Source organism: Mesorhizobium newzealandense (genome assembly GCF_042682145.1).
Taxonomy (GTDB): Bacteria; Pseudomonadota; Alphaproteobacteria; order Rhizobiales; family Rhizobiaceae; genus Mesorhizobium; species Mesorhizobium newzealandense.
Genome location: NZ_JBHUGZ010000018.1, coordinates 55925 through 110029, shown reverse-complemented (window position 1 = coordinate 110029; position 54105 = coordinate 55925). Strand labels below are relative to the sequence as shown.

Genomic DNA, 54105 nt, shown 5'->3' with positions numbered 1-54105 from the left:
AAGCGCGATCCCAAGAGCTGGGTGCCGCTTGGCGCCAGCGACCTGGCATCGGTACTCGATCCGATGGCCGCCACCGTCATCCATGCCGACAGTCTCGACCAGGTCTGCGGCCGCAAGGTGAAGTTTTACGACGGCGAGATGCGCGCCGATCTGACGCTGAGCTACGCTTCGAAAGGCACGATCTCGGTGCCGGGCTACAAGGGCGATACGATCACCTGCCGGATGGGTTTCGAGCCGGTGGCGGGCTACCGCAAGGGCCGCAAGGCGCTCAACTATCTGAAGAACCGCAGCCGCATGATGGTGACGTTTGCGCCGCTCGGCCAAACCGGCGTATATGCGCCGGTCCACGCCACGGTCGGAACGCAGATCGGCACATTGACCATCAGCGCCAGGCGTTTCGAAGCGATACAATAGGCGCGCCACTGGGACAGAATGGGCGCCACTGGAGACAGAATGGGGCGCGCAACACTCATCGGCTTTTCTGCGGTCGCCATGTGGGCGCTGCTGGCGCTGCTCACGGATGCATCCGGAAAAGTCCCGCCGTTTCTGCTGTCGGCGATCACCTTCTCGATCGGCACCGGGGTTGGGCTTGTCGCGCGGCTGTTCATGCCGGCCGCCGACAAGAGCCAGAAGATACCGCCGCAGGTCTGGCTGATCGGCATTGCCGGGCTGTTCGGCTACCACTTCTTCTATTTCACCGCGCTGCGCAATGCGCCGGCGGTGGAGGCGAGCCTGATCGCCTATCTGTGGCCGCTGCTGATCGTGCTTGGTTCGGCGCTGATGCCGGGCGAGCGCCTGGCCTGGAACCATGTCGTCGGCGCGCTGCTCGGCCTTGCCGGCACCGTGCTGATTGTCACCAAGGGCGGCGGCCTCGCCTTCGACGCCCGTTACGCCTTCGGCTATGCCATGGCGGCCGTCTGCGCGGTGCTGTGGTCGTCCTATTCGCTTTTGTCGCGGCGCTTCCCGTCGGTGCCGACCAGCATCGTCACCTGGTTCTGCGCCGCCACCGCGGTGCTGTCGCTCGCCTGCCACCTGGCGCTGGAACAAACGGTGCTGCCTGAGGGTGCCAGCCAATGGCTGGCCGTGCTCGGGCTTGGCCTGATGCCGGTCGGGGCGGCTTTCTACGCCTGGGACATCGGCGTCAAGCGCGGCAACATCCAGGTGCTCGGCGCGGCAAGCTATGCCGCGCCGCTTTTGTCGACGCTGGTGCTGATCGCGGCGGGCGTTGCCGAGCCGTCGCTGCGCATCCTGGCCGCCTGCGTGCTGATCACCGGCGGGGCGGCACTGGCGGCAAAGTCGCTGTTCTTGCGCAAGCCGGCCGTTACCGAAAGCGGAGCCAAGGCATGACGATGCCGTTTCCAGGCGGCATCGACGCCAACTCCAATGCGACGCTGATCTTTTCGCTGGTGGCGGCGGTGATCTACGCTTTCACGCTTGGCATGCCGCCGACGCTCGCCCGTTCAGCGGCAAAGACGCTTGCCGTGGCAATGCTTGCCGTGCTGGCGGCGCTGCAAGGCGGCCCGCTGCTGCTGGTCGCCGCGCTCACGCTCAGTGCCGTTGGCGACGCCTTCCTTTCGCGCGACGGCGAAAAGGCCTTTCTCGGCGGGCTCGCCAGTTTTCTCGTCGCCCACATCGTCTATGTCGCGCTGTTCCTGCGCAGCGGTGGCGGCCTGGAACTGCTTGGCGCCGAATCGTGGCGTGGGGCGATTGCGCTGGCCATGGCCGTGTTCGCGCTCGTCATGCTGGTGGCGCTCTGGCGGCGTGTCGGTCCCGGCCTGCGCGTCCCGATCGTCGCCTATATCGCGGCCATCCTGGCCATGGGCGTTTCGGCGCTGACGACAAGCAGCGTCTCGATTGTCGGCGGTGCGCTGCTGTTCATGGCATCGGACGGGTTGCTCGCCGCAGAAAAATTCCTAGTGGCCGCCATCTCGCCGCACCGCGTCTGGATGCGGTTTTCGGTCTGGGTTCTCTACTACGCCGCCCAGCTGGCGATTACCCTTGGGTTCTTGCTGAATTAGGATTGTTTCGGCTGCCAGCCCGGCTCGGCCAACTCGAAGGTGGCAAATTCAAAGCCCGGTGCGACGGTGCAACCGACCAGCGTCCATTCGCCCAGGCTGCGCGCCGATTGCCACCAGCCTGCCGGCACGACGATCTGCGGCCGCTCGCCCGCCGCCAGCTCGATGCCGAGCACCTGCTCGAACACGGCGCCATCTTCCTCACTCATCGACAAGGCCAGCGGGGCCCCGGCATGGAAGTGCCAGACCTCGGTCGCGTCCCTGACCCGATGCCAGGCCGATACCTGGTGCTGCTCGAGCAGGAAATAGATCGCGGTTGAGTGGCCGCGCGCGCCGCCGGCGCCATCGCGAAACGTCTCCGCATACCAGCCGCCTTCCGGATGCGGCTTCAGACCGAGGATCGCGATGATTTCGGCTGCGCTGGTCATGGGTTCTGGGCCTTGCTTAGAAATTGTCCTTGCGCTTGCGGATTTCGGCGAACACCTCGGCGTCCGAAGCTTTCTCCAGCCCAAGATGTTTGCGGATTGCCGGATCGTGCCAGCGCAGGAACGGATTGGTCGACAGTTCCTCGCCGATCGTCGTCGGCAGCGTCGGCTTGTTGTCGGCCCGCAGCGCCTCGATCCTGGCGGCGCGTTCCTTCAACGCCGAATTGGTCGGGTCGACGGTCAGCGCGAAACGGGCGTTGGAGAGCGTGTATTCGTGGCCGCAATGGATTGTTGTGGCGGCGGGAAGCGCTGCAAGCTTCTTCAGCGACTCGTACATCACCGGCGGCTTGCATTCGAACAGCCGCCCGCAACCCAGCGCAAACAGCGTGTCGGCGGTGAACGCCACCTTCGATGACGGCAAGTAGTAGGAGACGTGGCCGGCGGTGTGGCCGGGTGTGGCGATCACCTCGATCCGCTCATCGCCGAGATGAATGACGGAACCCTCTTCGACGGTTTCGTCGATGCCGGGAATCTTCGCCTTTTCCGCTTCCGGGCCGACGATGCGCAGCTTGAAGCGCTCCTTCAGCGCCAGATTGGCCTCGACGTGATCGACATGGTGATGCGTGGTCAGGATCATCGTCGGGGTCCAGCCGGTGCGCTTGAGCGCGGCCAGGATCGGCGCTTCTTCGGGCGCGTCGATGATCGCGGTCTGGCCGCTTTTGGGGTCATGTACCAGCACGCCGAAATTGTCGCTGCGGCACATGAATTGTTCGATTTCGACCGGCATCGCATCTCTCCGTTGTCGCCGCAGACATAGGGCGACGGCGCGCCGATGTCATCCCGGGATGTTCAACAACGTCCCGGAATGTCAGGCTCATCGAGGCCTTTTGTTGAAACCCGCCGATATCACGGCTACATCCCTCGCATGCATTCCGACATCGTCGATCTTCGCTCCTTCTATTCGACAACGCTCGGCCGGTTCGCCGAGCGCTCGATCACCATGGCGTTGTCATCGATATGGGCTGCCGTACCCAACGAGCGGCTGGTTGGCCTCGGCTACACCTTGCCGTGGCTGGAGCGCTTCGGCACCGATGCCGAGCGGGTCTTCGCCTTCATGCCGGCAACACAAGGCGCCGTGGTGTGGCCGGCGACGGGGCCGACGGCGACGGCATTGGTCTTCGACGAGGAACTGCCGCTGGTCGATTCCTGCATCGACCGCATGCTGCTCGTCCATTCGCTCGAGCATGTCGAAAATCCGCGTGAAACGCTGAACGAGATCTGGCGGGTGCTGTCGCCGGCGGGGCGCGTCGTCATCGTCGTGCCCAACCGGCGCGGCGTCTGGGCGCGCTTCGAGCATACGCCATTCGGCAATGGCCGGCCTTTCTCGCGCGGCCAGCTCACGGAACTGCTGCGCGAGACGAATTTCACGCCTGCGTCCTGGTCCGACGCGCTGTTCTTCCCACCGTCGCGGCGGCGCTTCATGATGCGCTTCCACAATGTGCTGGAGCGCGTCGGCCGGCGGCTTTGGCCGATCTTTTCCGGTGTCATCGTCGTCGAGGCGCAGAAACGGCTCTATCAAGGCGTGCCGGTCGTCCAGCGCGCCTCGCGCCGCGTCTTCGTGCCGGTGCTATCGCCACATGGCGCCACCCGGCTCGGCCGTCAGAGTGAGGCCTCGGATGCCAGGCCATCGGCTGCACGGGTGACGGCTTCGTGATCGCGGCAAGAACGTCCAGGGTCTTTTCCCTACCTATCTGTCGCAAGTGGGCTCGCGACCCATTTGAACGACGGATGCCTTCAAGTCTCTCCATCCGGTGTCAGCACTGTCATTGAACGCAAGGACCTCGGGTATGGCTGACCAACCGTACAATGCCGTCACCGTTCAGCCGGTTGCCGTGGCGGTCGAAGCCAGCAGCCTGCGCGATCAGGTGGCGACGATCAGGCAGGCGCTGAGAGGATCGCCGGTTCGCAAGACACTGCTCTGGATGTCGGTCGGCATCATGGCCGTCATCATCGCGACGTCGATCGGCCAGGTCATGCTCAACCGCTGGAATCAGCCTTTCTACGATGCGCTTGCGCGCCGTGACATGGCCGCCTTCCTGCACCAGCTTCTCGTCTTTGCGGCAATCGCCGGCGGGCTTCTAGTGCTCAATATCGGCCAGACCTGGCTCAACCAGATGATCAGGCTGAAGCTGCGCGAGGCGTTGACGGTGGATCTGATCGACCAATGGATGCGGCCGGCGCGCGCCTTCCGGCTGGCCAATGCCGGCGCCATCGGTGTCAATCCCGATCAGCGCATGCAGCAGGATGCCGCCCATCTGTCGGACCTGTCGACCGATCTCGGCGTCGGGTTGCTGCAGTCATGCATCCTGCTGGTGTCCTTCGTCGGCGTGTTGTGGCAGTTGTCTTCGGGCTTCGTGTTTAATATCGGCGGCACCTCGCTGGCCATACCGGGCTACATGGTCTGGGCCGCCATCCTTTATGCCGGCACCGCCTCATGGCTGAGCTGGCTGGTCGGACGGCCACTCATCCGCCTCAACAGCGACCGCTACACGCGGGAAGCGGAGTTGCGCTCGTCGATGGTGCGCGTCAACGAGAATGTCGATGCCATTGCGCTGTACCATGGCGAGGCCGACGCCAGGCGACGGCTCGGGCTCGATCTTGATACGGTGCTGGGCGCCATGCGGCGCATCTACAGCGCCCAGATCAACCTGTCCTGGGTGACCGACACCTATGGCTGGATCACCGTCGTGGCACCCATCCTGGTCGCTTCGCCGGTCTATTTCTCGGGCGATATCAGCTTTGGCGGGCTGATGATGGCGGTCGGCGCCTTCAACCAGGTCCACTCTTCCCTGCGCTGGTTCATCAACAACATCGGCGGCATTGCCGACTGGCGCGCCACGCTGATGCGCGTCGCCGACTTCCGCATCGCGCTCGATGAAACCGATTTGCTGCACGACAAGGAAAGGCGCATTGCCTTCGGCGAAAACGCCAATGGCAGCCTGACTTTCGAGAAGCTCGAAGTAGCCTCGCGGGACGGCTGCACCAGGCTCGCCGACCAGCATGTCGAAATCCGCCCCGGCGAGCGCGTCATGATCACCGGCGACCCGGGCGCCGGCAAGACGTTGTTCTTCCGCGCCATTGCCGGCCTGTGGCCATGGGGGAGCGGACGGATCGGCCTGCCGGCGGGAGAGACCCCCATATTCGTGCCGCGCGTCCCGTATTTCCCGGCCGGTACGTTGCGCGAGGTTCTCGATCACCCGAACGGAACTGCGCCGGCGAATGACGCCGACATTTCGGCGGTGCTTGACGAGGTCGGGCTTGGACGGCTGTCATCCTCACTCGACCGAAGCGCGCGCTGGGAGCATGAGCTGGCCGATGACGAACAGCGTTCGCTGGCCTTTGCCAGGCTCGCCTTGCGGCAGCCGAAATGGGTGATCATCGACGAAGCCATGGACGCGTTCGACGGACCCTCGTTGCGGCGCGTGCTGTCGATGCTGGAGAAGCGTTTGCCCGGGACCGCGTTCCTCAACATCGGACGCGGCCAGCACAACAATCATTTCTTTCCGCGCGCGTTGACGATCGTCAAGGATGCCGATGCACCGGCCCTGAAACCTGTCCGGGTCAGGGCCGGCGCCATCGACCCGCCGCCAGCTGGCGCCCGCCGCAAGAAGTAGGCTGTTTTCCCGGGCTACGGGCTCCAGCTTTATTTTGCCGTGATCGCGAGGGAAGCTTCCCCGGAGAAACAACCCTGGCGTCGGCCATGCTTGATGCTCTGCGCCTACTTGCCTGCCTTGCCTGCGCCCAGGCCGCTCCCATCGCCTCGCCGCGGGATGTGCTGGCGGTCGACGTCGAGCTGGTGCTGGCGGTCGACATTTCGTTGTCGATGGACGAGAAGGAGTTCGCCCTGCAGCGCGCCGGCTATGTCGAGGCGCTGCGGCATCCCGATTTCATCCAGGCTGTCCGCGCCGGCAATACCGGCCGCATCGCGCTCGCCTATTTCGAATGGGCCGGCACGGTGCGCGACGACGCGATCATCAACTGGCAGATCATCGACAGCGCAGAGACCGCCAACAGCTTTGCCGACAAGGTCGCGGCGCGCCCGTTCCGCAGCTTCCGCGGCACCTCGATTTCCGGTGCGCTGGCTTTCGGCGCCGAGCTGTTCGACCGCACGTCTTTCGAGGGCGAACGCAGCGTCATCGATATTTCCGGCGACGGCCCCAACAATATCGGGCCGCCGGTCACCACGACGCGTGATGCGGCAATCGCCAAAGGCATCGTCGTCAACGGTCTGCCGATCCTGATCAACCCGTCGCCGACCTTCAGCCATCTCGACCAGTATTATGCACAGTGCGTGACCGGAGGGCCCGGTTCCTTCGTGCTGCCGATCTATGCGGCCGCCGAATTTTCGACAGCCATCCGCCGCAAGCTGATCCTGGAGGTCAGCGGCATTCAGGAGAAGACCAGAATCATCCCCGCCGATGCTGCCGCGCAGGTCGATTGCCTGCAAGGCGAGCGGGACAGACGGTTCTTATCCGATCCGTATTTTCCCGAACTCGACCGATGAGCTCTGCTGCGACGACGGGCCTCAGGCCGGCCGGGCGCCGAACTTCTGCCGAATCTCATCGTGGAGGTCGCGGCGCCAACGCCGGCCATAGACATAGCCGTTGATCAGTTCGGGCAGCGAATAGCCAAGATCTTTCGACGAGCGGTTGGCCATGTAGCCCGAGAAGGCTTCCGGGATCCGACACTTCAGAATATCGGAAATGATCTGGCGCGTGATCATGTAGGGCGGAATATGCGGGTAGGAGCGGGCAATATTCGGGTGTTTGCGCATCAGGTTCGCATAGGCTTCGACATAGCCGCGTCGACGTCGCGAAATTGAATTCTCCGAATTGTGCTTCGTCCAGTCGATGTTCTGGGACAACTGCGCACCGAAGCGCCGGGCAAGGCGCAGCAGCAACTCCCGATCCTGCATCCGGGCGATGTCGCTGTCATAGCCGCCGATGGCCAGCAAGGCCTCGCGGCGCGCTGTTATCGCCGATCCCGCGATCAAGATCGTCTCCGCGACCAGCGTTCGCTCCAGCGTGCCCGGGTTGAGGAATGCATCGCGATTGATGCAATTGGTGGCGCGTCCGCCTTTCAGGGAGACGTAGGAGCTGATCAGCACTTCGAGCGCCGGATCGGCATCGAACCAGGTCAGGGTCTGTTCAAGCCTGTGAGGCAGATAGACGTCGTCGGAATCGAGGAACGTCACGACGGGTGCTCGCGCTCGCTCGATGCCCGCATTCCTGGCGGCATTGGCGCCTCGCCATTTCGCGCCGACATAGATCAGTCGCGGATCGCGAATGCCGGCTAGCGCCGCCGCGGTCCCGTCCGTCGAGCCATCGTCGATGACGATATGCTCGAACCTCGACATGCTCTGGGAAAGTACGCTTTCGACAGCACGCAATACCGCTTCCCGCCTGTTGTGGGTTGGCGTGATCACCGTGATGAGAGGAGCGTGCTCTGTCTTCCCGGTCATATAGCGTCAGCCATTCCAGCGTAAAAAAAGCGCTTCCTGCCAGGTCTTTCGATCTTCAGGACGGTCAAATGGATCGGACTCCCCTTCCATATTCCCCCGTATAGAAGATGAGGGTACAGAAAACAGGCGTCCGTGTCACCCCATTGTGCTGCTGCTCGATGCGCGTGAAATGACGAATTCCAAGTCTAGCGCTTCAACTGCAACACTATTGTGGCGCGATATGCTTGAAAATCGCCCCGCTGCGACGACGACGCATCGATAGCGAATCGCATGCATTCCATTACCTCAGACGTAATCGCATCGCGGCTGGTGTTTGAACAGATTGCCGTTGCGAGGCCGGCTGGTCGGCCTCGGTTCCAAGGAGTACAGTCATGACTGCTTACGCCGTTGCCCATATGCGCCAAGCCCAGATGGGTCCGCAGATTGTCGAATATCTGCAGAAGATCGATGCCACGCTGGAACCTTTCGGTGGCCGTTTTCTGATCCATGGCGGCGATGTGGAGGTGGTCGAGAACGACTGGCCGGGCCACCTGATCGTCATCGAATTTCCCGACAGGCAGCATGCACGCGGTTGGTATGATTCGCCCGCCTACCAGGGCATCCTGACGCTGCGGACCGACAATTCGCAATCGGATGTTGTGTTCGCCGACGGCGTAGAACATCCGCACAAGGCCACCGATGTCCTGAGGTAGTCGATTGCTCCTGGAACAACTCAACCTCGCGTTTTCGTAAACTACCGTCTCAGCAAGAACACCGCCTGCTGGCCGAAGAAGTTCCAGAACCACCAGGGCATTGACAGCCCGATCTTCTGGCCATTGGCGTCGAGCGCGGTTGCCTTCTCCACTGTCGCGCCAAGCTCGTCGCACAGGTTGACGAAGTCGCGGATGGTGCAGAAATGGATGTTGGGCGTGTCGTACCAGGAATAGGGCAGGTCCTTGGTCACCGGCATGCGGCCGTTGAGGAACAGCGACATGCGGACCCGCCAATGGCCGAAGTTGGGGAAGGAGACGATGGCGCGGTTGCCGATCCTGAGCAGTTCGTCGAGAACCAGCTTCGGGTTGCGGGTGGCCTGCAGGGTCTGCGACAGGACGACGAAGTCAAAACCCTTGTCGGGATAGAATTCGAGATCCTTGTCGGCATCGCCCTGGATGACCGAGAGGCCGCGCGCCACGCATTCGTTGACGCCACGCTGCGACAGCTCGAGTCCGCGGCCGTCGACCTGCTTGGTGTCCTGCAGCAATTCGAGCAGCGAGCCATCACCCGAGCCGACGTCGAGAACGCGGGACTGGGGCGGGATGAGATTGGCGACGACCTCGAGGTCGACGCGCTGGTCGCGGTTGACGCTCATGATTTCGCCTCCTGCCTGGCGCATGATCCTGATCCGAAAAGTCTGCAATTTTGCGGGGTCATGCGCTGAGCCCTCTCGCCCGTGCCGCCGAGCCGATGAAGCCATTGATGGCGGCAAACAGTTCCGGTTCGTCGAGCAGGAAGGCATCGTGGCCGCGGTCGGTCTTGATCTCGACGAAGGATACCGACGCGCCGGCTGCATTGAGCGCGTGCACGATCGAGCGGCTCTCTTCGGTCGGAAACAGCCAATCCGAGGTGAAGGACACCAGGCAGAAGCGGGTTTTGGTGCCGGCAAAGGCATCCGCCAGCCGGCCGCCATGGTCGGCGGCGAGGTCGAAATAGTCCATCGAGCGCGTCATGTAGAGGTAGGAATTGGCATCGAAACGGTCGACGAAGGTCATGCCCTGGTGGCGCAGATAACTTTCGATCTGGAAGTCGGCGTCGAAACCGAAGGTCAGCGCTTCGCGATCCTGCAGATTGCGGCCGAATTTCCGGTGCAGGGCGGCTTCGGACAGATAGGTGATGTGGGCAGCCATGCGCGCCACCGCCAACCCCTTTTCCGGGCGTTTGCCGTGCTCGAAGTATTTGCCACCGTGCCAGTCCGGATCGGCCATCACGGCTTGCCGGCCGACCTCATGGAAGGCGATGTTCTGCGAGGAATGGCGTGCGCCGGTGGCAATCGGCAGCGCCGAGAAGACGCGCTCCGGATAGCTCGACGCCCATTCCAGCACCTGCATGCCGCCCATCGAGCCGCCGAGCACGCAGAACAGTTTTTCGATGCCGAAATGGTCGATCAGCATCTGCTGCGCGCGCACCATGTCGCGGATGGTGACGATCGGCAGGTCGAGCCCATAGGGCTTGCCGGTGGCGGGGTTGGTCGAGGCCGGGCCGGTGGAGCCCAGACAACCGCCGATCACGTTGGAGCAGATGACGAAGAAGCGGTTGGTGTCGATGATCCTGCCGGGGCCGATCAGCACTTCCCACCAGCCCGGCTTGCCGGTCACCGGATTGGTGCTGGCGACGTGCTGGTCGCCGGTCAGCGCATGGCAGACGAGGATGGCGTTGGAGCGGGCGTCGTTCAGCGTGCCGTAGGTCTGGTAAGCGATCTGGAACGGCGACAGCAGGGTGCCGGCATCGAGCTTGAGCGGCTTGTCGGGTCCAAAACGCAAGACCGGGCTCGACGGTTGGTCGGCCTCGTTGTTGGTTTTTCCAGCGCGCAGAGCGGCCATTGCATCCATCTCACACTTTGAATCCACGCACCGTGCTTTTCGAAGATCGATGCCGATGCGGCGTCCGGCCGGCGCGGACAACAAAAAACCGGCATTGCAGTCGCAAAGCCGGTTACAGGATGCAAACGGCCCTTTAGCAAGTTGTTTAACGTGGCTGCAAGCCGACCGGCCAAATCACCACGGAACTGTCAGTGTTCTTCTAGAACTCGTCCGCCTCGCCGTCAATGCCGGCGGCTGGCACGACTGCACCTCTCGACATTGCCGACCATGGCTTGTATTTCCGCAGCGGCTTCCCTGCGGAAGCGTTCTCGACGGATTCTTATGACATGAGCCAGACACCGGACAAGGCACGTCCAACCCCGCGCGCGGGCATCATGGACATCGACGCCTATGTGCCGGGCAAGAGCACGGCGCCCGCCGGCGTCGCCAAGGTCTACAAGCTGTCGTCGAACGAGAATCCGCTCGGTCCGTCGCCGAAGGCGATCGAGGCCGCGCGGGAGATTGCTGGAAAGCTCGACGTCTATCCCGACGGCACCGCCAGGCGGCTGCGTGAAGCGATCGCCGAGGTGCATGGTCTCAACCCGCAGAACATCATCTGCTCCAACGGCTCCGACGAAATTCTCGGTCTTTTGGCTCAGACTTATCTTGCGCCCGGCGACGAGGCGATTTTCACCGAACACGCCTTCATGGTCTACAAGATCTACATCCAGTCAGCCGGTGCCATTCCGGTCGCGGTCAGGGAGGCCGACGAGCGCGCCGATATCGACGCCATCCTGGCCGCCGTCACGCTGCGTACGAAGATCGTGTTCCTCGCCAATCCCAACAACCCGACCGGCACCTATGTGCCGTTCCAGGAAGTGCGCCGCCTACATGCCGGCCTGCCCGGGCATGTGCTTCTGGTCCTCGACGCGGCTTACGCCGAATATGTCCGCCGCAACGATTATGAGGCCGGCATCGAACTGGTCGGCGGTGCCGAGAACGTGGTGATGACCCGCACCTTCTCAAAGATCGGCCTCGGCGGGGCGCGGATCGGCTGGATGTACGCGCCGATGCACATCGTCGACGCAATCAACCGCGTGCGTGGCCCTTTCAACGTCAATGCCACGGCGATCGAGGCCGGCATCGCCGCGATCCGTGACCGCGATCACGTCCAACGCAGCGTGATGCACAACGAGACCTGGCTCACCTGGTTGAGCGAGGAATTGAGCAAGCTCGGGCTGCGGGTGACGCCAAGCGTCGGCAATTTCATCCTGATCCATTTTCCAGACGACCAGAAACATTCGGCAGCGGCGGCGGACGACTATCTGACGGCGCGCGGCTATATCCTGCGGCGCGTTTCCGGCTACGGCTTTCCCAACGCGCTGCGCATGACCATCGGCACCGAAGAGGCCAATCGCGGCGTTGTCGCCGCTCTCACGACATTCCTGAAAAGCTAGAACACCATGACATCACCGATGTTTGAAAAGATCGCGCTGGTCGGCATCGGCCTGATCGGCTCGTCGCTGGCCCGTGTCATCCGCCGCGAGGGCCTGGCTCGTCACGTCGCCATCTCGACACGCAGTGGCGCGACGCTGGCGCGGTCGGAGGAGCTTGGGCTCGGAGATTCCTACACCACCGATGCGAAGGAAGCGGTCCGCGATGCCGATCTGGTCATCGTCTCGGTGCCGGTCGGCTCGTCCGGCGCGGTGGCCGAGGAAATCGCGCCGACGCTGAAGAAGGGCGCCATCCTCACCGATGTCGGCTCGACCAAGGCATCGGTCATCGCCCAGATGCAGCCTTATGTACCTGATGGTGTCCATTTCATTCCCGGCCATCCGCTGGCGGGCACGGAAAAGTCGGGCCCCGATGCCGGTTTTGCCGATCTGTTCGACAATCGCTGGTGCATCTTCACCCCGCTGCCGGACACCGATCCGGATGCGCTTGAGCGGCTGTCGGAATTCTGGCGCCGCTGCGGCGCCAACATCGACACGATGGACCCTCAGCACCACGACATGACGCTGGCCATCGTCTCACACCTGCCGCACATCATCGCCTACAACATCGTCGGCACCGCCGACGATCTGCAGTCGGTGACCAAGTCCGAAGTGATCAAATATTCGGCTTCCGGCTTCCGCGACTTCACCCGCCTCGCCGCTTCGGACCCGACCATGTGGCGCGACGTGTGCCTGCACAACAAGGACGCCATCCTCGAAATGCTGGCGCGGTTCTCGGAAGATCTGGCCTCGCTGCAGCGCGCGATCCGCTGGGGCGACGGCGAAAAACTCTTCGATCTGTTCACCCGCACCCGTGCCGTCCGCCGCTCGATCATCGAGGCTGGCCAGGACATCGACGTGCCCGATTTCGGCCGTCAGGCGGTCGAGCATCCTGCGAAGAACTAGCGGCTCGTTCCAGGCTAGCCCGATGGCCAGTGGCTGGCCATCATCGCCAGCGTCTCGGCGCGGTCCGGCGCGCCCAGCCTGCCGCCGAAGCGCAGGCATTTGAGCGCGGCGGCGGCGCTGGCAAAACGCAGCGCCAGCTCGACCGGCATGGCTTCCGCCAGCCCGACGGCAAAGGCGCCGTGAAAGACATCGCCGGCGGCCAGCGTGTCGACCGCCTTGATCTTCGGCGCCGCGACATGGCGGGACGATCCCGTCATTCGATCGAACCACCAGGTTCCTGCCGCGCCGCCGGTGACCGCGACAAATGCATGGCTGCGTCGGGCAAGCACCTCACAGGCTTGGCGCGGATCCAGTTCCGCGCCGCACAGAATGCGCGCCGCCGGCTCAGAGGCGACGACATGGGATGCCAGCGGCAGCAGTTGTTCCAGCACATCCCTCGGCGCGGTATCGGCATCGAGGATCGCCGGCCGGCCGATGGCGCGCGCCGCCTCTAGGGCAAGCACTGCCGCACCCGGCCAGCGGACATCGACCAGCACGGCATCGAATGCGGTGAGGTCGGCGGCCGGCAGAACCTCGGGATCGGCCTGGGCGAGCCTGTCGTAGAAAGGTACGATGATGCGCTCGCCATGCGCGTCGACCAGGATCGAGGCCAGCGCCGAGCGAGCGCCATTGACGCGGCGGACATAGGCGCAATCGACACCCTCGGCTTCGATCGCGGCAACGAGATGATCGCCGACCGGATCGTCGCCGGCGCTCGCCCACAGCGACACCTTTGCCCCCAGACGATGCGCGGCGCAGGCCGCACTGGTCGCCATGCCCGAGGCGATCTGGACGCCGTCGGAAGCGATGAACTTACCCTGATGGACGGGCAGCGTCTCGACCCGCAGGATGGTGTCCAGCGTCAGGGCGCCGATACTCAAGAGCCTCACGGGGTGGTTCATTTCGAGGGGCTCATGCGGCGCACTTCACGTCTCTGCCTGATGCATGTCGTTGTTCCAAAACCGCTGCGCACTCTGGGCGACATGCACTATTCAACCGGCTTGATCTTGCCCAGCGGGATGAAGCCGAGCGAGGCCTTGCCCTTGACCACCTTGAGCGGCATCGACGGTTCGCTGCCGAGCAGCGCCAAGGCACCAAAGCCCTGTTCGATCTGGCTTTTCTGCTCGGGGATGGCGGCGCCGAGGATGACCGCCACGGCTTTCGGGTCCTTCAGCCGGATCATCAGGTCGGCGTCGATCAGGCCTTCGGCATCGACCGACAGCGGTCCGGACACAGTGATGCGCGCCGTCCCCGACGACAGGTCGAGGTTGCGGATCTCGATCGTCTGGCCGCGCAGGCTCTTCACTTGCGTGCCGATCAGCGCGACGCCGTTCTTCAGGGTCACGTCGCCGCTGGCGTCGAGCGCCGGCAGCACACGTCCGCCGATCGCTTCGGAATCGATCTCGAGATCGCGGAAGTTGCCGAGATAGTCGATATCCCCACCGTTCGGCTGCAATTGGCCGTCCGCCTTGCCGGCGCTGAACAACTGGACCGGATCGGTGTCGTCGGCCGGGTCGGTCTGGCCGGACAGACCGTCTGCCTGCAGCGAGATCCGCCGCGGCAGCGGCCATGACAGTTTGACGTTGGCCTGCAGATTGTCCCAGTCGATCCACAGCGGCACCATGCCCGGAACGGAGGTCCTCAGCGGACCGCGCAGATCGGCAACTGGCGACAGAGGCTGGGTGATCTGGGCGATGGCATTGAAGCTGCCGGCCGAGGCCGCGATGTTCCTGGCATCGTCCTCATAGGCGAGGTTGTCGCAGGAGACGGCAAAGCTCAGGGGATAGCCGCTGACCTGGAGATTGGCGCAGCCGGCCTCGACGCCATTCTTGTTGAGGGTGGCCACCGCGCGGTCGGCTTCGCTCTTGACCCGTCCGGCCAGGTAGAACCAGCCGCTGCTGTAGATCGCGAACAGCACGACGACGAACGCCACAAGCCACAACAGGCCGCGTCGGCGTTTCGGTTGGCGTTCGTCACTTGACGTCATGCTTTGGCTCTCGTTAACGCATGGATGTTGTAGGCGGACTCTCGATTCCGACAACAATAGGTAGACAGAGGCGGACGGAAAAAAACACCGGTTCCGGTGTGGTGTTGCCATTCTTTTGCAATCAGGCGCGGCGATATGGGCGATTTTTGGGTGTTTGGCTATGGATCGCTGATCTGGCGGCCGGGTTTCGCGCATGTCGAGACACAGCGCGCGCGCCTGCACGGCTACCGGCGCTCGCTCTGCGTCTATTCCTTCGTGCATCGCGGCACGCGTGAACGACCGGGTCTGGTGCTCGGCCTCGATCGTGGCGGCTCCTGCGTCGGCCTGGCGTTCCGCGTCCCCGGCGAATTGCGCGACGAGGTGCTCTCCTATCTGCGCGAGCGCGAGCTGGTCACCAACGTCTATCTCGAACGCACGCTCAAGGTTCGCCTGGACGGCGGCGGCACGGTCGAAGCCGTGGCCTACATCGTCGACCGCCAGCACGAGCAATATGCCGGCGCTCTTGACGCGGCGGACGCGGCGGCCGTGGTGCGCGGCGCGGTCGGCCAGTCCGGCAACAATGAGGACTATGTGCTCAGCACGCTGGAGCACCTCAAGGCGCTGGGCATTTGCGACCACTGGCTGGAAGAGGTGGCTAAGCGGATCGAGCTCTGAAGAACGACGCGCGGCTGCTACATGGCGAAAATCTGCTTTCCGAGATCGGTGCGGTCCAAGCTGCTGGCTACGGCGAGCTTGAACGAAGCCAGCGGATGAAGCCCGCCGACCGGAACATGGAAATCCGGTTGGCCGAAGACATCGACAATCTTGCGCAGGATCGGGCCGTCGGCTTCGACCGGTGGCGAGAAGAAGTAGCGATAGATATTGGCCCTGATTTCGAGGCCGCTCAGCAACACGTCGAAGTTGTGCAGCTCGTAGCGTTCCGCGCTCATGCCGCCATTGATGACCATCTGGCCGCCAAGCGCGAGGCTGCGGATCAGTTCGCCGCTGACAGGCCCGCCGACATTGTCGACGATACCGCTCAGTCGCGTGCCTCCGGTCATGTCCAGAACCGTTTCCCTGACTCCGGCCTTGAGGTTCGAGAGGTCGAGGACCGCGGCTGCGCCAAGCGTTCTCAGGTCCAGCCCGTCATGGGCGCGCCGCACCACCGACAGAACATTGATGCCGCGCCGCTGGGCAAATTGCATGACCATTGTCGATACCGACGAATAGCCCGCCGTGACGGCCAGCCACTGGCCCGGCTGGACACGGGAATCGTCCAGCAGGTCCCACGCCGTAATCGGATTGACCATCTGTCCGGCGCGTTCAAGCGGATAGTCCGCCGGCAACGGGATCAGCCATTCGGCCGGCACGGCGGCATATTCGGCCCAGCTGTTGTAGTAGCTGAACGCAACCAGTGTGCCGGGTTGCAGGGCGACATTGGCGCCCACCCGCTCGACGATGCCGGCGCCATGGTTTCCCGCGACCTGGCGTGGAAAGAGCGGCTTCTTCGGTTCGGGGTAGAGGTTTTCGATGAACAGGAAATCGCCTGGGTTGATCGATGCCGACACCATCCTGACCAGCACCTCATTGTCGCCGATCTGCGGGACGGGAATGTCGTCGAGATAGAGCACATCCCGCGGCGAGCCGATTCCATCGAACACGATTGCCTTCATTTCAGCCTCCAATGGCAAGCTCCGGCGCGACAGCCGCGCCGACGATGCCGGGAAGCTAGGACGGCAGCCAAAAAATCCGAATTGGCAGATTTGACAATCTATGTGCTAAAACTGCCAAACTTGCCGTGCCGCAAAATCTCTCGAAAGGGATGCTATGAACCCTGTCCACGCGGTGATCTGGTTGCCGTCGACCTTCTATTCGGCAGTCGCCGCGACCCTTGTCGAGATGTTCGACATGGTGAACACCATCCGCCGCGAGCGAATGATCTCCTTCGAATTCGTGGCACGGCAACCGGATACCGCCACCACGCCCGGGATTTCCTTTCAGACGAAGCGCGAGCCATCCAGACGGATGGACGCGCTGATCCTGCTTGCCATGCCCGGCATGCAGATACCGGAGCTGACTGCCGCGCTGGAGGAAGAGGGTCGCCATGCCGCGCCGATAATCGCCAGGGCGCAGCGCGAGAACGCCATCATTGCCGGGCATTGCGGCGCCGGCTACTTCCTCGCCGAGGCCGGCCTTCTCGATGGCAAACGGGCGACGATCTCGTGGTGGCTGAAGACGGATGCGCGCCGCCGCTTTCCGAAGGTGCGTTGGGACGCTTCCCGCGTCCTAGTCCAGGAGGGGCGCATCTACACTTGCGGCGGCGGCTTTTCCGGCCTCGAACTTGGCCGGGCACTGCTTAGGGATCTCGGCTTTGCCGAGGAAGAACGCCTTGTGCGTAAGCTCCTGGTGCTGCCGCCGTCGCGGCAGGTGCAGACGCCTTATGAGTTTCCGTTGCAGGACCAGCCTTTGCCCGCGCCGTTCCGCGATCGGATCGAAGCGCTGTCGAACAGCCAGTTGCGGCGGCTGGACCTTGCTTTTCTTGGCAAGGAGCTGGCACTGACGCCAAGGACGCTTGCCCGTCGGTTCTCCGAGGAATTGCACACGACACCCGGGCGCTGGATTCAGGATCAGCGCATCGAAGCGGCGAAAACGCTGCTGGAAAGCACCAGGCTTGGTGTTCTCGAAGTCTGCTATCAGGTCGGCTATCGGGATGCCGCCTCCTTCAGCCGGCTGTTCGCCCGCGCGGTAGGCCTGCCGCCTGGCGAATACCGGCGTCAGAATCATTAAGCGGACCTGTCTGCGAGGCGCAGGATTTGGAATCCGCGACTGGCTGGAAGAAGCGGCATCGCGCCTTTGTGAAGTGCTGGCTCTGCGGAAAAGGGCGGCCAGGCCTTTGACCTCGACAAGGCGGGACCTAGGTTAGGGTCCGAACCTCAGCCAGTGGGCAGCGTTCGCCCGCCACCAATCACCCCGGAGATACGCCTTGCAGAAACGCCGTCTCGGTCGCACTGACCTTTCCATCGCGCCGCTGGTTCTGGGCGGCAACGTCTTCGGCTGGACCGCCGACGAGAAAACTTCATTCGACCTGCTCGACCGCTTCGTCGGCGCCGGCCTCAACGCCGTCGATACGGCCGACGCCTATTCGCGCTGGGTGTCCGGCCACAAGGGCGGCGAATCGGAAACCATCATCGGCAAGTGGATGAAGGACCGTGGCAATCGCGATCAAGTCGTGGTGGTCACCAAGGTCGGCTCGGATATGGGGCAGGGCCACAAGGACCTGTCCGCCGCCTATATCGAAAAGGCTGTCGACGCGTCGCTGAAGCGGCTGCGGACCGACGTCATCGACCTCTATCTGTCGCACTGGCCGGATCCGGCCACGCCCTATGAGGAAACCCTTGGCGCCTACGAGAAGCTGCTCGCCAAGGGCAAGATCCGCTATGCCGGCTGCTCGAACCTCGACGCCGGCCAGTTGCGCGCGGCACTTGATGTGGCGAGCCTGCGCAGCCTGCCGCGCTACGAGGTGCTGCAGCCGGAATACAATCTCTATGATCGCTCCTCCTTCGACGGGCCGTTGCGCGATCTGTGCGCGGCCGAGGATATTGGCGTCATCACCTATTTCAGCCTGGCCAAGGGCTTCCTCAGCGGCAAGTACCGCGGTGAGGCCGATCTCGGTCAAAGCCCGCGCGGCGGCGGGGTGAAAGACTACCTCAATGCGCGCGGCACGCGCATCCTCGCAGCCCTCGACACGGTGTCGGCCAGGCATTCGGCGAAGCAGGCGGAGGTGGCGCTTGCCTGGGTTATCGCGCGGCCAGGGGTCACCGCGCCGATTGCCAGCGCCACAAAGCCTGAGCAGATGGACAGCCTGATCAAGGCGGTGTCGCTGAAGTTGACCGCAGACGACATGGCTGAGCTCGACAAAGCGAGCGGCTGAAGCTTCCTTCGGCCGCTGCACGCACGAACGTCCAAGACCACCCTCTTGCCTTGCCATACCGTCCTTCGCACGGGGCATGGCAGAGGGTGAGATGACTGAGCCGCTTCTTTCGCAGCCGGATCTTTGGCGCCAACTCCTCGGGCTTGTGCTTGCCGCCACCGTCGTCATGGGCAGCCCGGGGCCGGCAACGATAAGCGTCACCGCCGTTGGCGCTGCCTTCGGTCTGCGCCACTCGCTGAGCTATGCCTGCGGGATCATCCTGGGCACGATCGCCGTGCTTCTGGTGGTGGCAACCGGGGTGGTGGCGGTGCTTGCCTCGATGCCGAGGCTGGCGCCGGTGCTGGCTGTCGCGTCCGCCTCCTACATCCTCTATCTCGCGTTCAGGATCGCCACCGCACCGCCATTGGCGGCGCGCGCCCGAGAGGCTTCGCGCCCAACATGGCTGGCTGGGTTTCTCTTGGCTGTTGCCAATCCAAAAGCCTATGTGGCGATCGCAGCCGTGTTCGCCGGCGTCTCGTCGGCCGGCGATATCGGCATGTGGCCCAAACTGACTGTTCTCGCCGTGATGATCGTTGCCATCCATGCCTTGTGGCTCGTCGCGTTCGCGCGCTTCCTGCGCAGGCCGGCCGCGTCGCGGATCATCAACTTGGTCTTCGCCGCGACGCTGGTGTTGACCACCGCGCTGGCCATGGTCGGCTAAGTGTCGACTCGCGAGCCTTCAGGCTTTCGCGCCGAGTTCCCGCAGCCGCTTCATTGCCGTTGGCGGAAAGGCCGGCGGGTTGGGCGCGCGGGATGCCTCGATGAGAAGCTGGTCACAGGCAGCCTCCGTCTCACCGATCAGCCGGGCCATGAATTCGTCCTTGTTCAAGCCGGGCGGGATCGGCGGCAGGAACCGCGCCTTGATCGTGCCGGGGTAGCGCAGGAATTTGCGGCGCGGCCAGTAGAGACCGGCAACATGGGCGACCGGCACCACCGGAACGCCAAGCTGCGAATAGATTTCAACAATGCCGTATTTGTAGGCCGGCTCGTCGCCCGGCGCGCGGCGCGTCCCCTCGGGATAGATGATCAGCTGGCGTGGGTTGCGCGCCATTTCCTCCTTGGTGGCGGCGACCACCGCCTTCAGCGCCTTCGAGCGGCTGCCGCGGTCGACCGGGATCATGCGCATCTTCATGATGTACCAGCCGAAGAACGGGATCCAGGTCAGCTCCCGCTTGAGGATGTAGAGCGGGTCCTGCAGGAAAGGGAAGAAGGCGATGGCATCCCAGAAAGACTGGTGCTTGGGCGCCAGGATGAAGGAACCTTCGGGCAGGTTTTCCTGGCCGGTGATGTCGTTGCTGGTGCCGGCAATCTTGTCATAGAGCCACATGCAGGTGCGCGACCAGAATTTCGGCACGAACCAGGCGCGGTGCCGGGGCGACAGGAAATAGTAGGGGGTCCAGAGGATCATCTGGACGATCAGATTGACGTAGAAGACGAAATTGAACGCCAGCGATCGGATATAGAGCATGCGGGAAGCCCGGTGAGGAGGTGTGCGTTGGTTACACCAAGCGCAGGCAAAAAGGAAATGGCCGCAAGCCGCTCTGACCGGCAAAGAAGAACGAGCCTCGATCGGCAGGCAGCCCGGTTCCGCTACACCAGTCGCGCCAGCCGCTCCTTCAGGCGCGGGGCGGCAAAATCGAGAAAAGCACGCAGCTTGACCGGCAGCAGGCCGTGGCCCGCATGCACCAGGCTTACCGGCCATGGCTCAGGCTCGAACTCCTGGAGCAGGACGCGCAGCGTGCCTGACCGCAGCGCGTCCTCGATCTGGTAGGAAAGCACCTTGGTCAGCCCGACACCGGCAATCGCCGCATCGATGGCGGCTTCGGCGGTGTTGACCTGAAGCCGTGAGCGGACCTGGACGGGGACTTCCATCTTGCCTTTGGTGAAGCTCCAGGTGGCGGCGGAGGCAAGCCCCTCGAAGGTGATGCAGCTGTGTGTTTCCAGATCCTGCGGGGTCGTCGGCGTGCCGTGTTCGGCCAGATAGGCGGGGCTGGCGCAGACGACGCGGCGGATCGAGCCGACGCCAATGGCGACCAGGCTCGAATCGGGCAACCGGCCGATGCGAATGGCGAGGTCGAAATGGTCTTCGACCAGCTGGGTTATGCGATCTGCCAGCGTCAGGCGGATGTCCACGTCAGGATAGGCCGCGAGAAAGCCGGTGACGACCGGCAGTACGTGCAGGCGGCCAAAGACCACCGGGGCGGTGATGGCCAGTTCGCCGGTCGGCGCGCTGTATTCGCCGGCTGCCGTGCGTTCGGCCTCGCCGACGTCATCGAGAATGCGACGACAGGCGGCAAGATATGCCTGGCCGGCATCGGTCGTCGTCAGCCGGCGCGTCGAACGGTTCAAGAGGCGTGTGTTCAGATGCCGTTCCAGATCGGAAACCTTGCGGCTGACCGTCGCCAGCGGAATGCCGAAACGGCGCGCCGCGGCGGAAAGGCTGCCGGCCTCCACCGCGGCGACAAAGAGCGACATGGCTTCGAGACGATCCATTGCTTCTTCCGGAAAATGGAAGGACGGATTGCGAATATGTCATCTGCATTTGAAGGATGGAAGGCTTTATATGGGGGTTGTTGGCCTGCCTGCAGCAAGGCCGCGACGAGCAAGGAGCTACCATGTCTGAAAGCCGGCCGCCGCTTCCGCCGTTCACAGCCGAGACCGCCGCGCAGAAGGCGCGCATGGCGGAGGATGCCTGGAATTCGCGCGATCCGGCCCGGGTGGCGCTTGCCTACACAACGGGTAGCCGCTGGCGCAACCGCGCCGAGTTCCTGCAAGGCCGCGATGCCATCCAGGCTTTCCTGACACGCAAATGGAGCCGCGAACTCGACTATCGGCTGATCAAGGAGGTCTGGGCCTTCCACGGCAACCGCATCGCCGTGCGCTTCGCCTATGAATGGCACGACGACAGCGGCTCATGGTTCCGCAGCTATGGCAACGAGAACTGGGAATTCGACGAACACGGGATGATGCGCCTGCGCATCGCCAGCATCAACGACCTGCCGATCGGCGCGGCGGATCGCAAATATCACTGGCCGCTCGGCCGGCGGCCGGACGACCACCCGTCATTGTCGGAGCTCGGGCTCTAGGATCGTCCGGGCAAGGAGGCTTTCATGAATGCTCACGCTTTCACCAGCGACGTCGCCTTCACGCCGACCGTCAAGGCGATCCAGGCTCGCAAGGGTTCACGTCAGTCCTATGCTCGCGTCGAGGAGCGTGGCGGTTGGCAGGCCGTCATCACACCTGATCTTGGCGCCTTCATTGAGATGCAGACCAGCGTCTTCCTGTCGACGGCCAATGGCGATGGCCAGCCCTATATCCAGCATCGCGGCGGACCCGCCGGCTTTCTCAAGGTGCTGGATCAACACACGATCGGCTTTGCAGATTTCTCCGGCAACAGGCAGTTCATCACGCAGGGCAACCTGGCCGACAATCCGCAAGCCTTCCTGTTCCTGATCGACTATGCCCACCGGCAGCGCATCAAGATCTGGGGCTCCGCGCGGGTCGTGGAAGGCGACGCCGACCTCACGGCAAGGCTGATGCCGCAGGACTACAAGGCCCGTCCCGAGCAGGTCATCCTGTTCACGGTCTCGGCTTGGGATGCCAATTGCGCGCAACATATCCCGCAGCGGTTCGAGGCGGGTGACGTGGCAGCGGCGCTCAGCGAACGGGACAGGCGTATCGAGCGCCTTGAACAGGAGATCGCACGCCTCAAGGGGACTTCAGGCGCTGCCGCCGAGGCAGGCGCTGCCGCCGGGGAATGATGGTTCAGCCGCCGGCCGCGGTTTCGGCCAGCGCGATGCCGTCGGGTGTCGGCTTCATCGGCACGATGCCGCGCGCTAGCGCCAGCAGATATTTGTTGTACTCGGTGAACAGCACGCGCAATGCCCGCGGCTTGGTCAGCCAGCTGCCATTGTCGAGGTTGGTGTTGACCACCGGATAGGGCTCGAGCTTGGCGCCATGCAGCAGCCGGCCCATTTCCAGCAGGCTGCGCGGCATATGATAGTTGTTGGTGACGAGGATCACCGTGCCGTAGGCATGGCTCTCCACCCATTTGGCGCTTTCCTCGGCATTGCCGATCGTGTCCAGCGCGGCACGGTCGATGTCGACGCAACAGGAGAACAGTCGCTTGTCGCCACCGATCGCCGCCTGCAGCTGGCGGCGGCTGGCGGAAGGATGCACGCCGCTGATCAACAGCCGCTCGCCCTTGCCGGACGCCAGCAGATCCATCGCGGCGTCGAGGCGGGATTGGCCGCCGGTCAAAACGATGATCGCGTCGGCCTTGGCCGGATTGGCGGGCGTCGTCAGATGGCTGACCTTGTTGGCGAACCAGCCAAAGCCGCCGGCAAACAATGTTGCGAGGATGAGCAGGGAAAGAGCGGACACGCGCAACGCAGCCTTCAAACGGCTCAGCTTGCCGTGGGCACACGAACGGGCAACCACCAGTGGCATCGGCCCAGCCGTTCCGGTCGGTTCCTGCGCGTCCATCGCCATATGGTTAATCCTGAAATGCGGTCTTGGGTAGTTGAAAGACGCAATTTGCGTTACGCCAATTCTCCATCCGTGATCATCCTGTCTGTATCGATCTGACTGTTTCGACCTGGTCCTGCTTTCGAGCGACGTGGATTAGCCGGCATCCGGCTGGCGAACGTCGATATCACTGAGATAGGCGACAACGGTGGCATGGGACGTCGCGGCCGTCAGTCCGCCGATCACCAGCACCATGAGAACGACGCCGAGATAGCCCGCCGAGCCGATGGCGAAATTGCCGAACAAGGCGGTCGCCTGGTCGGCCTGCGGCGTCGCGATGTTGCGCGACGACCACCAGGAAAAGACGATGAACACGAGCACTGCGGCGGCTCCGCCGGCCGCGGCACCCTTCATCCCGGTGACCAGGAAATGCCGGCGGAATTCGCGTGCAATGAAGCGCGCCTCGGCGCCGACGAAATGCAGCACCTCGATGATGTGGCCATTGCCAGCCATGGCGCCGCGCGTCGCGAACACCACGGTCAGCACCGTCGCCGACAGCATCAGCGCCAGCACGGCGATGCCGATGGTCACCGTGGTGCGGGCCATGGCCACCAGCCGGTCGACCCAGGTGCGGTGATCGTCGAGCGATGCACTTGGCAATTTCGGGGTGATCGCGGCGCGCATGGCGGCGAAATCGGGCGGGCTGCTCTCGTCGATGGTGACGATGATCAGGCGCGGCACCGGCAGTTCGTCAATGTTGAGACCAGAGCCCAGCCACGGCTCCAAGAGCCTCGCGGTCGCCTCGCGATCGATGATCCGGGTCGCCCTCACACCGGGGAATTCGCTGGCGATCTGCGAGGCCTGGGCAAGGGCTGCCTCCATGTCGAGGCCGTCGACCGGCTTGATCTGGATCGTCGCCTCGCGCGAAATCTGGTTCTCCCAGACAGAGGCCGTGTCGCGCACCAGCGTCACCGCGCCGAAAGTCAGGCAGGACAGGAAGGTCATGATGGCGATGACCAGCACCAGCGCCCGGCCGGCGATGTTCTGCGCCGGCACGATCGGTGCCATCCTGCGCTGGGCACGCGGTCTTGCCGCGGCTGACTCGGCGTCCTGCTCCCGTTCCTCAAGATGTTCGGCGGACAGCTCAGTCATAGATATCCAGCCTTCCGCCGGCCAGGATCATGCGGCGTGCGTCGACCTGTTCCATCAGGCCAAGGTCGTGAGTGGCGATCACCACGGCGGTGCCGAGACGGTTGAGCTCGATGAACAGCCGCAGCAGGCGTCGCGCCAGCGGCGGATCGACATTGCCGGTCGGCTCGTCGGCCAGCAGGATCTCCGGCTGCTCGATCAGCGCCCGCGCGATCGCGGCGCGCTGCTTCTCGCCGCCCGACAGAACCGGCGGCAACACATGCATGCGCTCGCCCAGCCCGACCCATTTCAACAGCTCGGTGACATCGGTGCGGTAGCTGGCCTCCTCGCGCCCGCGCACGCGCAGCGGCAAGGCCACGTTTTCATAGGTGGTCATGTGGTCGAGCAAGCGAAAATCCTGGAACACCACGCCGATGCGACGCCTCAGATGCGGCAGTTCGGCGCGCGAGATGCGCGAACGGTCCTTGCCGAAGATGGTGATCAGCCCGCGCGTCGGCTTCAGCGACATGAACAGCAGGCGCAGCAAGGTCGTCTTGCCGGCGCCCGAAGGGCCGCTCAGGAACTGAAAGGAGCGCTCCGGGATATGCAAGGAAATGTCGCGGAGGATTTCCGGACCCATGCCATAGCGGAGGCCGACATTTTCGAAGCGAATCAATTTCGACGACCTGAAATTCGCGGCTGCGGCGAGCCAGCCTGTTCTAGGAAAAGACCATCGGCCGGCATGGTTAACCGGCGGTTAATTTCTGGGCTTTTTCGGCTCGTCACGAGGGCTCCGGTGGGGAAGCGTTAACCATTTGTGTTTACGCAAAAGAAACGAAAAGCGAACACGTGCTGCAATGCTGGTGCCATGATGGCTGACGATCGAACCGCGCGCCCGGTTTCCGGCGAAATCATGACCGATCCGGCGGCAATTGCCGCAGCGGACCGGTTCATGCGCGGTCCGGCGGCCGATATCGTCGATGCCGACTACGTGGTGATGCCACGCCTTGTCCCTGCCGCGGAAAGCGTTTCGCCGCTGCCGCGTGCGATCGTCACGCCGTCCATCGAGGGCATGGACATGCTGCGCAAGCCCGAGGCTCCGGTGGAGCGGCCGCCGGCCTCGCGCGGCGGACCGATTTTCTGGATCGCCGGGATTGGCGCCGCCTTGGCCGCCTTCTGGGTCTCCGGCGGGCATGCGCTGGTGCGCCAGGCGCCGTTCCTGTCCAGTGCGCAGGCGTCGGCACTGAGCATTTCCGGCGTCACGTCACGCGTCGACGCCTCCGGGCCGAATCCCGTGCTGTTCGTCGATGGCGAGGCAGCCAATGACGGCGGGAAACCGGCGCCGCTGCCGCCGCTCGAAATCCGGGTGACCGGCAATGACGGGCGCATGACCCGATATACATTGGGGACATCCGGCCGTTCGCTGGCGTCGGGCGAAAGATTCGGCTTTGCCAGCCGCCTCGACGTGCCTAAGAACGGCGTAAGGACCGTATCGGTCACTTTCGCGCAGTAGGCGATCACCGGGGAAGAACCACCAATGCCCATCGTACGCGGCAAGGACATCGAAGTCCTGTTTTCGGCATCGGCGATCGCACGGCGCAATCTCGAACTCGCCAAGGAGATCGCCGAGCACGACTATCACGACCTGCTGGTGATTTCGGTGCTGAAGGGCTCGTTCATCTTCGCCGCCGACCTGATCCGCGCCATGCATGATGTCGGCCTGTCGCCGGAGGTCGAGTTCATCTTCATTTCCAGCTATGGCGCCGGCACCACCAGCGGCGAGGTGAGGGTGCTTCGCGACATCGACAATGAGGTCGCCGGGCGCGACGTGCTTCTGATCGACGACATTCTCGAATCGGGCAAGACTCTGAGCTTCACCCGCGACCTGATGCTGTCGCGCGGCGCCAGGAGTTGCGCCATCGCCGTGCTGCTCGACAAGCGAATGCGCCGCCAGACCGCGCTCAACGCCGACTATGTGGGCTTCGACTGTCCCGACTATTTCGTCGTCGGCTACGGCATGGATGTCGCCCACGCCTTTCGCGAGTTGCCGTTTGTCGGCGTCGTCAAAGGCGATGTGTGAGCGACTTCCAAAAAGGCTTGCTGACCCTCCGCGCCTTCAGGAAAAGTCAACTTTTCGCCGCCAAATATGGCGGCCATGGCAAAGCTTCTGATCGTCGAGGACGATGAGTCCGTCCGCACCCTGGCCGCCCGCGCGCTTGAACGTGCCGGGCACACAATCGACGTCGCCGCGGACGGCGCGCAGGGGCTTTCACTGATCCGGGCCGCGCTTGGCCGCTACGATCTCGTCGTCTCCGATATCCGTATGCCGGAGATGGACGGCATCGAAATGGCGATTGCGGCGGCGGCACTCTTCCCGTCGATGAAGATCATGCTGATGACCGGCTATGCCGACCAGCGCGAGCGAGCCGAGGAGTTGAACGGCGTTATCCTCGATGTCGTGCAGAAGCCGTTTACGCTGGCCGAAATCCGATCACGCGTCGAACGGGCGCTTATCTGCTTCGCCTGATCAGGCCGGATCGGTGGCAGCGAGCACGGGCTGAGCACTCTTGCGGCGTTCGGAGTTGAGGGCGAGCAGGCCGGCGCCGATGATGAAGGCAGCACCGATCACGGTCGTCGCCCTGGGCACCTCGGCGAAGAATAGAAAACCCCACAGCGGCGACCACAGAATGCCGGTGTATTCGAAAGTGGCAACGCGGTTGGCCGGTGCCATCCGATAGGCCTGCGACAGCAGGATCATGCCGGCGGAGGCGACGAAACCGCAGGCCGCCATCTTGAGAAAATCGGGCAGCGTTGGCGAGAGCCAGGGCCGCACCAGGAATTCCAGGCTCGGGTGGACGGCATGGGTAATGCCGGCCAGGTGAAATGCGCCGGCAACCACGGCCGCGCCAACCAGGTAGGCGCCGTTTTGATAGAAGGCCATGACGGTGGACGATTCGGTATCGCCGATCTTGCGGGCCATCAGCTGCGAAAAGCCATAGAGAGCCGCCGAGCCCAGCGACAGCAGCGCCGCCCAGTCGAACAACCCGGCGCCGGGGCGCAACATCACGAGGACGCCGAACAGCCCGATCAGCACGGTCGCCATCGTCTGCCAGGAGACGCGCTCGCCAAGATACGGCCCGGCCAGCACCATGATGAACAGCGGCGCCATGAAGTAGAGCGCCACCGCGTCGGCCAGCGGCAAGGCGGCGATGGCCAGATAATACACGGTATAGGAGGTGAACTGGATGAAGGCGCGCATCGTCAGCATGCCGAATCGCTTCGACAGGATCGCTGGCAAGCCGACGTCGGCGTGGACGAGCACAATCAGGATCGGCAAGGCAACGATCGAGCGGATGGCCATCACCTCGGTCACCGGATAGCCGCTCGACACGGCTTTGACGAGGGGATCCTGCAGCGAGAAGACCAGCACGCCAAGGCACAGGCTCAGGATGCCAAGCACCATACGATTCCGCATCTGCCTTCCGGGCTCCCTGCAAGCTAAAAAGAACCCGCCACCGTTTCGGGCAGCGGGCACGAGTGAGGACTCTTCGAATTGGTCCGCGGCCGATTTCGCAGCCGCATATCCAATGGGAGAGACGACTATCGTCCGGCGTTTGACATGTTGCAAACGAATTGGAATGATATCAGCGATCAAATTCCCTTATGGCGGATTTCATGCGACCGAACCTCGACAGCGACCTCCTGCGCACCTTCGTCGCCGTTGCCGAAGCCGGCAATTTCACCAGGGCGGCGGAGCAGGCCGGCCGCACCCAGTCGGCAGTGTCGATGCAGATGAAGAAGCTCGAGGACCTGATCGGCGACAGCCTGTTCGAGCGCGGTTCGCGCGGCGTCGCGCTGACGCGGCGCGGCGGCGAACTCATCGTCAACGCCCGCCGCATCGTCTCGCTGCTCGACGAGACGGCGGCGTCGATGGCGGCTGCGCCGCTTGGCGGGCCGGTGCGTATCGGCATTCCGGAGGAATATGGCCACGCCATCCTGTCACGTGCGCTCGGCGCTTTTTCGAAGCGCCACACACAGGTCGAGGTCACCGTGCGCTATGCGCATTCTGGGGCGCAGGTGGCGGCGCTCGCCGCCGGCGAACTCGATCTCTGCGTGGTTTTCGAATGGCAGGATCCTGCCGGCGGCGAAGTGCTGATGCACGATCCGACCGTTTGGGTGACATCGACCCTGCACCACATGCATGAGGAACGGCCGGTGCCGATCGCGCTCTACAACCGGGCCGGCTGGTGCAAGGACTTCGCCATCAAATCGCTGGAGCAGCGCGGCCTTGCCTATCGTGTCGCCTATACGAGCGACACCACCGGCGGCCTCAAGCTCGCCGTCACGTCCGGGCTGGCCATCGCGCCGATCTCACGCAGCAACATCCCGGCCGGCTGTCGCGAACTGACGTCCGCGGACGGGTTCGGCGACATCGATTCCTCGAATGTGGTGATGCACCGCAACCCGAATGCCTCTGGCGAGGCGATCGACGGCATGCAGGAGGCAATTCGCGAGGCGTTCGTCAACAGGCTGGGTTAGTGCATGTCGCCCAAAGGTGTGCAGCGATTTTGGGATAACGACTCAGCCTGCGGCATCCTCGTAGAAATGCAGCCGGTTGCCGAACGGATCGGCGACCGATACCTCGCGGGATTTCCACGGCGTCTCTTCCAGGCCAGGCCTGGCGAAGCGGTAGTTCTTGCCGATCAGTTCGCGATGAAAGGCTGCGATGTCCTCGACCTTGATGCGCACGGCAATGCCAGGCGCGCCATCGCCGTGGTGCTCGCTGAGATGCAGCACGCAGCCGTCGCGGCCGACCGCCATGTAAAGCGGCGCGTTGTCGTCGAAGCGATGCTCCCATTGGACCTCGAAGCCGAGGAAACCGACAAAGAATTCACGTGCCTTGGCGATGTCGAAGATGCGCAGGATGGGCGTGACAGTGCCAAGTGTCGGCATGGTGTTGCAACCGTTCGGGGGTCTTCGGATGGGGGTTGGACGCGGCGCGGCGATCCCTATTTCAGCTCAAGCAGCCGTTCCAGATAGCTGCGTTCGATGTCGGGGCTGAGCGCATTGCCGAGCCGCTTGCGGATCGCTTCCAGAATCTGGCGGGCACGCTGTACGTCGATCTCGTCCGGCACCTTCACCGAATCGCCGAAGTCGGGACCCTGGCTGGCGCGTGGCCGCCCGAGCGGGTCACGGTCGGCGTTCTGCTGGCGGCCGCCTTCCTCGCTGCCGCCCTGGTCGCCCTGCATCGCCTGCAACTGCTTCATCATGTCCTTGGCGCCCTTGCGCAGCGCCTCCAGCGCCCGGCCCTGGTGGCCGACCGCCTGATCGCCTTCGCCTTCGCCGAGCGCTTGTTCGGCATTGCCCATGGACTTGCCGGCCTCGCCGAATCCCTCATTGGGCTCCATGCCCATGCCTTCGAGCCCCTTCTTCAGCTGCTCGAGGTCGTTCTTCAGCTGGCCCTGGCCCTGCTGCAGCTGTTTCAGCGCATCGGCGAATTCCTGCGGTGTCATCGGCTTCGGCTGGCCATCCTCGCCGGACTTGCCGTTTTCGCCCGATTGGCCTTGTTCACCGTCCTGGCCGAGCTGCTCGTCGCGGTTCTGTCCGCGCTGGCGTTCGCCGCGCTGCATCTGGTCCATGCGGAAGGTGTCGTTCATCATCTCCTGCTGGCGCCGCAGGATCTCGCCGAGCTTGTCCATCTGCTGGCGCATCTCGCTGTCCTGCTGGCCGCCTTGCTGCTGACGGCCGGCTTGCAGATTGTTCATCATGTCCTGCAGTTGCGACAGCAATTGCTGCGCCTTGTCGCGATCGCCCGACTTCGCCAGGTTCTCGATCTGGTCCATCATGCGGTCGATATCGCTCTGGCGCAGTTCCTGGCCATTCTGCTGCATCTGCGGGGCGTTGGGATTCTGCTTGGCGCGTTCCGCGAATTCCTGCAGGAACTGGTTCATCGCCTCGCGCAGTTCCTTCATCGCCTTTTCGATTTCGGCGTCGCTGGCGCCGTTCTTGATGGCGTCCTGCAGTGCCTGCTGCGCCTGGCGCAGTCGCTTTTCCGCGGCCGAGAGATTGCCCTCCTCGATGCCGAGCGCGATCTCCCAGAGATAGGACACTTCGCTGCGCAGCTGGTCGTCAGTGGTAGCCATCTTCAGCCGGCTGCGGGCGCTCATAATGGCGAGGTAGTGGGACATGTTGTCGAACGTGTCCTCGGGCCGCACAGTGATCGCGTCCATCAGGTCGAGCACGCGCGGCTTGGCGTTGGCGTCGAGCGCCAGCAGGCGGCGCTGCTCGATCACCGCTCGCGCCAGCGGATTGGCGAATGGCCGCTGCGGCATCAACAGCGTCTTGGTCTCGCTGGATGCAGTGTGCCCGGCATCGTCGGTGGCGACGAGCGTCAGCTTGATGTTGTCGCCGGCCCAGACATGTTCGGTCAGGTCCTTCGACGTCCTGGCGGCATTCGACTTGCCGCCACGGCGCGGCAGCGACAGCGGCATTTCGGGTGGACCATAGAGCGGATGCGCATTGGGCGCCGGCGAATCGGCGAGCGCGAAAACCGCCTTGGCATTGGCGGCGCCATAGTCGTCGTCGATCTGGTAGTTGAGTTCGAAGGCGCCGTTGGCGGCGCGCTTCGGCTCGCCGATGAAGCGGATCTGCGGCGGCTTGTCCGGCATGACCGCGAAGGCCCAACGGCCGAGCGAATTCTCGCCTGACGTCAGCGTCAGCGTGCCGTCGCCGGTCAGCTTGCCGGTGAACTGGCGCACCTTGGACGGCGTCGCCGCGCTTGCCGCCGGCTTGGCCGTGGCGGCGGCCTGCGGGCTGGCCGGATCGATGGCGCGGGAATTGCCATTCTTGTCGGCAAAGGCGAGCGTTTCCTCGCCCGAGCCGCCAGTCACGCGCAGCGACACGTCGCTGCCTTCGGGAACGGTGAAGGTCGGCGTCGTCTGGTTGGCATCGGCCGTCAGGAAGATCGGCGGCTTGCCGGTGTAGGCTGGCGGCGTCACCCAGGCGTCGATGCGTGGCGGCACGATATCGTGCTCGCTTTGGGCGCTGAACCCGTCGCCTATCCTGCCGCCCGACGGCCCGAAGGAGAAGGCAAAGGCGGTGACGAGCAGAAGTGCCGCCACCGCGCGCAGCCCCCAGGGATCGCGCTCCGGCACGTGTGTGCGCGGCAGGTCGGCACCAAGGCTGTCGAGCTTTCCGGCCATGCGCTTCTGGTGCTCGCGCCACAGCGCCTGCGAGAAGCTGCTTTCCCTGCCGCTTGGCCGGTCGGTCTGCACCAGCACCGGGCTGTGCAACAATTCATTGGCCGCTTCGATCCGGCGGTCGACCTCGGCGGCGCCGGGTATGCGGAAGAAACGCAGTGGATAGAGTGCCGCCAGCGCCGCCACGCCGAATGCGGCGACCAGGCCGATGCGCGCCACGTCCGGCAATCGTGAGAAAATGCCGAGCCAGGAGACGCTGAGGAACAGGCTGGCGACGATAACGAGCGGAAGCAGCAACGGCCAGCCGCGCTCGACCATCATCGAGACCCGCGTCGCCAGCCGGCTCAAGGCAAGGCGCCCGGCCAGGCCGCGATCGCTGCTGAAGGTGGGTCGTTCCGTCATCGGCCCTTCCATGGGGCGGGCAGGATAGCCCAAGCCTCACGACTCGAAGAATACCAGCAAACACGGCAAAGGCGAGGCAGTTTGAAAAAACGTGAAGCCAGCCGTGTGATGGTTGCAGTCAGAACGTCGCGGGATTTGCATTCGCGCCGCAGACCAGCACGGCGATGCGTTCGCCCGGTGCCGGCGCATAGCGTCCGGACAGCACAGCCGCGAAAGCGGCGGCGCCGCCCGGTTCGGAGATGATGCGCACCCGGTTCCACAGCGCCTTCTGGGCAGCGATGATGTCGTCGTCGCTGACCAGGATCGAACGTTCGACAAAGGCTTCGGCAATCGGGAACATCATTTCACCGACGCGCTTTGGCGCCAGCGAGTCGGCGGCGATCCCTTCGGCCGGCGCGTCAACGGGGCGGCCGGCCTCGAAGGCGCGGTAAAGCGTCGGTGCCCCCTCCGGTTCGACGGCGATGATGCGGATGCGGCCGGCGAACCAGGCGGCGATGCCGCCGATCAGGCCGCCGCCGCCGACGGCGACCAGCAGCGTGTCGATCTGCGGCAGGTCGCGCTCTATCTCGAGCCCGAGCGTGCCCTGGCCGACCAGCGTTTCCTCCTGGTTGAAGGCATGGATCTGCAAGGCGCCGGTTTCCTCGGCAAAACGTTCGCTGGCGGCCAGCGCCTCGGCATAGCGAGCGCCGCCGACAACCAGCTCGGCGCCGTAGCTGCGGATCCGCTCCAGCTTGGCGGGCGGGCTCACTTCGGGAACGAACACGGTTGCCTTGTGGCCGAGCCGCATGGCGGCATAAGCGACCGCGGCGCCGTGATTGCCGCCTGATGCGGCGACGACGCCGGCCTTGGGAACTGTTCGCTCCAGAAGATTGGTGAAGGCGCCGCGCGCCTTGAACGAGCCGGAATGCTGCAGGCATTCGAGCTTCAGGTCGATCGCCAGCGGCGGCCGGTCGAAATCGGCCATGTCGACGCGCAACACCGGTGTGTGGCGCACATAGGGCCGAATGCGCGGTTCCATCGCGGCAATGCGTTCGCGTGTGATCGTGTTGCCGTTGGTCATCGACGTCTCCCGGGATTGACAGCAATTAGTAACTTGGCAAAATGACTAAATGCAACGAACGCAGGCTGCAGATCCTCGACTGGCTGAAGGATCCGCGCGCGCATTTCCCGCGCCAGGCCGACGGCGATCTGGTCGAGGACGGCGTTTGCGCGCTGCTGATCGCCGAGAAGCTCGGCATCACGCAGGCGACGCTCAGCGAGCACATGCGCGTGCTCACCCAGGCCGGCCTGCTGCGCGCCAAGCGCATCAAGCAGTGGACGTTCTACCGCCGCGACGAGGACAGGATCGCCGACACCAGGGCGCTCATTCAGAACCGGCTGTAGGGCCGCCATCCGGGCGTTGCGGACCGGGCAGTGTCTATGCGAGCCAGTCGGGTACCGAATCCAGGCCGATCAGATCGTCATAGGTCAGGCGCGGACGCACGATGTGGAACCGGTCACCGTCGACCAGCACTTCCGGCACCAGCAGGCGGGTGTTGTAGGTGCCGGCCTGCACCGCGCCATAGGCGCCGGCGGTGGAAACGGCGATCAGGTCGCCGGCCTTCAGCTTGGGCAGGTCGCGGTCGAGGCCGATATAGTCACCGGTCTCGCAGACCGGGCCGACGACATCGACCATCATGCGCGGCGTGTCGGCCGGCGGCTGCACCACCGGCCGAATGTCGTGGAAGGCGTCGTAGAGCGTTGGCCGGATCAGATCGTTCATGGCGGCGTCGACGACAAGGAAATTCTTGGCGTCGCCCTCTTTCACGAAGATCACTTCGGAGACGAGGATGCCGGCATTGCCGACGATGAGCCGGCCGGGCTCGAACATCACCTTGAGCCCGAGCTTGGTGACATGCTTCCTGACGATCTGGGCATAGGCATCGGGCAGGGGCGGCGGGTTGTTGTCGACGCGGTAGGGGATGCCGAGGCCGCCGCCGAGATCGACATGCTCGATGGCATGGCCATCGGCGCGCAATGCGCCGACCAGATCGACAAGCAGGGCGAAGGCGTCGTCAAAGGGCTGCAGCTCGGTGATCTGGCTGCCGATATGGGTGTCGATGCCGGTGATCTTCAGGCCCGGAAGCGTTGCCGCGCGGGCATAGACCTGGCGCGCCCGCTGCCACGGGATGCCGAACTTGTTCTCGGCCTTGCCGGTGGAGATCTTCTTGTGGGTCTTGGCGTCGACATCGGGATTGATGCGCAGCGAGATCGGCGCCACCTTGCCAAGTGCCGCGGCACGCGCCGACAGCAGCTCCAGTTCAGGTTCGGATTCGACATTGAAGCAAAGGATGCCGGCGGCAAGCGCAAAGTCCATTTCGCGCGCGGTCTTGCCGACACCCGAAAACAGGATCTTGCTTGCCGGGATGCCGGCGGCCAGGGCCCGGCGCAATTCGCCTTCCGACACCACGTCGGCGCCGGCGCCGAGCCTGGCCAGCGTCCGCAGCACCGCCTGGTTGGAATTGGCCTTCATGGCGTAGCAGACCAGCGCGTCGAGCCCGGCGAAGGCCTGGGCAAACACCCGGTAGTGCCTGGCCAGGGTGGCCGTCGAATAGCAGTAGAACGGCGTGCCGACCTGTGCGGCGATATCAGGGATCGCCACGTCCTCGGCATGCAGCACGCCGTCGCGGTAGTCGAAATGGTTCACGAGAGTGGTTCCGGAAGGTTGGAGCACGATGAGACCGGGTTTAGAAAGACTAACCCCAGTGTCATTGGTACTAGATCAGCGGGTCGAGGAAGAACTTCTTGTCCTTGACCGGTTTTTCCGGCTCCGGCGGCACAGGCTGGTGCGCCTTTGAGGCATCCTTGCGCGCCTGGACGGCTGCCTCATAGGGCGAGTCGAGAGCGCCCCTCCTGCCGCAGGCCGAGACGGCCGCAATCGCCACCAGCAGCGTCAGCGTCACCAAAATCCTGCTTCCGGTCATCGATCCATCCGTCCGAAACTTTTGCCAACCGCCGCTTTTAGCCGAGTTCTCAGTGCATTGCACCCCGGATATTGCTGGTCGCAATATCCGGCATCACGCCTTTGCGATGCGCTTTTTCCAGCCGCGGATCTGCTTCCTGACTTCGGACGGCGCGGTGCCGCCGAAACTGGTGCGGCTCTTGACCGAGTTCTGCACCGCCAGCACCGAAAATATATCCGCCGTGATGCCGGGATTGATCGACTGCAGGTCTTCCAGCGAAAGCCTCTCCAGCCCCACCTTCTTCTCTTCGGCCAGCGCCACCGCCCGGCCAGTGACGTGATGTGCCTCGCGGAACGGCAGTCCGAGTGTGCGCACCAGCCAGTCGGCAAGGTCGGTCGCGGTAGCGTGGCCGGAGCCGGCGGCCTTTTTCATCGCCGCGGCGTTGATCGTCATGTCCGAGACCATGCCGGTCATCGCCGCCAGCATCAGGTCAAGCGTCTCGGCGGCATCGAACACCGATTCCTTGTCTTCCTGCATGTCCTTGCCATAGGTCAGCGGCATGCCCTTCATCACAGTCAGCAGGCCGACCATATGGCCGGTGACGCGGCCGGTCTTGCCGCGCACCAGTTCGGCGGCATCGGGGTTCTTCTTCTGCGGCATGATCGACGAGCCGGTGGAAAAGCTGTCCGACAGTCTGACGAAGCCGAATTGCGGCGTCGACCAGATGATGATCTCCTCGGCAAGCCGCGACAAATGCGTGGCGCAGATCGCGGCAACAGCGAGGAACTCCAGCGCGAAATCGCGGTCCGAAACGCTGTCCAGCGAATTGCGCATCGGCTCGCGGAAACCAAGCGCCTTGGCGGTCCGGTGGCGGTCGATCGGGAAGCTGGTGCCGGCAAGTGCGGCGGCACCGAGCGGGCTTTCGTCCATCCGTTCGATCGCGTCGCGGACCCGCGACAGGTCGCGCGAAAACATCTCGACATAGGCCATGCAGTGATGGCCGAAGGTCACCGGTTGCGCCGCCTGCATATGGGTAAAGCCGGGCATCACCGTCGCCGCATGCTCCTCGGCCCGCGCCAGCAGCGCCGCGATCAGCCCTTTCAACGCCTCGGCGACGCGAAAACACTCGTCCTTGACCCACAGTCTCAGGTCGACCGCGACCTGGTCGTTGCGCGAGCGGGCGGTGTGCAGCCGGCCTGCCGCCGGGCCGATCAGGTCGGCGAGGCGAGCCTCGATATTCATGTGGATGTCTTCCAGCCGGGTCGAGAACTCGAACGTGCCGGCTTCGATCTCTTTCAGAATCGTGTTCAGCCCGTGAGCGATCTTTTCTTGATCGGCCGCCGAAATAATGCCCGTTTGCGCCAGCATCTCGCTATGGGCGATCGAGCCTCGGATGTCCTGCGCATAGAGTTTGCGGTCGAACGAGATCGACGCGTTGATCGCTTCCATGATCGCGGCCGGACCCGAGGCAAAACGTCCGCCCCACATCTGGTTGCTGGTCTTCTTGTCGCTCATCGCTATAACCCGTGCTTCGGAGCAGTTTTGAGAAAATGGCAGACGGTAATAGATTCTTCCCAGCCCCGCGCCTGATCCTCGCCGCTTTGGTGGCGGGCGTGCTGGCCGGCGCGGTCGCGGTATATGTCAGCGAGAGCCGGTCTGGCAACAACACACCGGCACAAGTGGCGATCGGCGACAGCAAGGACGATGTCGCCTGTGCCGCCAAGAGTGACCGCGCCAAGAAGATCGCGGCCGCGGCGACCGGCGAGGTCGCCGCGCTGTTGCCGGCCGATCCGCCGCAATCGTTGAAGGCGCTCGCCTTCAACGGTCCGGACGGCAAGCCGATGACGCTCGCCGATCATGCCGGCAAGACGGTGCTGCTCAATCTGTGGGCGACGTGGTGCGCGCCATGCCGTGCCGAAATGCCGGCGCTCGATGCGCTGCAGAAGGAAAAGGGCAGTGACGCCTTTCAGGTGATCGCCGTCAATGTCGACGCCGGCGACGATGTGAAGCCGAAGAAGTTCCTCAGCGACACCGGCGTCGAGACGCTCGGCTACTACCGGGATTCGACGATGGCTCTGTTCAACGACCTCAAGACGCGCGGCCTGGCGCTTGGTCTTCCCGTCACCATGCTGATCGACGGCGAAGGCTGCCTGATCGCCCATATGAACGGTCCGGCCGAATGGTCGGGGCCGGACGCCAAGCGGCTGGTCGAGACGGCGCTCAAGCCCGAAAGCCTCTAAAGCGCGTTGCGTCCAAGCGGGTGCGCTTCAAACACTGAACCGCTTCAGGCCCTGTTCAGACCGAGTGCAGGCGCGGGTGCGAAGGCCAGGACGCTTCTGTCGCGCTGGCCAGCGGTGTCATTGCCGACCCTGGGTGCGACGACACCGGTCAGGTCGCCGAATTCCTCGATGAGGCCGGGCCTGCCGATATAGTAGCCCTGGCCGATCTCGCAGGCTTCGGCGTCGAGGAATTTCAGTTCGCCGAGCGTCTCGACGCCCTCCGCCAGGACCGGCAGCCCGAGGCCGCGACCAAGCCCCAGAACGGCGCGCACGATGGCCGCGACCTGACCGTTCTTGTCGACGGATTTGATGAAGGAGCCATCGATCTTGATCTTGTCGAAGGGAAAGGCACGAAGGTTGGAGAGCGAGGAATAGCCGGTTCCGAAATCGTCCATGGCCACGCGCACGCCCAGCGCCTTGACCTGCCGCAAGGTCGCCAGCGCGCGCGGCATATCCTTCACCAACGCCGTCTCTGTGATCTCCAGTTCCAGCCTGCCCGGTGCAAGACCGGAATTCAGCAGCGTCTCGTGGACCTTGCGGCTGAAATTCGGATTGTGAAGTTGCACCGCCGAGACGTTGACGGCCACCGTCAGCGGATTTTCCCAGCGGGCGGCTTCCTCGCAGGCCGCCGTCAGCACCCATTCGCCAATCTGGCCAATGGCTCCACTGTCTTCGGCCACCGGGATGAATATGGTCGGTGGCACGTCGCCGCGCGTCGGATGCCGCCAACGGATCAGGGCTTCGAAGCCGACCATCTTTCCGCTGCTGATCTCTTTCTGCGGCTGGTAGACGAGGTAGAACTCCTTGCGCGCGACGGCCTGGCGCAGTTCGTGCTCCATGACGCGCTTGTCGCGGGCCTCGGCCCCCATAGAGGCTTCGAAATAGCGGTATGTGTCCTTGCCTTCGGTCTTGGCCCGGTAGAGTGCGGTATCGGCGTGGGTTATCAGGCTGGCCTGGTTTTCGGCATCGGATGGATAAAGCGCGATGCCGATGCTGGCCGACACCAGGCCGCCGCCGACCGACAGCCTGTTTTCCTCGCGCATCGCGTTCAGCACGGCGTTGGCGATGCGGCCGGCCTCCAACGGGTCGGTCAGGTTTGGGGCGACGATGGCGAATTCGTCGCCGCCCAGCCGCGCCACCATCTGTCCTTGGCGAAGGATGCCGGTAACGCAATGCGCAACCTTCTGCAGCATGGCGTCGCCAGCACCGTGCCCGTACAAATCGTTGACCTCCTTGAACCGGTCGAGATCGAGCAGCAGAAGCGCCAGGTGGCCGCTTTTCCTGGCCCGGCCCATCGCAGCGACTTCCATCTCGAGCCGGCTGGAAAAGCTGCGGCGATTGGCAAGTCCGGTCAATGGATCGAAATGGGCAAGGCGCAGGATCTCCTGTTCCGCCTTCTTGCGCTCGCGAATGTCGCGGACTGCAATCACGTTGTGAGGTTTGCCACAGTAGTCGATGGTCCTGGCGATCAGCTCGACGGGAATGCCCGTGCCATCGAGGCCCCTCAATTCGGCCTCCTGCGGCTGCTCGCCAAAGCCGGACATATCGGCCCCAAAGAGGTCGTCGAGCTGCATCCCGTTCAGCGTCGCGGTTGCCATGCCCGTCAGCTTCGCCATGCTGTCATTGGCGCTGATGATGCGGTTGCCGTCGCAGACGATCAAACCCTCCACGGCAGCGTTGGCCAGACCGTGCATGCGGTCGGCCTCGAGCTTCTGGCGGCGGAAGCGCAGATCGATCCAAAGTGCCGTGCCCGAGAGGATAAGGATCACCAGGCTGGCGACCGCCACCGCAAAGGCCTGCGAAGTGGGCTCGATCGTGTGTTGCGATATCTCGATCGAGGAATCAGGGACGATCGACACCGCGCCCATCGCGATGAAATGCAAGGTGCAGATCGCCAGCGTCAACAGCACCGCGCCGCCCAGTGTCGCAGACAGCGATGGGCGCCGCAGGACAACAACAAGCGCCAGCGCTGCAAGCGTTACTCCTGCCAGCAAGGAGAGCGCCACGAGCAGCGGGTTCCATTCGATCCGGCCTTGCACCTCGAATGCCGCCATGCCGATGTAGTGCATGGTGGCAATGCCACCGCCAAGAATGGCGCCGCCGACGAGATAATGGTCGAGCCCGTTGCGCAACGTGGCGACCCACATGCCGCCGGCTGTCAGGACGACGGCGGCGGCAAGCGAGAGCACGGAGAGTTCCGGATTGTATGCGTTTGGTATTCCCGGCGTGAACGCAAGCATGGCGATGAAATGCGTTGCCCAGATACCGAAGCCGGTCGACGCCGCCGCAATCATCAACCAGGCAAGCCGGTTTCGATTCGTCGACCTGCCGACATGGTGAAGCAGGTTGACGGCAGAAAAGGACGATATCCCGCAGATCAACGCCGCGAGCGCGACCAGTCTCAGGTCGTGTTCGTTGACGATACAATTGTAGACCGTCAGCATCTTCTCTAACCTGATCTATCGGAAATGAAGAAGGCAATATGATTGTGATTGATTAGCGCTTGGCCGTTGAAGGATCGATTAAGCACCCTGCAACCCTGGCGTGCTTTCCAGCGTAGGGCGGCTGCGAGCAATCTGGCCGTCGTCCTGATGGGCGCGGGTTCAATGGATCGGATGTACTTCAGGGGTCGGCCGCCCGGCCGCAGATTGAGATCCATGGACGCCAGGCGGCTGGTCGAGGTGGCACTGGGCCCATCAGGCTGAGCGCAAAGCGGTCGGCGGTCGCCGACAGCTCTACCATGCTCATTGATCGCTGAGCCGGCTTGGTATTTTCTCTCCGTCGTCTTTCCGGTGCGACGGAACGCTAGTTTAGCCGGAAATGAAGTTCACAAAACAGCAATAAAACCGTTGTCCGATTGTCATGGCCGACACATATTGCGTTTGCGGGAGTGCCCCTTTCGCCAATGACAAACGGGAGATGAAACATGAAGTTGTTCGGCTTCGCGGCCGGTGTTGCCGCCACCTTGACCATGCTTTCCACCACCTCCGCTTTCGCCGTCACCCAGATCAGTTGGTGGCATGCCATGACCGGTGCCAATGCCGAGGTGGTCGACAAGATCGCCAAGGATTTCAATGCCAGCCAGAGCGACTATGAAATCCTCCCTGTGTTCAAGGGTACTTATCCCGAGACGCTAAATGCCGGCATTGCTGCCTTTCGTGCGGGTCAAGCGCCCGACATCATCCAGGTGTTCGACGTGGGTACTGGCGTCATGATGGCCGCCGAAGGCGCGATCAAGCCGGTGGCCGATGTGCTGACCAGCGCCGGCATGACCTTCGACAAGAGCCAGTATTTGCCAGGCATCGTCGGCTATTATTCGAAGCCGGACGGCACCATGCTGTCCTTCCCGTATAATTCCTCCTCGCCGATCCTCTACTACAACAAGGATATCTTCCAGAAGGCCGGGCTTGATGTGAACAACCCGCCGAAGACGTGGAACGAGGTGTGGGAAGACGCCAAGAAGATCAAGGCGAGCGGCGCAGCCTCCTGCGGCTATACCTCGACCTGGTTGACCTGGATCCACCTTGAGGCCTTCGCTGCCTGGAACGACGTTTCCTATGGCACCAACCAGAACGGACTTGCCGGCACCGACGTCGAGCTCAAGATCAATGCGCCGATCTTCGTCAACCATTTCCAAGCGATCGCCGACCTGGCCAAGGACGGCACGTTCAAATATGGCGGCCGCACCTCCGAAGCCAAGCAGATCTTTCTTGCCGGCGAATGCGGCATCTTCACCGAATCGTCGGGTGGCCTCGGTGACATCGCCAAGTCAGGCATGAACTATGGCATCGGCCAGCTTCCCTATGATAGCGACGCCAAGGGCGCACCCCAGAACACCACGCCGGGCGGCGCCAGCCTGTGGGTGTTCGGCAACAAATCGGACGAGGAATACAAGGGCGTTGCGACGTTCTTCGCCTACCTGTCCAAGACCGAAGTGCAGGAATATCTGCATCAGAAGTCGGGTTATCTGCCGGTGACGCTTGCTGCCTACGAGGCCACCAAGAAGTCCGGCTTCTATGACAAGAACCCGGGTCGTGAGACGCCGATCCTGCAGATGCTGGGCAAGGCGCCGACCGAGAATTCGAAGGGCGTGCGCCTCATCAACCTGCCGCAGGTGCGCGACATCGAGAACGAGGAGTTCGAGAAGATGCTGGCCGGTCAGCAGACTGCCCAGCAGGCGCTCGACAACGCCGTCGCACGCGGCAACAAGGCGATCCAGGAAGCGATCGGGAACTGAAGCGATTTGTCTCAGTTCAATCTCGTCCACGCAGACTCGCGTGGACGATTTCCTGAATAGCGAGGGAAATCACTCTGTCTCCACGCGTCGTCTTTCCCAACAAGACCCTGCCTTACCTGCTGGTGGCGCCGCAACTCGCCATTACGCTGATCTTTTTCTACTGGCCGACCGGTCAGGCGCTCTACCAATCGATGCTCAGAGAAGACCCGTTCGGACTGAAGAGCAAGTTCGTCGGGCTTGCCAATTTCCGAAAGGTGCTGGCCGACCCGGCCTACCTCAATTCGATCAAGGTCACGGTGGTGTTTTCGCTGGCGACCGCGATCGTCGCCATGGGGGTGGCACTGCTGCTTGCCGTCATGGCCGAGAAGGTAGTGCGGGGTAAAGGACTCTATCGCACGATGATGATCTGGCCGTATGCGGTGGCGCCGGCGATTGCCGGCATGTTGTGGCTGTTCCTGTTCAACCCATCGATCGGTTCGCTGGCCTACGCCTTGAGAGGTCTTGGTATCGACTGGGACCCGTTGCTCAACGGCAACCACGCCATGATCCTGCTGGTGTCTGCAGCCGCCTGGAAGCAGATCAGCTACAATTTCCTGTTCTTCGTCGCCGGACTGCAAGCGGTGCCGAAGACGCTGATCGAGGCGGCGGCGATGGACGGTGCCGGGGAGACCAAGCGCTTCTGGACCATCGTCTTCCCGCTGCTTGCGCCGACGACCTTTTTCCTGCTGGTCGTAAACACCGTCTATGCCCTGTTCGACACCTTCGGTATCGTCCATGCCGTCACCGGCGGCGGGCCGGGAAAGACGACCGAGACGCTGGTCTACAAGGTCTACAATGACGGTTTCGTCAATCTGATCCTGGGCGATTCGGCGGCGCAGTCGGTCATCCTGATGGTCATCGTCATCTCGCTCACGGCCATCCAGTTCCGCTATGTGGAACGCAAAGTCCACTACGGCTGAGGGCGAGCGATGATCGGCCAGTCCCCGCTCCGCACCGTCATCGCCCACGCCGTGCTCATCCTCGGCATACTGATCGTCGCATTCCCGATCTACTACACCTTCGTCGCCTCCACGCAGACGCTGCAAACCATCCTCAAGCCGCCATTGCCGCTCTTGCCCGGCGACCAGTTCTGGAACAATTACAGCGAGGCACTGTTCGGCGGTGTCGGCCGCATCGGCGGCGTCAGCGTCGGTCGATTGCTGCTCAACACCACGATCATGGCGCTCGGCATCGCCGTGGGGAAGATTTTCATCTCGATCCTGTCGGCCTATGCGATCGTGTTCTTCCGTTTTCCGCTGCGGATGGTCTTCTTCTGGCTGATCTTCATCACCCTGATGCTTCCCGTTGAGGTGCGCATCCTGCCGACCTACAAGGTGATGGTCGATCTCGGCATGATCGACACCTATGCCGGCCTGATCATCCCGCTGATCGCCTCGGCCACCGCAACGCTGTTGTTCCGCCAGTTTTTCATGACCATTCCGGGCGAACTGGTCGAGGCGGCGCGTGTCGACGGCGCCGGGCCATGGCGGTTCTTCTTCGATATCCTGTTGCCGCTGTCGCGCACCAACATCGCGGCGCTGTTCGTCATCCTCTTCATCTATGGCTGGACGCAATATCTGTGGCCGCTGCTCGTCACCAACAGCAACGACATGAACACCATCGTCATCGCGCTGAGGAAGATGGTGTCCTTCGCAGATGCCGACACCCAGTGGCATCTGGTCATGGTCACCGCGATGCTGGCCATCGTGCCACCGATTCTGGTCGTGGTGCTGATGCAGCGCTGGTTCGTGCGCGGACTGGTCGATTCCGAAAAGTGAGAAGCCGATGGCGACCGTTGATCTGAAGGATGTGAAGAAGGTCTATCCCGGCGGCGTCGAGGCCGTGAAGGGCGTCTCCATCGCCATTCCCGACAAGGAGCTCTGCGTGCTGGTTGGGCCATCCGGCTGCGGCAAGTCCACGCTTTTGAGGATGATCGCCGGGTTGGAGACCATTTCTTCCGGTACTGTCGCTATCGACGGCAAGATCGTCAACACGATCGGCCCGACCGAGCGCGACATCGCGATGGTGTTCCAGAACTATGCGCTCTATCCGCATATGAAGGTCTACGACAACATGGCCTACGGGCTGCGCAATCGCGGTACGCCCAAGGACGAGATCGACAGCAGGGTTCGCTCGACTGCCAGGGTGCTGGAGCTTTCCGCGCTGCTTGACCGGCGCCCGCGCGAGCTTTCCGGCGGTCAGCGCCAGCGCGTCGCCATGGGCCGCGCCATCGTGCGCAATCCGAAAGTCTTCCTGTTCGACGAGCCGCTCTCCAACCTCGATGCCAAATTGCGCGGCCAGATGCGGGTCGAAATCAAGAATTTGCAGCGCTCGCTCGGTGTCACCTCGGTCTACGTCACCCACGACCAATTGGAGGCGATGACGCTGGCCGATATCCTCGTCGTCATGAATGGCGGATTGGTCGAGCAGACGGGCGCGCCACTCGACATTTACGAGAAGCCGGCCTCGACCTTCGTCGCCTCCTTCATCGGCGCACCGCCGATGAATCTTCTGCCCCTTTCGCAAGGGCCGGCTGGTCCGGCGCTGACTGATGGCAAGACGATTGACTTTGCGCCTGCGAACGCCGTCACGCTCGGCTTCCGCCCCGAGGATGCCGACGTCACCTTCGGTGCCGAGGCACCGTCCGGTGCGCTCATCCTGCCGGCCATGGTCGAGGCGGTTGAACCGGTGGGAGCCGAAAGCTTCCTTCACTGTGCGGCAGGCGGCAACCGCATCGTCGTGCGTGTGGCCGGCCGTGCAACAGCCAAGCCCGGCGACCAGTTGCGCGTCGTGGCCAAGGCCGAGAAACTTCACTGGTTCGACGGGACAGGAAGACGCTTGTAGCCCGAACGATAATCGGCGGCCAAAATACGGGCACCCCCTTCGCAACGGCAGCGGCGAGAGAGGGGAGGCGCCTGACTGGTGGTCCGACAAACAGGCCCACGAGTCATTTGCAGACCCTCGTTTCGACCGCTAAGCTTCTCTTCCTAGGCCATCTTTAGCCTTTATCCATGCAAGGACCGGATGACGCCCGACACCACAGTGCGTGAACATTTCGCCATCGATCTCGCGCAGCGCGCCGGCGAGATCGGCCTGAAATATTTTCGCGATCTCGACAGCCTTACCATCGAGAGCAAGGGCCATCAGGATATGGTTTCGCAGGCCGACCGTGAGGTCGAGCTGTTCATCCGCGCGGCGATGAAAGCTGCCTACCCGGACGATGGCATTGTCGGCGAGGAACATGCCTCGGTCATCGGGTCGACCGGGCATGTCTGGGTGATCGATCCGATCGACGGCACGGCGAATTTCGTGCGTGGCATTCCAGCCTGGTGCGTGGTCATCGCCTGCGCCAAAGATGGTGATACCGTCGTCGGCGTCATCCACGAGCCCTCTACCGGCGAGACCTTCCATTGCCGCAAGGGCAGTGGTGCGTTTCTCAACGGCAAGCCGATCAGGGCAAGTGTCGTCACCAGCCTGACCGAAGGTTCCGTCGGCACCGGCGTCTCCAACCGCGCCGAGATGCAAAATGTCGTTATGCTCATCCGCTCCCTGATTGCCGAAGGCGGCGTGTTTTTCCGCAACGCTTCGGGTGCGCTGATGCTCGCCTATGTCGCTGCCGGCAGGTTGCTCGGCTATGTCGAAGAGCACATGAACGCCTGGGATTGCCTGGCTGGCATGCTTTTGGTGGAAGAAGCCGGCGGCACGATCGTCAAGCCGGACCCGAGAACCGTTCTGGAGAAGGGTACGCTGGTGATCTGCGCCGGCAACGGTGTGTTCGCCCAGATTCGCGACCTCTGCATCGAACCCTTCAAGCTTTGATCAGAACCGGTCCGCGCTCCGGAAAGCCGATGCCGACATTGTCGCCCGCCTGAAACGGCGCATCGACGTTGCGCGACAACACGAAGACGTCGCCAAATCCCGTGGTAACGACCAATTCGAGATGGCTGCCGGCATAGGTGACCTTTGCGAGCGTGCCTGCGATCGTCTGCGGCGTGCCGGCAGCGCCGATCTCGATGCGGCTCGGGCGGACGGCTAGCTTCGCTGGGCCGGCCTGGTGGCCACGCGCCGGCAGTGTCAAGGCAAGCGAACCGACCCGGACGGCCGCTTCGTCCCCTTGCACCGAAACCACCTCGCAATCCAGGATGTTGGCTTCGCCGATGAAGTCGGCAACGAAAGCGTTGGCCGGCGCATCGTAGAGTTCGCGCGGCGTGCCGTCCTGCGCCACCACCGCCTTGTTCATGACGATGATGCGGTCTGAAACCGCCAGCGCCTCTTCCTGGTCGTGCGTGACATAGACCACGGTCAGCCCGAGCTTGGTCTGGATCTCCCTGATTTCCTCGCGCACATGCCGGCGCAGCTTTGCGTCGAGATTGGAAAGCGGTTCGTCGAACAGCAGCACTTGCGGTTCGAGCACCAGAGCGCGCGCCACTGCCACGCGCTGCTGCTGACCACCCGACAGTTCGCTGGGCAGGCGCGCCTCGAAACCGGTCAAGCCGACCAGCTCCAGCCCGGCGCGGGCGCGGGACGCGGCCTCCTTCTTGTCATGGCCGGAGAAGCGCAGGCCGTAGGAGACATTTTCCATCACCGTCATATGCGGGAACAGTGCATAGGACTGGAACACCATGGACACGTCGCGGTCGGTGGCCGGCAGCCGAGTCACGTCGTCGCCGCCGATCAGGATACGGCCGCTGGATGGCATCTCCAGGCCGGCGATCATACGCAGCGTGGTCGTCTTGCCACAACCGGAGGGTCCGAGAAGCGTCACCAGCTTTCCGGCCTCGATCGCAAGTGAAATGTCGTTGACCGCCGGCGTGCTGGCGCCGGGATAAGTCTTGGTGACATGTTCGAAGGTCACCGAGGCAGCGTTGCCGCGAATTTCGGCCATCACCCGGCTCCCGCTATTGTCGTCTGGCCGCCTGGCGTTGCCGGCAGGCTGACATTGGTGCGCACGCTCCAGCCGCCGTCGCCCTTCTGGATACCGCGCCGGCCGATATTGCGGCTGCCGACGACCAGTTGCATCAGGCCGATGACCACCAGCATGACGACGATCAGTACCGTCGAATAGGCGATGGCGATGCCGTATTCATTGTTCTCGACACGTCCGACGATATAGCTGGTCGAAAGATCGTAGCGCGCGCTGACCAGGAAGATGACGGCGCTGATCGCGGTCATGGCGCGCACGAAGGAATAGACAAGCGCCGCCAGCATTGCCGATCTCAGCAATGGCAGAATGACGCGTCTGAAGGTCTGCCAGGAGTTGGCGCCAAGTGTCAGCGAGGATTCATCCAGGCTGCGATCGATCTGCGACATCGAGGCGACACCAGCGCGTACGCCGACTGGCATGTTGCGGAAGATGAACGACAGCACGAGGATGATGCCGGTTCCAGTCAGTTCGATCGGCGGCACGTTGAAGGCTATGATGTAGCTGACGCCAATGACGGTTCCTGGAATCGCGAAAGACAGCATGGTCGCGAATTCGAAGGCATTCTTGCCACGAAAGTTCTGGCGGACGAGAAGATAGGCGGTCAGAAGCCCGATGCCGGCGGTCAGCGGCGCCGATATCAGTGCGATCTCCATCGTCGTCCAGAACGAACTCCACGCCGACCCCGACCAATGGATGCCGAATTCATTCCAGCCGACGGAGAACGCCTTCTTGTAGTGCTGCAGGGTCAGGCTCTGATCGACCCCCCACAACCGGACAAAGCTGCCGTAGAAGATGACCGCGTAGACCAGCACGGTGAACGCCGTCCACAGCCCGGCGATCACATAGAGCGCGCGTGTCAGCCCGTCCGGCAGGCGCGGATGGACGCCTGCGTCGCCCTTGCCGGTGACGGTGGTATAGGAACGCCGGCCGATCCAGAAGCGCTGTGCATAAAAGGCGCCAAGCGTGAAGCCCAGCAGCACCAGCGCCAGGATCGCCGCAAGTGCCGCATCGTTCTGTGCGCCGACAATGGCGAAGAAGATTTCCGTCGACAGGACGTCGTAATTGCCGCTCAGCACCAGCGGGTTGCCGAAGTCGGCCATGCTTTCGATGAAGCCGAGCAGAAAGGCATTGGCGAGGCCTGGCCGCATGAGCGGCAAGGATACGGTCCAAAAGGTCTGCCAGCGGCTGGCGCGGAGTGTCTGCGAGGCCTCTTCCATCGACGGGCTGACGCCTTCGACAACGCCGATCAGGACCAGGAAGGCGATCGGGGTGAAGGCGAGAACCTGGGCGATGAGCAGACCGGGAAGTCCATATACCCAGCGTGTTGGCTGGATGCCGAAGACACCGGCGACGCTCTGGGTCACCGTGCCCGACAGTCCGAACAACAGGATGATGGCAAGGCCGATGACGAAGGCCGGCGTGATGATCGGCAACACGGTCAGCGCACGCAACAGCTTGCCGTAGCGGAAACCCGTGCGTGTCACAACGAGCGCGAACACCAGCCCCAGAAACATGGTCAGCAGGCCGACGAGTACGGCGAGCAGCAGCGAGTTCCAGGCCACGCCGCAGCGGCTGCCGCCGGCGAGACAAGCCAGGCTCCACAGACGCGAACTGAACAGTTTGGCCAGGAACGCGACAAGCGAATAGCCACCGTCGTCGGTCTGCATGGCGTTGGCCAGCATCATCAGGATGGGCATGAAGATGAAGATGGAAACCACCACGACGACAAAACCGATCGAACTGACGACGAATACGTCACCGCCGACGGCACCGCGCGCGGCAATGCCAAGGGTGAGCAGGAACAGAAAGGCGCCGCTGACCAGCAGGGCGCCGTAACCCATGCCGAACTGGCGGTCGCCAAGATCGCCGAACAGGCTGTTCAACCAGCTGAACTGCCAGCCGTGCAACCCGATGGCGAAGCCCTGGAACAAAAGCCAGCCAAAACCGGCAGCGCCGATAATGATCAGCACCCGGCCGAAAAACGGATCGGATTTGTTGCGGCCCCACAGAAGCAGCGGCGCTGCCAGCAGGAAGCCGAGCGGCGCCAACCAGATTTTCTCGCCCTTGAGGACCAGAACCAGCGCTGGTGCGAATTTGCTGTCGAACGGGTAGCCGTCGAACAACCAGGACAAGCCGAAAAACCCGTCTTCGATGCCGTACCATGGCAGCAAAGCAAACCCCACCCAACCGACCACCATCCAAAGGATGGCGGTCGGCTCGAGTAGCCCGCGGGTTTGGCGAAAGCGCATCTGCTATTGCGGCAGCGATGCGACCTCTTCGTCCCACTTTTTCAGCAGGCGCTTGCGCTCTTCGCTCGATCCATACTTTTTGAAGTCGTAGTCGATCAGTTTGATGGCAGCCAGGTCAGGCGCCTTGTCGGAGGTTTTTGCCGCTTTGTTCGACGGAACCTGGAACGACCCCGCATCCTGCGCCGTAGACTGGACGTCGGCCTCGAGCGCCCAGTCGTAGAATTTCTTCGCGGCTTCCATGTTGCGGGCGCCCTTGATGATCGATTCCGAGCCGATCTCGTAGCCGGTTCCCTCGCAAGGGGTGACCGGAACGATCGGGAAGCCGGCAACGACCTGCGACACGGCGTCGTGGATGAAGACGATGCCGATCGTGGTCTCGCCAAGCCCAGCGGCCTTGATCGGCGCCGAACCCGACTTGGTGTATTGGTTGACGTTCTTGTGTAGGGCTTTCATGTACTCGAAACCCTTCTCCTCGCCGAACAGCTGCACGATCGTGGCCAGCATGTTGTAGGCGGTACCTGAGGAATTCGGGTTGGCGACCTGGATCTGCCCCTTGTACTCCGGCTTGATCAGATCGGCCCAGCATTTCGGCTCGGGCAGATTGTTCTTTGCAAGCAGATCCTTGTTGTAGCCGAAGCCCAGCGCGCCGGAATATATGCCGACCGTTCGGTGGCCGGATGTTTCCGCCTGCTTGATCGCCCAGGGCTGCAACTGGTCGAGCAGGGGCGACTTGTACTCCTCGGTCAGGCCCTCCTCGGCCGCCTGCAGATGCGGGTCGCCGGTGCCGCCCCACCAAATGTCACCCTTGGGATTGGCGGCCTCGGCGCGTAGCTGCGCATAGATTTCGCCAGCGCTCTTGCGGGTCATATTCACGGTGATGCCGGTCTTTTCCTCGAAGGCCCGCGCCGTCTGTTGGCACCAGACCTCGTCAACGCCGCAATATATGGTCAGGCTTTCAGCGGACGCAGATGACGACACGGCCCACATTCCGGCGGCAAGGATGCCGGCGCCAAGAATTGCCCTTCTTGTCATTTTGAATACCTCCCTAAGTTATTTGCCGACTTATGAAACCTAGATAGGCCCAAAATACAAGTTGTAAGGTCGCTAGGCAATTTTGTTCCCCAAGGCCTGGCGAATTTGATGCATTTGACTGGCTGTTTTCATGCGGCGTGTCTTCCCCGCGTGGCGCCGCCACCGGGGCCCGTGCCTTTGCAAGGGCTGTCAAAAAACTGCAGGCCGCCATTGACGCGACAGTGAGCCATCGGGCCAGGCCGCAGACGGGCGAGATCATTGCACGGGACATCCGCCGCGCCTGAACACAAGGACGCGGTCGCGTCGTTCATGGCCGTTCAGGCGAACACATGCGCCTTTCCCGACACGGTCAGCCGGACGATCTCGCCGACCGCCGGCGCATCCATGCCGGATTTGCGTAGGACCAGCGGCGTGTTGCCGATCGCGGCCGCGTCGGGCGGATCGGCACTGTTCAGAAGCCGCACCGCGATCGTGCACATCGCGCCGGCGAATTCCGATTCCGTCACTTCGCCGAACAGCATGTCAGGCGTGCCCGACATGCCTTCGCGCGATGTTCTCTTCAAGGCAATCTGCTCGGGCCGCAACATGATGCGGGCCACATCGCGGCTGTCTGATGTATCGACGGCGATGCGGCCGAGCGGAGAATTGGCGAAGCCGCCTGATATCTTTGCCGGCAGGATGATGGCGTCGCCGAGGAACTCGGCGATCATCCTGTCCTTCGGCTTGAGATAGAGTTCGCGCGGCGTGCCGACCTGCGAGAACTTGCCGTCGCGCATCACCGCCACCTGGCTGGCGAAGGACAGCGCCTCGGCCTGGTCGTGCGTCACCAGGATGGTGGTGATGCCGGCCGCCTCCAGAAGCTCAGCCACGGCCTTGCGCATCGAGGCACGCAGGGCGGTATCCAAGGCCGAGAACGGTTCGTCGAGAAGCATCAGCCGCGGCTTCATCGCCATGGCGCGGGCCAGCGCCACGCGCTGCTGCTGGCCGCCGGAGAGTTCGTGCGGTCGGCGTTTGAGGATCGCCTTGTCGAGCCCGACGATGTAGGCGAGTTCGGCGATGCGCTCGGAGCGCTTGTCCTCGCCGCGACCCATGCCGAAACCAATATTGTCGCCAATGGTCAGATGCGGAAACAGGGCGCCGTCCTGCGCCACCACGCCGATGCCTCGACGATGTGCCGGCACCGCACTGCCGTCCTTGGCCAGCACCTCGCCGTCGAGCGTGATGCGGCCCTGGTCCGGCGCCTCGAAGCCGGCGATCAGCCGCAGCAAGGTCGTCTTGCCGCAACCGGACGGGCCGACGATCGCCGTGCGGCTGCCACTGGTGACGTTCAGGTCGACGCCGGCAAGTGCCGCCACCGGGCCGTAATGCTTGTGCAGGCAGCTGATTTCGAGAAAGCTCATCGTCCGGCCATCCGTTTCGACTGGACATAGAGCAGCCAGGTCAGGGGCAGCGACATCGCCACCATGATGAAGGCGTAAGGTGCCGCCGAGGCATAATCAATCTCGCCACTGTAGGACCAGAACGCCATCGCCAGGGTGCGGGTGCCGTTCGGCGCCAGCATCTGGGTGGCGGTCAGTTCGTTCATGATGCCGAGCGCCACCAGCGCCATGCCGGCTGCGGCACCCGGCGCCGACAGGCGGATCGTCGTCGACCACAGCGCCTGCAGCGGCGGCCGCCCGAGGCTGGAGGCCGCGCGTTCGAGCTCGACCGGCGCCTGCGCGATCGATGCGCGCAGGCTGACCAGCGCGCGCGGCAGGAACATCAGCGCATAGGCCACTAGGATGGTGAACAGGGTCTGATAGAGGGGCAGGGCGATGCGCACGGTGATGGTGACCAGCGCCAGGGCGATGACGACCCCCGGCAACGAGCCGACGATGTAGTTGCAGCCCTCCAGCACGCGCTGCAAGGGTCCGGGCGCGCGGATCGAAATCCAGGCCATCGGCATGGCGGCGACAGTGGCGAGCAGCGCGCCGGCAATCGCCAGGAACAGCGTCTGGCCGAGCGCCAGGCCGATCTCGTCGAACCGCCAGACAGCGGTGCCGCCGGCGGCGAGCCAGCCGCCGATGGTGACGAAAGGCACGCCAAGCGCCAGCAGCGTGGTGGCGACAAACAAGAGCAGGCATGGAATGGTGGCGCGACCGAGGCTCGCACGCTGCTGGTACCGTGCGGCGCCGGAGCCGACGCGGGCATAGCGCTCCTCGCCGCGCACAAGCACTTCAAGGCCCAGAAGCACGAAACAGCAGCTCACCAGCACGCCGGCCAGCATGTTGGCCGCCGGCCCGTTGAAGGTCGACTGGAACTGGTCGACGATCGCCGTGGTGAAGGTGTCGAAGCGAATGAAGACATAGAGGCCGTATTCGGCCAGCAGATGCAGCCCGACCAGCAGCGAGCCGCCGCAGATGGCAAGCCGCAATTGCGGCAGCACGACGCGCCAGAACACGCGCCAGGGCCCAAGGCCGAGTGCTGCCGCGGCGTCCTCGAGGGCGGGATCGAGACGGCGCAATGCCGCCGACACCGGCAGATAGAGGAACGGGAAATAGGCGATGACGGAAACCAGCACCCCGGCCCACAGGCCGTGCAGCCTGGGCACCATGGTGATCCAGGCATAGCTGTGCACGAAAGCCGGGATGGCGAGCGGTGCCACGCACAGCCAGGCCCAGAGCCTGGCGCCAGGCAGGTCGCTGCGCTCGGTCAGCCAGGCCAGCGTCACCGACAGCACAAGGGCAATCGGCACGGCCAGCAAGACCAGCAGGACAGTGTTGACCAGAAGCTCGCCGACGCGCGGCCGGAAGACCAGCGCCGCGACGGTTTCCCAGCCGGTCTGCACCGCGATCCAGATGATGAAGGCAAGCGGCAGCAGCGCCAGCAGCGAAACGAAGATGGCGGCGACAAGCAGCCAGGAAGCAGCGCGTCGCCGAGCCCTTCGGCCTGTGCCCACAGGCAGGCCCGAGTGCGCGAGATCGACCGCAGACTGCATCAGGTCAGACGCCGTGCCGTTGCCGTCCAGCGGCAGCAAATGAAGGACCGCGATTGCGGTCGGGAACACAGCGTGTCGTCATCGACGAATGCCATCTCGAAAAACAAATCACTCCCGCGGAAGGCGAATTTCCCGCGGGAGCGTGGTCGGTGTCCTTTTAGGACGAATGGCAACTAAAGCAAGCCGGCTGCGGTCATCAGGTCGGTGACCTTCTTGGAGTTCAGCGTCGTGGCATCGACCTTGGGTGCCTGCAGATCGGCGAGCGGCACCAGCTTCGGATTGGACTCCGCGCCCTTGCCGACCGCGTATTCGAAGGAATCGCCGGTCTTCAATATCTCCTGGCCGCCCTTGCCGGTGACCCACTTCAAGAAGGCCTGGGCTTCCTTCGGATGCTTGCTCGAGGCCAGCACGCCACCGCCGGAGATCGAAACGAAGGCGCCCGGATCCTGGTTCTTGAAATAGTGCAACTCGACATTCCCGCTGTTTTCGCCGGTCTTGGCCTGATCGCCGAAATAGTAATAGTGATAGATCACGCCGCCTTCGATCTCGCCGGCATTGACCGCCTTCATCACCGTGCTGTTGCCCTTGTAGGCGGTGAAATTCGTCTTCATCGCCTTCAGCCAGTCCGCTGTGGCGGCTTCGCCCTTGAGTTGCAGCAGCGCGCTGACGATGGCCTGGAAATCGGCGCCCGACGGCGAGGCGGCCCAACGGCCCTTCCAGCTCGGATCGGCGAGATCGAGCATCGACTTGGGCAGCTGGTCGGCCGTCAGCTTGGTCTTGTTGTAGGCAAAGACGGTGCTGCGTGCGGCGACGCCGACCCATTTGCCGCTGGCCGGCTGATAGTCGTTGGGAACCTGCGCAAGCGTGTCGGCGTCGACCGGAGCGAATAGGCCGGCACTTTCGACCAGCACCATGGCAGGCGAGTTTTCGGTCAGGAACACGTCGGCCGGCGAGGCAGCGCCTTCGGCGACGATCTGGTTGGAGAAGTCGCTGTCGCCGCCATTGCGGACAGTGACCTTGATGCCGGTTTCCTTGGTGAAGCCTTCGGCCCACGCCTTGGTCAGGTTTTCGTGCTGAGCATTGTAGACAATGATGCCATCATCTTCCGCCATCGCCGGGCTGGCGATCAGGCTGATTGCCAGCGCGGTGGCGCCGACGAGGGTGGAAAGAGCGTATTTCATGGCATTGTCCTCGATCTCGGGGGGCTTGCGTCTATCACGGCTGCACCTATCGATACCTGACAGGGATAGTCAACATTGACTTGCCGATTTTGATCAACCGCCGGGACGCAAACTTTCGTGATTTGCCGGTAATTTGGCTTGGACATTATTTCGCCGGCC

53 protein-coding genes and 1 riboswitch (1 of these 54 running past the window's edge) are annotated in these 54105 nt (G+C 63.4%); of the genes, 26 read left to right on the top strand and 27 right to left on the bottom strand.

Annotated features, from left to right (window positions below; all coding sequences use genetic code 11):
- The 3 genes in view from ACFSOZ_RS28365 to ACFSOZ_RS28355 are tightly spaced (at most 39 nt apart) and all read left to right on the top strand, a layout consistent with a single transcriptional unit that may run on beyond the window.
- Positions 1–414, top strand: the 3' portion of a protein-coding gene (locus ACFSOZ_RS28365; protein ID WP_379103456.1) for a DUF3108 domain-containing protein. It extends 375 nt beyond the left edge of the window; the window shows 414 of its 789 coding nt (coding positions 376–789); its start codon lies off the left edge, out of view; it ends in the stop codon at positions 412–414.
- 39 nt (positions 415–453) lie between these two features.
- On the top strand, positions 454–1347 hold the full coding sequence (gene yddG, locus ACFSOZ_RS28360; protein WP_379103454.1) for an aromatic amino acid exporter YddG: 894 nt from the start codon (positions 454–456) through the stop codon (positions 1345–1347).
- On the top strand, positions 1344–2018 hold the full coding sequence (locus ACFSOZ_RS28355; RefSeq protein ID WP_379103452.1) for a lysoplasmalogenase: 675 nt from the start codon (positions 1344–1346) through the stop codon (positions 2016–2018). Before yddG ends, ACFSOZ_RS28355 begins: the two co-directional genes overlap by 4 nt.
- Here ACFSOZ_RS28355 and ACFSOZ_RS28350 read toward each other — a convergent pair.
- On the bottom strand, positions 2015–2443 hold the full coding sequence (locus ACFSOZ_RS28350; protein ID WP_379103450.1) for a cupin domain-containing protein: 429 nt from the start codon (positions 2441–2443) through the stop codon (positions 2015–2017). The genes ACFSOZ_RS28355 and ACFSOZ_RS28350 overlap by 4 nt on opposite strands.
- Positions 2444–2459: 16 nt before the next feature.
- Positions 2460–3227, bottom strand: coding sequence for a hydroxyacylglutathione hydrolase (gene gloB / locus ACFSOZ_RS28345; protein ID WP_379103448.1), 768 nt, complete (start codon positions 3225–3227; stop codon positions 2460–2462).
- Positions 3228–3365: 138 nt separating this feature from the next.
- Between gloB and ACFSOZ_RS28340 the strand changes: the two genes are divergently transcribed.
- From ACFSOZ_RS28340 to ACFSOZ_RS28330, 3 genes are all read left to right on the top strand, one after another.
- Positions 3366–4154, top strand: a complete 789-nt coding sequence (locus ACFSOZ_RS28340; protein WP_379103446.1) for a class I SAM-dependent methyltransferase — start codon at positions 3366–3368, stop codon at positions 4152–4154.
- A 133-nt stretch (positions 4155–4287) separates the two neighbouring features.
- Positions 4288–6114, top strand: a complete 1827-nt coding sequence (locus tag ACFSOZ_RS28335) for an ABC transporter ATP-binding protein/permease (protein WP_379103445.1) — start codon at positions 4288–4290, stop codon at positions 6112–6114.
- 86 nt (positions 6115–6200) lie between these two features.
- A complete protein-coding gene (locus tag ACFSOZ_RS28330) occupies positions 6201–7004 on the top strand; it encodes a DUF1194 domain-containing protein (RefSeq protein ID WP_379103443.1) in 804 nt (267 codons plus the stop codon).
- A 21-nt stretch (positions 7005–7025) separates the two neighbouring features.
- Here ACFSOZ_RS28330 and ACFSOZ_RS28325 read toward each other — a convergent pair whose 3' ends face one another.
- Positions 7026–7961: a glycosyltransferase family 2 protein gene (locus tag ACFSOZ_RS28325; protein ID WP_379103441.1), complete on the bottom strand. Its 936-nt coding sequence runs from the start codon at positions 7959–7961 to the stop codon at positions 7026–7028.
- Positions 7962–8332: 371 nt separating this feature from the next.
- On the opposite strand from ACFSOZ_RS28325, the gene ACFSOZ_RS28320 reads away from it, so the two are divergent.
- Entirely contained in the window at positions 8333–8653 is a 321-nt protein-coding gene (locus ACFSOZ_RS28320) for a DUF1330 domain-containing protein (RefSeq protein WP_379103439.1), read from the top strand.
- Between the two features lie 41 nt (positions 8654–8694).
- Here the strand turns inward: ACFSOZ_RS28320 and metW are convergent, their stop codons facing one another.
- A complete protein-coding gene (gene metW / locus ACFSOZ_RS28315) occupies positions 8695–9309 on the bottom strand; it encodes a methionine biosynthesis protein MetW (RefSeq protein ID WP_379018470.1) in 615 nt (204 codons plus the stop codon).
- A 58-nt stretch (positions 9310–9367) separates the two neighbouring features.
- On the bottom strand, positions 9368–10537 hold the full coding sequence (metX, locus tag ACFSOZ_RS28310; RefSeq protein ID WP_379103437.1) for a homoserine O-acetyltransferase MetX: 1170 nt from the start codon (positions 10535–10537) through the stop codon (positions 9368–9370).
- A 113-nt stretch (positions 10538–10650) separates the two neighbouring features.
- Positions 10651–10728: riboswitch (SAM riboswitch) on the bottom strand.
- A 135-nt stretch (positions 10729–10863) separates the two neighbouring features.
- On the opposite strand from metX, the gene hisC reads away from it, so the two are divergent.
- The gene (gene hisC, locus ACFSOZ_RS28305) at positions 10864–11973 is read left to right on the top strand and encodes a histidinol-phosphate transaminase (RefSeq protein ID WP_379103435.1); all 1110 of its coding nucleotides are present in this window, start codon (positions 10864–10866) and stop codon (positions 11971–11973) included.
- Positions 11974–11979: 6 nt separating this feature from the next.
- Positions 11980–12915 (top strand): prephenate/arogenate dehydrogenase family protein, encoded by a 936-nt coding sequence (locus ACFSOZ_RS28300; protein WP_379103433.1) that lies wholly within the window; start codon positions 11980–11982, stop codon positions 12913–12915.
- A 14-nt stretch (positions 12916–12929) separates the two neighbouring features.
- On the opposite strand, the gene ACFSOZ_RS28295 is transcribed toward ACFSOZ_RS28300, so the two are convergent.
- Entirely contained in the window at positions 12930–13856 is a 927-nt protein-coding gene (locus ACFSOZ_RS28295; protein ID WP_379103431.1) for a sugar kinase, read from the bottom strand.
- 86 nt (positions 13857–13942) lie between these two features.
- On the bottom strand, positions 13943–14941 hold the full coding sequence (locus ACFSOZ_RS28290; protein ID WP_379103429.1) for a DUF2125 domain-containing protein: 999 nt from the start codon (positions 14939–14941) through the stop codon (positions 13943–13945).
- Between the two features lie 135 nt (positions 14942–15076).
- Here ACFSOZ_RS28290 and ACFSOZ_RS28285 point away from each other — a divergent pair, with 135 nt between their 5' ends.
- Positions 15077–15595 carry a gamma-glutamylcyclotransferase gene (locus ACFSOZ_RS28285; protein WP_379103427.1) on the top strand — a complete coding sequence of 173 codons (519 nt, stop codon included), beginning with the start codon at positions 15077–15079 and terminating at the stop codon, positions 15593–15595.
- 17 nt (positions 15596–15612) lie between these two features.
- Here ACFSOZ_RS28285 and ACFSOZ_RS28280 read toward each other — a convergent pair whose 3' ends face one another.
- Complete coding sequence (locus ACFSOZ_RS28280) at positions 15613–16593, bottom strand: quinone oxidoreductase family protein (RefSeq protein WP_379103425.1); 981 nt, start codon at positions 16591–16593, stop codon at positions 15613–15615.
- Positions 16594–16747: 154 nt separating this feature from the next.
- Here ACFSOZ_RS28280 and ACFSOZ_RS28275 point away from each other — a divergent pair, with 154 nt between their 5' ends.
- The 3 genes from ACFSOZ_RS28275 to ACFSOZ_RS28265 all read left to right on the top strand — a co-directional run bounded on the left by ACFSOZ_RS28275 (position 16748) and on the right by ACFSOZ_RS28265 (position 19551).
- Entirely contained in the window at positions 16748–17707 is a 960-nt protein-coding gene (locus ACFSOZ_RS28275) for a GlxA family transcriptional regulator (RefSeq protein ID WP_379103423.1), read from the top strand.
- A gap of 196 nt (positions 17708–17903) precedes the next feature.
- Positions 17904–18851 carry an aldo/keto reductase gene (locus ACFSOZ_RS28270; protein WP_379103421.1) on the top strand — a complete coding sequence of 316 codons (948 nt, stop codon included), beginning with the start codon at positions 17904–17906 and terminating at the stop codon, positions 18849–18851.
- Between the two features lie 91 nt (positions 18852–18942).
- Entirely contained in the window at positions 18943–19551 is a 609-nt protein-coding gene (locus ACFSOZ_RS28265; RefSeq protein WP_379103419.1) for a LysE family translocator, read from the top strand.
- A gap of 18 nt (positions 19552–19569) precedes the next feature.
- On the opposite strand, the gene ACFSOZ_RS28260 is transcribed toward ACFSOZ_RS28265, so the two are convergent.
- Both ACFSOZ_RS28260 and ACFSOZ_RS28255 read right to left on the bottom strand, forming a co-directional pair.
- Positions 19570–20358: a lysophospholipid acyltransferase family protein gene (locus ACFSOZ_RS28260; protein WP_379103417.1), complete on the bottom strand. Its 789-nt coding sequence runs from the start codon at positions 20356–20358 to the stop codon at positions 19570–19572.
- A 122-nt stretch (positions 20359–20480) separates the two neighbouring features.
- Complete coding sequence (locus tag ACFSOZ_RS28255; RefSeq protein ID WP_379103414.1) at positions 20481–21383, bottom strand: LysR family transcriptional regulator; 903 nt, start codon at positions 21381–21383, stop codon at positions 20481–20483.
- A 122-nt stretch (positions 21384–21505) separates the two neighbouring features.
- Between ACFSOZ_RS28255 and ACFSOZ_RS28250 the strand changes: the two genes are divergently transcribed.
- Entirely contained in the window at positions 21506–21976 is a 471-nt protein-coding gene (locus ACFSOZ_RS28250) for a nuclear transport factor 2 family protein (protein ID WP_379103412.1), read from the top strand.
- A gap of 24 nt (positions 21977–22000) precedes the next feature.
- Positions 22001–22651, top strand: a complete 651-nt coding sequence (locus tag ACFSOZ_RS28245) for a pyridoxamine 5'-phosphate oxidase family protein (protein ID WP_379103410.1) — start codon at positions 22001–22003, stop codon at positions 22649–22651.
- A gap of 4 nt (positions 22652–22655) precedes the next feature.
- Here the strand turns inward: ACFSOZ_RS28245 and ACFSOZ_RS28240 are convergent, their stop codons facing one another.
- From ACFSOZ_RS28240 to ftsE, 3 genes are all read right to left on the bottom strand, one after another.
- On the bottom strand, positions 22656–23381 hold the full coding sequence (locus ACFSOZ_RS28240) for a YdcF family protein (protein WP_379103407.1): 726 nt from the start codon (positions 23379–23381) through the stop codon (positions 22656–22658).
- 132 nt (positions 23382–23513) lie between these two features.
- Complete coding sequence (locus ACFSOZ_RS28235; protein WP_379103405.1) at positions 23514–24509, bottom strand: cell division protein FtsX; 996 nt, start codon at positions 24507–24509, stop codon at positions 23514–23516.
- Entirely contained in the window at positions 24502–25161 is a 660-nt protein-coding gene (gene ftsE, locus ACFSOZ_RS28230; RefSeq protein WP_027023302.1) for a cell division ATP-binding protein FtsE, read from the bottom strand. Before ftsE ends, ACFSOZ_RS28235 begins: the two co-directional genes overlap by 8 nt.
- A 192-nt stretch (positions 25162–25353) precedes the next feature.
- Here ftsE and ACFSOZ_RS28225 point away from each other — a divergent pair, with 192 nt between their 5' ends.
- The 3 genes from ACFSOZ_RS28225 to ACFSOZ_RS28215 all read left to right on the top strand — a co-directional run bounded on the left by ACFSOZ_RS28225 (position 25354) and on the right by ACFSOZ_RS28215 (position 27012).
- Positions 25354–25998: a hypothetical protein gene (locus ACFSOZ_RS28225; RefSeq protein ID WP_379103403.1), complete on the top strand. Its 645-nt coding sequence runs from the start codon at positions 25354–25356 to the stop codon at positions 25996–25998.
- Positions 25999–26022: 24 nt separating this feature from the next.
- On the top strand, positions 26023–26565 hold the full coding sequence (hpt, locus tag ACFSOZ_RS28220) for a hypoxanthine phosphoribosyltransferase (protein WP_379103400.1): 543 nt from the start codon (positions 26023–26025) through the stop codon (positions 26563–26565).
- A 75-nt stretch (positions 26566–26640) separates the two neighbouring features.
- On the top strand, positions 26641–27012 hold the full coding sequence (locus tag ACFSOZ_RS28215; protein WP_379103398.1) for a response regulator: 372 nt from the start codon (positions 26641–26643) through the stop codon (positions 27010–27012).
- On the opposite strand, the gene ACFSOZ_RS28210 is transcribed toward ACFSOZ_RS28215, so the two are convergent.
- A complete protein-coding gene (locus ACFSOZ_RS28210) occupies positions 27013–27960 on the bottom strand; it encodes a DMT family transporter (protein WP_379103396.1) in 948 nt (315 codons plus the stop codon).
- A 200-nt stretch (positions 27961–28160) separates the two neighbouring features.
- Here ACFSOZ_RS28210 and ACFSOZ_RS28205 point away from each other — a divergent pair, with 200 nt between their 5' ends.
- Entirely contained in the window at positions 28161–29024 is an 864-nt protein-coding gene (locus ACFSOZ_RS28205; RefSeq protein ID WP_379103394.1) for a LysR family transcriptional regulator, read from the top strand.
- A 42-nt stretch (positions 29025–29066) separates the two neighbouring features.
- Here ACFSOZ_RS28205 and ACFSOZ_RS28200 read toward each other — a convergent pair whose 3' ends face one another.
- The 3 genes from ACFSOZ_RS28200 to ACFSOZ_RS28190 form a co-directional block, all read right to left on the bottom strand.
- On the bottom strand, positions 29067–29438 hold the full coding sequence (locus ACFSOZ_RS28200; RefSeq protein ID WP_379103392.1) for a glyoxalase superfamily protein: 372 nt from the start codon (positions 29436–29438) through the stop codon (positions 29067–29069).
- 56 nt (positions 29439–29494) lie between these two features.
- Positions 29495–32086: a TIGR02302 family protein gene (locus ACFSOZ_RS28195; RefSeq protein WP_379103390.1), complete on the bottom strand. Its 2592-nt coding sequence runs from the start codon at positions 32084–32086 to the stop codon at positions 29495–29497.
- Between the two features lie 118 nt (positions 32087–32204).
- The gene (locus ACFSOZ_RS28190) at positions 32205–33146 is read right to left on the bottom strand and encodes a threonine/serine dehydratase (protein WP_379103388.1); all 942 of its coding nucleotides are present in this window, start codon (positions 33144–33146) and stop codon (positions 32205–32207) included.
- 41 nt (positions 33147–33187) lie between these two features.
- Here ACFSOZ_RS28190 and ACFSOZ_RS28185 point away from each other — a divergent pair, with 41 nt between their 5' ends.
- A complete protein-coding gene (locus tag ACFSOZ_RS28185) occupies positions 33188–33469 on the top strand; it encodes an ArsR/SmtB family transcription factor (protein WP_379103386.1) in 282 nt (93 codons plus the stop codon).
- A 34-nt stretch (positions 33470–33503) separates the two neighbouring features.
- Here ACFSOZ_RS28185 and lysA read toward each other — a convergent pair whose 3' ends face one another.
- The 3 genes from lysA to argH all read right to left on the bottom strand — a co-directional run bounded on the left by lysA (position 33504) and on the right by argH (position 36543).
- Positions 33504–34772: a diaminopimelate decarboxylase gene (lysA, locus tag ACFSOZ_RS28180; protein WP_379103384.1), complete on the bottom strand. Its 1269-nt coding sequence runs from the start codon at positions 34770–34772 to the stop codon at positions 33504–33506.
- A gap of 70 nt (positions 34773–34842) precedes the next feature.
- A complete protein-coding gene (locus ACFSOZ_RS28175; RefSeq protein ID WP_111544266.1) occupies positions 34843–35049 on the bottom strand; it encodes a lipoprotein in 207 nt (68 codons plus the stop codon).
- Between the two features lie 93 nt (positions 35050–35142).
- Positions 35143–36543 (bottom strand): argininosuccinate lyase, encoded by a 1401-nt coding sequence (gene argH / locus ACFSOZ_RS28170; protein WP_379103382.1) that lies wholly within the window; start codon positions 36541–36543, stop codon positions 35143–35145.
- A 35-nt stretch (positions 36544–36578) separates the two neighbouring features.
- Here argH and tlpA point away from each other — a divergent pair, with 35 nt between their 5' ends.
- Positions 36579–37268, top strand: coding sequence for a thiol:disulfide interchange protein TlpA (tlpA, locus tag ACFSOZ_RS28165; RefSeq protein WP_379103380.1), 690 nt, complete (start codon positions 36579–36581; stop codon positions 37266–37268).
- Between the two features lie 44 nt (positions 37269–37312).
- Here the strand turns inward: tlpA and ACFSOZ_RS28160 are convergent, their stop codons facing one another.
- Positions 37313–39751, bottom strand: a complete 2439-nt coding sequence (locus ACFSOZ_RS28160; RefSeq protein WP_379103378.1) for an EAL domain-containing protein — start codon at positions 39749–39751, stop codon at positions 37313–37315.
- A gap of 482 nt (positions 39752–40233) precedes the next feature.
- On the opposite strand from ACFSOZ_RS28160, the gene ugpB reads away from it, so the two are divergent.
- The 5 genes from ugpB (at position 40234) to ACFSOZ_RS28135 (ending at position 45402) form a co-directional block, all read left to right on the top strand.
- Positions 40234–41544: a sn-glycerol-3-phosphate ABC transporter substrate-binding protein UgpB gene (gene ugpB / locus ACFSOZ_RS28155; RefSeq protein ID WP_379103376.1), complete on the top strand. Its 1311-nt coding sequence runs from the start codon at positions 40234–40236 to the stop codon at positions 41542–41544.
- Positions 41545–41618: 74 nt separating this feature from the next.
- Entirely contained in the window at positions 41619–42503 is an 885-nt protein-coding gene (gene ugpA / locus ACFSOZ_RS28150; protein WP_379103494.1) for a sn-glycerol-3-phosphate ABC transporter permease UgpA, read from the top strand.
- Between the two features lie 9 nt (positions 42504–42512).
- Complete coding sequence (gene ugpE / locus ACFSOZ_RS28145; RefSeq protein ID WP_379103374.1) at positions 42513–43361, top strand: sn-glycerol-3-phosphate ABC transporter permease UgpE; 849 nt, start codon at positions 42513–42515, stop codon at positions 43359–43361.
- A gap of 7 nt (positions 43362–43368) precedes the next feature.
- On the top strand, positions 43369–44427 hold the full coding sequence (locus ACFSOZ_RS28140) for a sn-glycerol-3-phosphate import ATP-binding protein UgpC (protein WP_379103373.1): 1059 nt from the start codon (positions 43369–43371) through the stop codon (positions 44425–44427).
- A 180-nt stretch (positions 44428–44607) separates the two neighbouring features.
- Entirely contained in the window at positions 44608–45402 is a 795-nt protein-coding gene (locus ACFSOZ_RS28135) for an inositol monophosphatase family protein (protein WP_379103372.1), read from the top strand.
- Here ACFSOZ_RS28135 and ACFSOZ_RS28130 read toward each other — a convergent pair.
- From ACFSOZ_RS28130 to ACFSOZ_RS28105, 6 genes are all read right to left on the bottom strand, one after another.
- Positions 45392–46468 carry an ABC transporter ATP-binding protein gene (locus ACFSOZ_RS28130; RefSeq protein WP_379103370.1) on the bottom strand — a complete coding sequence of 359 codons (1077 nt, stop codon included), beginning with the start codon at positions 46466–46468 and terminating at the stop codon, positions 45392–45394. The genes ACFSOZ_RS28135 and ACFSOZ_RS28130 overlap by 11 nt on opposite strands.
- Positions 46468–48756 (bottom strand): ABC transporter permease, encoded by a 2289-nt coding sequence (locus ACFSOZ_RS28125; protein WP_379103368.1) that lies wholly within the window; start codon positions 48754–48756, stop codon positions 46468–46470. The genes ACFSOZ_RS28130 and ACFSOZ_RS28125 overlap by 1 nt, the downstream gene beginning before the upstream one ends.
- Before the next feature lie 3 nt (positions 48757–48759).
- Positions 48760–49788, bottom strand: a complete 1029-nt coding sequence (locus ACFSOZ_RS28120) for an ABC transporter substrate-binding protein (RefSeq protein ID WP_379103366.1) — start codon at positions 49786–49788, stop codon at positions 48760–48762.
- Positions 49789–50105: 317 nt separating this feature from the next.
- The gene (locus tag ACFSOZ_RS28115) at positions 50106–51188 is read right to left on the bottom strand and encodes an ABC transporter ATP-binding protein (protein ID WP_379103363.1); all 1083 of its coding nucleotides are present in this window, start codon (positions 51186–51188) and stop codon (positions 50106–50108) included.
- A complete protein-coding gene (locus ACFSOZ_RS28110; RefSeq protein ID WP_379103493.1) occupies positions 51185–52765 on the bottom strand; it encodes an ABC transporter permease in 1581 nt (526 codons plus the stop codon). The genes ACFSOZ_RS28115 and ACFSOZ_RS28110 overlap by 4 nt, the downstream gene beginning before the upstream one ends.
- Positions 52766–52938: 173 nt before the next feature.
- The gene (locus ACFSOZ_RS28105; RefSeq protein WP_379103361.1) at positions 52939–53946 is read right to left on the bottom strand and encodes an iron ABC transporter substrate-binding protein; all 1008 of its coding nucleotides are present in this window, start codon (positions 53944–53946) and stop codon (positions 52939–52941) included.
- Positions 53947–54105: the final 159 nt, after the last annotated feature.

Excerpts from the sequence above, each read along its gene's own strand:
- ugpB (WP_379103376.1), top strand. The coding sequence starts at position 40,234 with ATGAAGTTGTTCGGCTTCGCGGCCGGTGTTGCCGCCACCTTGACCATG.
- ACFSOZ_RS28175 (WP_111544266.1), bottom strand. The coding sequence starts at position 35,049 with ATGACCGGAAGCAGGATTTTGGTGACGCTGACGCTGCTGGTGGCGATT.
- ACFSOZ_RS28300 (WP_379103433.1), top strand. The coding sequence starts at position 11,980 with ATGACATCACCGATGTTTGAAAAGATCGCGCTGGTCGGCATCGGCCTG.
- ACFSOZ_RS28130 (WP_379103370.1), bottom strand. The coding sequence starts at position 46,468 with ATGGCCGAAATTCGCGGCAACGCTGCCTCGGTGACCTTCGAACATGTC.
- ACFSOZ_RS28320 (WP_379103439.1), top strand. The coding sequence starts at position 8,333 with ATGACTGCTTACGCCGTTGCCCATATGCGCCAAGCCCAGATGGGTCCG.
- ACFSOZ_RS28280 (WP_379103425.1), bottom strand. The coding sequence starts at position 16,593 with ATGAAGGCAATCGTGTTCGATGGAATCGGCTCGCCGCGGGATGTGCTC.
- metW (WP_379018470.1), bottom strand. The coding sequence starts at position 9,309 with ATGAGCGTCAACCGCGACCAGCGCGTCGACCTCGAGGTCGTCGCCAAT.
- ACFSOZ_RS28225 (WP_379103403.1), top strand. The coding sequence starts at position 25,354 with ATGATGGCTGACGATCGAACCGCGCGCCCGGTTTCCGGCGAAATCATG.
- ACFSOZ_RS28260 (WP_379103417.1), bottom strand. The coding sequence starts at position 20,358 with ATGCTCTATATCCGATCGCTGGCGTTCAATTTCGTCTTCTACGTCAAT.
- ACFSOZ_RS28295 (WP_379103431.1), bottom strand. The coding sequence starts at position 13,856 with ATGAACCACCCCGTGAGGCTCTTGAGTATCGGCGCCCTGACGCTGGAC.
- ACFSOZ_RS28190 (WP_379103388.1), bottom strand. The coding sequence starts at position 33,146 with ATGACCAACGGCAACACGATCACACGCGAACGCATTGCCGCGATGGAA.
- ACFSOZ_RS28205 (WP_379103394.1), top strand. The coding sequence starts at position 28,161 with ATGCGACCGAACCTCGACAGCGACCTCCTGCGCACCTTCGTCGCCGTT.
- ACFSOZ_RS28240 (WP_379103407.1), bottom strand. The coding sequence starts at position 23,381 with ATGGCGATGGACGCGCAGGAACCGACCGGAACGGCTGGGCCGATGCCA.
- tlpA (WP_379103380.1), top strand. The coding sequence starts at position 36,579 with ATGGCAGACGGTAATAGATTCTTCCCAGCCCCGCGCCTGATCCTCGCC.
- ACFSOZ_RS28135 (WP_379103372.1), top strand. The coding sequence starts at position 44,608 with ATGACGCCCGACACCACAGTGCGTGAACATTTCGCCATCGATCTCGCG.
- ACFSOZ_RS28250 (WP_379103412.1), top strand. The coding sequence starts at position 21,506 with ATGTCTGAAAGCCGGCCGCCGCTTCCGCCGTTCACAGCCGAGACCGCC.
- yddG (WP_379103454.1), top strand. The coding sequence starts at position 454 with ATGGGGCGCGCAACACTCATCGGCTTTTCTGCGGTCGCCATGTGGGCG.
- ACFSOZ_RS28290 (WP_379103429.1), bottom strand. The coding sequence starts at position 14,941 with ATGACGTCAAGTGACGAACGCCAACCGAAACGCCGACGCGGCCTGTTG.
- ACFSOZ_RS28265 (WP_379103419.1), top strand. The coding sequence starts at position 18,943 with ATGACTGAGCCGCTTCTTTCGCAGCCGGATCTTTGGCGCCAACTCCTC.
- ACFSOZ_RS28355 (WP_379103452.1), top strand. The coding sequence starts at position 1,344 with ATGACGATGCCGTTTCCAGGCGGCATCGACGCCAACTCCAATGCGACG.
- ACFSOZ_RS28245 (WP_379103410.1), top strand. The coding sequence starts at position 22,001 with ATGAATGCTCACGCTTTCACCAGCGACGTCGCCTTCACGCCGACCGTC.
- ACFSOZ_RS28140 (WP_379103373.1), top strand. The coding sequence starts at position 43,369 with ATGGCGACCGTTGATCTGAAGGATGTGAAGAAGGTCTATCCCGGCGGC.
- ACFSOZ_RS28275 (WP_379103423.1), top strand. The coding sequence starts at position 16,748 with ATGAACCCTGTCCACGCGGTGATCTGGTTGCCGTCGACCTTCTATTCG.
- ACFSOZ_RS28105 (WP_379103361.1), bottom strand. The coding sequence starts at position 53,946 with ATGAAATACGCTCTTTCCACCCTCGTCGGCGCCACCGCGCTGGCAATC.
- ACFSOZ_RS28350 (WP_379103450.1), bottom strand. The coding sequence starts at position 2,443 with ATGACCAGCGCAGCCGAAATCATCGCGATCCTCGGTCTGAAGCCGCAT.
- metX (WP_379103437.1), bottom strand. The coding sequence starts at position 10,537 with ATGGCCGCTCTGCGCGCTGGAAAAACCAACAACGAGGCCGACCAACCG.
- ACFSOZ_RS28185 (WP_379103386.1), top strand. The coding sequence starts at position 33,188 with ATGACTAAATGCAACGAACGCAGGCTGCAGATCCTCGACTGGCTGAAG.
- gloB (WP_379103448.1), bottom strand. The coding sequence starts at position 3,227 with ATGCCGGTCGAAATCGAACAATTCATGTGCCGCAGCGACAATTTCGGC.
- ACFSOZ_RS28200 (WP_379103392.1), bottom strand. The coding sequence starts at position 29,438 with ATGCCGACACTTGGCACTGTCACGCCCATCCTGCGCATCTTCGACATC.
- ACFSOZ_RS28235 (WP_379103405.1), bottom strand. The coding sequence starts at position 24,509 with ATGACTGAGCTGTCCGCCGAACATCTTGAGGAACGGGAGCAGGACGCC.
- ACFSOZ_RS28195 (WP_379103390.1), bottom strand. The coding sequence starts at position 32,086 with ATGACGGAACGACCCACCTTCAGCAGCGATCGCGGCCTGGCCGGGCGC.
- hisC (WP_379103435.1), top strand. The coding sequence starts at position 10,864 with ATGAGCCAGACACCGGACAAGGCACGTCCAACCCCGCGCGCGGGCATC.
- ACFSOZ_RS28325 (WP_379103441.1), bottom strand. The coding sequence starts at position 7,961 with ATGACCGGGAAGACAGAGCACGCTCCTCTCATCACGGTGATCACGCCA.
- ACFSOZ_RS28285 (WP_379103427.1), top strand. The coding sequence starts at position 15,077 with ATGGGCGATTTTTGGGTGTTTGGCTATGGATCGCTGATCTGGCGGCCG.
- ACFSOZ_RS28110 (WP_379103493.1), bottom strand. The coding sequence starts at position 52,765 with ATGCAGTCTGCGGTCGATCTCGCGCACTCGGGCCTGCCTGTGGGCACA.
- ACFSOZ_RS28335 (WP_379103445.1), top strand. The coding sequence starts at position 4,288 with ATGGCTGACCAACCGTACAATGCCGTCACCGTTCAGCCGGTTGCCGTG.
- ACFSOZ_RS28255 (WP_379103414.1), bottom strand. The coding sequence starts at position 21,383 with ATGGATCGTCTCGAAGCCATGTCGCTCTTTGTCGCCGCGGTGGAGGCC.
- ACFSOZ_RS28160 (WP_379103378.1), bottom strand. The coding sequence starts at position 39,751 with ATGCTGACGGTCTACAATTGTATCGTCAACGAACACGACCTGAGACTG.
- ACFSOZ_RS28210 (WP_379103396.1), bottom strand. The coding sequence starts at position 27,960 with ATGCGGAATCGTATGGTGCTTGGCATCCTGAGCCTGTGCCTTGGCGTG.
- argH (WP_379103382.1), bottom strand. The coding sequence starts at position 36,543 with ATGAGCGACAAGAAGACCAGCAACCAGATGTGGGGCGGACGTTTTGCC.
- hpt (WP_379103400.1), top strand. The coding sequence starts at position 26,023 with ATGCCCATCGTACGCGGCAAGGACATCGAAGTCCTGTTTTCGGCATCG.
- ACFSOZ_RS28125 (WP_379103368.1), bottom strand. The coding sequence starts at position 48,756 with ATGCGCTTTCGCCAAACCCGCGGGCTACTCGAGCCGACCGCCATCCTT.
- ugpE (WP_379103374.1), top strand. The coding sequence starts at position 42,513 with ATGATCGGCCAGTCCCCGCTCCGCACCGTCATCGCCCACGCCGTGCTC.
- ACFSOZ_RS28340 (WP_379103446.1), top strand. The coding sequence starts at position 3,366 with ATGCATTCCGACATCGTCGATCTTCGCTCCTTCTATTCGACAACGCTC.
- ACFSOZ_RS28330 (WP_379103443.1), top strand. The coding sequence starts at position 6,201 with ATGCTTGATGCTCTGCGCCTACTTGCCTGCCTTGCCTGCGCCCAGGCC.
- ACFSOZ_RS28215 (WP_379103398.1), top strand. The coding sequence starts at position 26,641 with ATGGCAAAGCTTCTGATCGTCGAGGACGATGAGTCCGTCCGCACCCTG.
- ACFSOZ_RS28115 (WP_379103363.1), bottom strand. The coding sequence starts at position 51,188 with ATGAGCTTTCTCGAAATCAGCTGCCTGCACAAGCATTACGGCCCGGTG.
- ACFSOZ_RS28120 (WP_379103366.1), bottom strand. The coding sequence starts at position 49,788 with ATGACAAGAAGGGCAATTCTTGGCGCCGGCATCCTTGCCGCCGGAATG.